The organism is Vibrio sp. 03_296, assembly GCF_002265885.1.
The window spans coordinates 1-57,671 of the sequence record NZ_NPKW01000029.1; the positions used below are offsets into that span (position 1 = coordinate 1).

The following is a 57,671-nucleotide window of genomic DNA, read 5'->3' on the forward strand; positions in this document are numbered from 1 at the left end:
GTAGAACGGAGCTTTGCAGATGCCAAGCAACATCATGGTCATCGTTATGCTCGCTTCCGAGGTCTAGCCAATGTGCAAATGCAATGTTGGTTGGCAGCGGCAGCCCAAAACATCAAGAAGATAGCGTTGGTGGTGAACTATCTACGAAAAATGGGCTTAAATATGGCAGAAATAAGGCAGATACTTGCTTCTGTATACCCGTGTAATGAATGGAAACTTCTGCGCACGATATAACAAAAAAAATCACGATCGCGACCTACGGTCGCTTCCAAAAAAGAACCCCACTTAAAAAGCGGGGTTCGTCATCAATCTGAAGGTACGCACTGGCGTACCTTTTCTGTTTCTCACGTGAGCCAAAAGGGCGTGATTACGGTTTCAACGCTTGGCGACTAAAGCCCTTATGACCGCATTTGATGCAAGGAATAATCACGGTTGGATGATTGTAGGAGGTTTTGTGACCACATTCATCACACACCAACACACCAAGCCCTATCACTTCTCCCGCTTCGTAGAGGCCTTGATGTTCAAGATCTTCAAACAGTTCAACCCATTCCACTTTGGTTCTGTCAGTAATTTCGAGCAAACCTTGCCAAATAGAATCGGCGATGGTGAGGTAAAATGGTCCACTTTTGCTCTCTTCATAGTTGTCAGCAAACTCTTTCAAGTCCGCTTTTACATACGCAGAGATCAACGCCAACTCATCTTTAGTCATATCATTCGCCGCTGATATCACCTTGCCAGACGTTTCTAGGACGTTGTTTACTTCATCTGGGCTATGTTTGAGTGTCTCAATGACATCTTCCAACATTTCTTCATAACCGGATTTACGTTTCGGCATGGCAGTCCTCCATCTGTAAAGATTGGCTATTGTTGTGCACGGTACCTTTAGGTATTCTATGACGATCTATTTCAATCTGTTCTAACCGAACTCACAAATTCCAAGATAACCGGATACCATCGATGCAAGAACAATATAATCCACAAGATATTGAACAGAAAGTTCAACAGCACTGGGACAACAACAAAACATTTGTTGTGACTGAAGATCCAACCAAAGAGAAGTTCTACTGCCTCTCTATGTTCCCATACCCAAGTGGTCGACTGCACATGGGTCACGTGCGTAACTACACCATCGGTGACGTAGTATCTCGTTTCCAACGCCTACAAGGCAAAAACGTCATGCAGCCAATCGGCTGGGACGCATTCGGTCTACCTGCAGAAAACGCAGCGGTGAAAAACAACACGGCGCCTGCTCCTTGGACTTATGAAAACATCGAATACATGAAGAACCAACTTAAGCTTCTTGGCTTTGGTTACGACTGGAACCGTGAATTCGCCACTTGTACCCCTGAGTACTACCGTTGGGAACAAGAGTTCTTCACTAAGCTTTACCAGAAAGGCCTGGTTTACAAGAAGACCTCTTCTGTTAACTGGTGTCCAAACGATCAAACTGTTCTTGCAAACGAACAGGTTGAAGACGGCTGCTGCTGGCGTTGTGACACACCTGTAGAGCAAAAAGAGATTCCTCAGTGGTTCATCAAAATCACAGAATACGCTCAAGAACTGCTTGACGATCTAGACAAGCTTGAAGGTTGGCCAGAAATGGTGAAAACCATGCAACGCAACTGGATTGGTCGTTCTGAAGGTGTGGAACTCAAGTTTGAAGTAAAAGGTCAACAAGACCTAGAAGTGTACACCACTCGTCCAGACACACTCATGGGTGTGACTTATGTCGGTATCGCAGCAGGTCACCCTCTAGCGAAAATTGCGGCTGAGAGCAACCCTGAGCTGGCTGCGTTCATCGAAGAATGTAAGAACACCAAAGTCGCTGAAGCTGAACTTGCGACCATGGAGAAGAAAGGTATGGCGACGGGCCTTACTGCTATTCATCCATTAAACGGCCGTGAAGTGCCAGTGTACGTCGCTAACTTCGTATTGATGGATTACGGCACAGGCGCTGTCATGGCAGTACCGGCACACGACCAACGTGACTTCGAGTTCGCCACTAAGTACGGCCTAGATATCATTCCGGTAATCAAGCCAATTGATGGCAGCGAGCTAGACATCTCTGAAGCGGCCTACACAGAGAAAGGCGTGCTGTTCGATTCAGGTGAGTTCGATGGCCTAGAATTCCAAGCGGCGTTCGATGCCATCGCAGCCAAGCTAGAAGCAGAAGGCAAAGGCACTAAGACCGTTAACTTCCGTCTACGTGACTGGGGTGTCTCTCGTCAACGTTACTGGGGGGCTCCAATCCCAATGGTCACCACTGAAGACGGTGAAGTTCACCCTGTACCCGCAGACCAACTACCCGTGATTCTTCCAGAAGACGTGGTCATGGACGGCGTAACGAGCCCAATCAAAGCCGACAAAGAGTGGGCGAAGACAACCTTCAACGGCGAACCTGCTCTACGTGAGACTGACACCTTCGATACGTTCATGGAGTCTTCTTGGTACTACGCACGTTACTGTTCACCACAAGCTGACGACATCCTAGATCCAGAAAAAGCCAACTACTGGCTACCGGTAGACCAATACATCGGCGGTATTGAGCACGCGTGTATGCACCTACTGTACTCTCGCTTCTTCCACAAACTGCTGCGTGATGCGGGCTACGTTACGTCTGACGAACCGTTCAAGCAACTACTGTGTCAAGGCATGGTACTGGCAGATGCCTTCTACTACACCAACGATAAAGGTGGCAAAGAGTGGGTATCACCAACGGAAGTGAAAGTTGAGCGCGATGGCAAAGGTCGCATCACTTCAGCTGTCGACAACGAAGGCCGTAGCGTCGAACACTCAGGCATGATCAAAATGTCTAAGTCGAAAAACAACGGTATCGACCCACAAGAGATGGTCGACAAATACGGCGCAGACACGGTGCGTCTGTTCATGATGTTCGCATCTCCAGCAGACATGACTCTCGAGTGGCAAGAGTCTGGCGTAGAAGGGGCTAACCGCTTCCTAAAACGTGTTTGGAAACTAGTGAACGAGCACACATCAAAAGGCGCAGCAGAAGCAGTCGATGCCGCAGCACTCTCTGGTGATCAAAAAGCACTTCGTCGTGACGTTCACAAAACCATCGCCAAAGTAACCGATGACGTTGCGCGTCGTCAGACGTTCAACACCGCGATCGCTGCGGTCATGGAGTTGATGAACAAGCTGGCGAAAGCGCCACAAGAATCTGCACAAGATCGTGCGATCCTTGACGAAGCGCTAAAAGCGGTTGTTGCGATGCTGTACCCAATCACTCCGCATATCTGTTTCGAAATGTGGGCGGCACTTGGCCAGCAAGACATCGACAACGCATCTTGGCCAACTTACGATGAGAAAGCTCTGGTTGAAGACGAAAAACTGATTGTTGTTCAGGTAAACGGCAAAGTCCGCGGTAAAATCACCGTTGCTGCAGACGCAACCAAAGAGCAAGTTGAAGAAATCGGTCTTAACGAAGAAAACGTCTCTAAACACCTAGACGGCGTGACTATCCGTAAAGTGATTTATGTACCAGGCAAACTATTGAGCATCGTGGCGAACTGATCACGATCTCAAGAGAGAAAAACCACCGGATGAGGCGAACCAACGCGCTTCATCTTGGTCAAAGTGTGGGGTAGCTTGCCTACCCCTACTTATCTAAAATCATTAGCACAGAGTGATTTTAGATAAGTCTAATCGTCGCGCGGCTCGCGGTAGCCCGTTTTCTGAACATCAAGAAGAGCATCTCAATGCGTTTTACGTCCGTGTTTAAATTCTCATCCATTTTGGTTCTATCAGCCATGTTGTCTGCATGTGGTTTTCATTTACGTGGTGAGTACTCCGTTCCTGAAGAGCTAAGCACACTCTCGTTTACCAGCTACGATGATTACAGCCCGCTCACTCGTTCAGTGAAAGCGCAATTGATTCTGAATAAAGTCAATCTCGTCGCTCCCGCTGAAACAGTTCCAAACCTATATTTGATTGGCGAGAACATCTCAGAGCGCACTTTATCGCTTTACCAAAACAGCCGTGCCGCTGAAAAAGAGCTGACTTACGTCGTGAGCTACCGAGTTACCGTGCCCGATCTCGGCACTCAAAGCTTCCAAACCACCGTCAATCGCAACTACCTCGATAACCCGCTGACAGCGCTCGCAAAATCGGTGGAACGTGAAGTTATCGAGGATGAAATGCGCAACCAAGCGGCCAGCCAAATGATGCGTCAACTAGGTCGCCTTCGAGCGGAGTACGAGGAACAAACCGTCAACTCAAGTAATCAGTAATTATGCGAATTTTTGCCGATAACCTTGCTCAGCAATTGACGAAAGAACTCAAACCGGTCTATTTGATTTTCGGGAACGAACCGCTACTGATCCAAGAAAGCCGCTCTGCTATTCAAAAAGCGGCGTTTCAACAAGGTTTTGAAGAGCGTCACCGCTTTGCCGTGGATGCAAGCTTAGACTGGAATCAAGTCTATGACTGCTGCCAAGCTCTGAGTCTTTTTTCCAGCCGCCAGCTGATTGAACTTGAACTGCCAGAAAGTGGCGTCAACGCTTCCATCGCTAACGAGTTGCTTTCTGTCGCTCAGATGCTGCATGCCGATATCATGTTAGTCGTCATTGGTAGCAAACTCACCAAAGCGCAAGAAAACGCAAAATGGTTCAAAACATTGAGCCAGCAAGGCCACTGGATCAGTTGTCTAACACCCGATAATCAACGCCTGCCACAGTTTGTATTAAATCGCTGCCGTCAGCTGAATTTAAAACCAGACCAACAAGCGATACAAATGCTAGCGCAATGGCATGAAGGCAATCTATTTGCCCTTTCTCAAAGTCTTGAGAAACTGGCACTGCTCTATCCAGACGGCGAGCTCAACTTGATTCGCTTGGAGGAATCCCTCAGCCGACATAATCACTTTACTGTTTTTCACTGGATTGACGCACTATTGGAAGGAAAAGCCAACCGCTGCCAAAAAATCTTGCGTCAACTTGAAGCAGAAGACATTGAAGCGATTATTTTGTTGCGTTCATTGCAAAAAGAACTGCTATTGCTTTTACAAATGCAGCAACAACTGCAGCAAAGCTCTATGATGCAAGTGTTCGAAAAGCACCGAATTTGGCAAAACAAGAAACCGCTCTACACTGCGGCTTTAACTCGACTCAAGAGCACTAAGCTGAGACAACTGCTCGCCTTGCTTGCCAAGGCAGAAATTCTGGCCAAAACCCAGTATGAGCAACCGGTATGGCCAATTCTGCAGCAATTAAGCGTCGAGATGTCTCTCCCTGACGTAGAGTTAGCTTTTAAAAGTTAAAAGCGTGCTATATTGCGCGCGCATGTAAAACAGAGAACAACACCGAGGAAATATTCGTGCTTCGCGAAGAACTAAAAGACTTTTTGGCTGATAAAGCCGACGATATGAAAGCAGAAAACATCGTAATTCTGAACGTGGAAGACAAATCCAGCGTGACAGATTATATGATCATCTGCACTGGCACATCGAAACGTCATGTGGCATCGATTGCTGATCACGTCGCTGATGAAGTAAAAAAAGTAGGCCTTCAGCCATTAGGCATGGAAGGTGAAAACGAAGGCGAATGGGTAGTGCTGGATATGGGTGATGCGATGCTACACGTAATGCAAGAAGAACACCGCCAGCTGTACCAACTCGAAAAACTTTGGGGTTAATGGTTTGAAAATTCAGTTGATCGCCGTTGGCACAAAAATGCCAAAGTGGGTTGAAGAAGGTTTTCAAGAATATCGCCGTCGTTTCCCACACGATATGCCACTAGAGCTCATTGAGATCACGGCGGGTAAACGAGGCAAAAACGCAGATATCGCCCGCATTTTACAAAAAGAAGGCGAAGCGATGTTGGCCGCCATTCCCAAAGGCAATCGCATTGTCACACTCGATATTCCAGGAAAGAAATGGGATACCCCAGAGTTGGCACAACAGCTTGAAGCGTGGAAATTGGATGGTCGAGATGTCTCAATCTTGATTGGTGGCCCAGAAGGATTAGCACCGGCATGCAAAGCCGCTGCTGAGCAAAGTTGGTCTCTTTCAGCGCTCACCTTACCTCACCCGTTAGTGCGCATTGTGATGGCCGAGAGTTTATATCGTGCGTGGAGTATCACCACGAATCACCCTTATCATCGAGAATAAGTTCAGCCCAATGAGTGAGACGCTGCGTTAATGATGAGAAAACGCCGAACCACGATACGAGATTACCAAGCCGAAGCACGGTTGTTTGCCAATCGTGCTCTTGTGGCTTTTTTCGGTATCGTCGCCTTAATGGGCGTACTGGTGACCAACCTATACAACATTCAGGTCAACCAGTATCAAGATTACAAAACCCGCTCGAATGACAACCGCATTAAAGTGGTGCCCATCGCACCCAATCGTGGCTTGATATATGATCGCAACGGCGTGTTATTAGCGGAAAACAGACCGGTTTTTGACTTGGAAATCACACCGGAAAAAGTCAAAAACATGGATGCCACGATTGCTCAGTTACAAACCCTGTTTGAAATCACGCCAGAACAAATCGAACGTTTCCATCGCGAACGAAAACGCACGCGTCGCTTCAAATCGGTCCCGATTCTCAATCAACTCACAGAAAAACAAGTCGCGGTATTCTCCGTGAACCAATACCGTTTTCCTGGCGTCGAAGTTTCTGGCACGTTGAAACGCCACTACCCTTATGGCGAAATTCTCACTCATGTGATTGGCTACGTATCACGCATCAACGACCGAGACATGCAACGGTTGAGTGATGAAGGCAAAGAAGCCAATTATCAAGCAACACGTGATATCGGCAAGCTTGGCATTGAGAAATTTTACGAAGACATGCTACACGGAACGGCAGGCTACCAAGAAGTCGAGGTCAACAGCCGTGGGCGGGTCATCCGCACGCTCAAATTTGTTCCGCCAGTACCTGGCAAAGACATTGTGTTGAACATTGATATCAAACTGCAAACCTATGTTCATCAGCTGCTCGACGGTAGACGAGGCAGTGCGATCGTACTGGATCCAAAAGATAATGGCATTTTGGCCATGGTATCGAGCCCAAGCTACGACCCCAATGCGTTCGTCCACGGCATTTCAGGCAAAGGTTACAGTGATCTTCTCAACGACAAAAACCGCCCGTTAGTGAACCGTTCGACGCTGGGAATTTACCCCCCCGCTTCGACCGTCAAACCCTTTATCGCCGTCTCTGCATTGCAAGAAGGTGTGGTAACACCAAACACGACCAGAAACGATCCTGGCTATTGGCGCATACCTAACTCCGATACACGCCCATTCCGTGACTGGCTGCGTTGGGGTCATGGTCGAGTGAACTTGGTACAATCCATTGAAGAATCGGTCGATACCTTTTTCTATCAAATCGCTTACGACATGGGTATTGATCGTCTTTCTAATTGGATGAGCATGTTTGGTTTTGGCGATTACACGGGCATCGATATCTTTGAAGAAAGCAAAGCCAACATGCCAACTCGAGATTGGAAAATGTCTCGTCATAAGACACCTTGGTACAAAGGTGACACCATTCCTGTTGGTATTGGCCAAGGCTACTGGACAGCAACACCAATGCAACTTGCTAAAGCCACCTCCGTGCTCGTAAACGAAGGAAATGTCACCGCACCCCACTTATTACGTGCGACGATTGAGAACGGTGATGCGTTCGACAGTCGAGTGTTGTCGGATTACGTCACTTATCCGCCGATTCAGAACGTACCAGATAGATATTGGAACTTAGCGAAAGAAGGCATGAGGCTGGTAAACCACGGTAAGAAAGGCACCGCGCGACGCTCATTCACCGGTATGTCTTACATGACCGCAGGTAAATCAGGTACAGCGCAGGTTTTTGGCTTGGCAGAAGACCAAGAATACAACGCCGATGAGCTGGCCGAGCACTTACGCGACCACGCTCTCTTTACTGGCTTTGCGCCATTTGACGATCCTAAAATCATCGTCACCATAGTGTTAGAAAACGCGGGCGGCGGCTCTTCCAATGGTGCCCCTGTCGCAAGACGTATTTTTGATAAAGTGTTACTCGATAAAGACAGTGACGAGGTCAAACACTGATGAAACTCGATCCAGCAACCGGAAAAAATCGTGCTCTGTTTGAGCGATTTCATATCGACCTGCCACTTCTTTTGGGCATTTTGGTCCTAATGGGGTTTGGCTTAGTTGTGATGTACAGTGCCAGCGGTCAAAGTTTGGCGATGATGGATCGCCAAGCGATGCGCATGGCACTCTCTATCGTGGTGATGCTCGTGTTAGCGCAAATTTCACCACGCACCTACGAATCATTAGCCCCTTTAATGTTTGTTGGCGGCGTTGTCCTTCTTCTTGGCGTACTCTTTTTCGGTGAAGCGTCAAAAGGGGCACAACGCTGGTTGAATCTTGGTTTCGTCCGCTTTCAGCCCTCAGAACTGCTTAAACTAGCGGTACCATTAATGGTGGCGCGCTTCATTGGTAAACGACCACTGCCCCCTACCTTCCAAACCTTGTGTATCGCATTGGTGATGGTGTTCATTCCAACCATTTTGATCGCCAAACAACCCGACCTCGGCACGTCTATTCTGATTGCAGCCTCGGGTATTTTCGTTATCTTCTTAGCGGGGATCAGCTGGCGCATCATTGGTGCGGCAGCGTTGGCGTTAGCCGCATTTGTCCCAATTTTGTGGTTCTTCTTGATGCGCGAGTATCAGAAAGTGCGTGTAAGAACCCTTTTTAATCCAGAGTCAGATCCTCTTGGTGCGGGCTATCATATTATTCAGAGTAAAATCGCCATCGGTTCTGGTGGCATATCTGGTAAGGGCTGGCTGCAAGGGACACAGTCTCAACTCGAGTTTCTTCCTGAGCGCCATACCGACTTCATTTTTGCGGTGATTGCCGAAGAATGGGGCATGATTGGCTTCTTACTGCTGCTGTCGCTGTACCTATTCATCATCGGTCGTGGGCTTTACTTGGCGTCTCAAGCACAAACTGCGTTTGGTCGTATGATGGCAGGCAGTATTGTGTTGAGCTTTTTCGTTTACATCTTTGTTAACATCGGCATGGTCAGCGGTATCTTGCCTGTTGTGGGTGTACCACTGCCACTCATCAGTTATGGCGGCACTTCCATGGTTACCTTGATGGCGGGCTTCGGTATTCTGATGTCTATCCATACTCACCGTAAAGCATTCTCAAAGGCCAATTAATGAATAAATCCATCGTTATCTTCAGTTTACTTTGCGGCGCATCGCTTTTAGCGGGCTGTAGCTCAAAACCAGAGGGGCGCTATAGCCTAGAATCAGATGTTGCTCCCGACCAACCGATTTCCGTCGAGCATATCGAAGATGCCCACCCGCGTTATGAGCCATACAGCTTAGGTGGAAACAAAGATTACACTTTGCGCGGTCAAGACTACAAAATTGTGCGCGATGTAAAAGGGTTTAAAGAGTCTGGCATTGCCTCTTGGTACGGTAAAAAATTCCAAGGCCATCTCACCTCGAATGGTGAAATCTACGATATGTACTCGATGACAGCAGCGCATAAAACCCTGCCATTGCCCAGTTACGTGAAAGTGACCAATAAAGACAACGGCAAAAGCACCATTGTACGGGTGAACGATCGTGGTCCTTTCCACGAAGGACGTATTATTGATCTGAGCTACGCCGCCGCTTACAAACTGGATGTACTAAAAACGGGCACCGCCAATGTGGAAATTGAAGTATTGAACTTTGAACCACCAACCGATGCTAAGGCGCTGGAAAATCATCCCAAATATTTCATTCAAGTATTAAGTTCAAAATCTGCCGAACGAGCGAGAACTTTAGGACAAGATCTTGGTCAAAGCCTGAATGCAGAGTCTTTCTTAGAAAGCACCGACGATACGCATCGTCTCATGTTGGGGCCATTTACTGACTTTACGCTGACGCAACAGATCTTGGATCAGGTTAAGTTGGCGGGTCATGAAAGCGCCTTCATCAGAAAGCGAGCCATAACTCGTTGACAACTGACACGACACTTTCTAGTGTTAGACGCTCTGACTTACAGTGCGAATCTGTTAAGATATGGACAATTAACCAAAAAAATTGAATTACCATGAACAAAACAACAAAAATTGTGAAATCCACTCTCGTTTCTTCCCTTGCACTTTCTGCAACGCTGGCTTACTCAGTTTCTGCTGCTCCAGTTGTGGTGCCTGACGCGCCACAAATCGCCGCGAAAGGTTTTGTTCTAATGGATTACCATTCAGGCAAAGTCCTGGCTGAAAAAGAGATGAATACGAAACTCTCGCCTGCCAGCCTAACAAAAATGATGACCAGCTACGTAATTGGTCAAGAGCTAGAGCGCGGCAACATCAGCCCTGAAGATGACGTTGTGGTTAGCAAGAATGCATGGGCAAAGAACTTCCCAGACTCTTCAAAAATGTTTATCGAAGTGGGCACCACGGTAAAAGTAAAAGATCTTAACCGAGGGATTATCGTTCAGTCTGGTAACGATGCCTGTGTCGCGATGGCCGAACACATTGCGGGGTCAGAAGATGCGTTTGTTGATCTGATGAACGCTTGGGCAAGTTCTATTGGCATGACCAACACTCATTTTGCCAACGTACATGGTTTGGATAATGCTAACCTATACTCAACGCCGTACGACATGGCGCTCCTTGGCCAAGCGTTGATCCGTGATGTGCCGGATGAGTACCGTATCTACTCAGAGCAAAAATTCACCTATAACGGCATTACCCAGTACAACCGTAACGGTCTGTTGTGGGATAAAAGCATGAATGTGGATGGCATCAAAACGGGCCACACCAGTAATGCAGGTTACAGCCTAGTGAGCTCTGCTACTGAAGGTAAGATGCGTCTTATCGCTGTCGTTATGGGCACCAAAGACATGAACGCACGTAAGTCAGAAAGTAAGAAACTTCTGAGTTACGGCTTCCGTTTCTTCGAAACTGTTGCGCCGCACAAAGCTGGTGAAACTTTCGTCGAAGAGAAAATCTGGATGGGTAACAAAGACACCCTAGCATTGGGTGTAAACGAAGACACTTACGTCACGCTACCTCGTGGTCAAGCGAAAAACCTCACCGCCAGTTTTGTACTTGAAAAAGAACTTCAAGCTCCGATTAAGAAAGGCGATGTGGTGGGTAAGCTTTACTACCAAGTCGATGGTGAAGATGTGGCTCAGTATCCACTACTGGCTCTTGAGTCTGTAGATGAAGGCAGCCTATTCAGCCGTCTTTGGGATTATCTAGTACTGCTATTTAAGAGCCTGTTCTAATTTCAAAACAGACTGTTAGCCTAAAGCCGCCAATTTGGCGGCTTTGTTGTACTTGAGTTCACATAAAACAGACGTTACTATTGCGCCCCGCATAACCGAATATCTAACTGGAGTTATCCTCAATGCTCACCATCAACTCTGATGCCAAACTGAAAGATCTTCTTGAGTTCCCTTGTTCATTTACATACAAGGTAATGGGTTACGCAAAACCTGAACTGCCAGAGAAAGTGTTGGAAGTGATTCAGCGCCATGCTCCTGGAGATTACAGCCCTGCAGTAAAACCGAGTGCAAAAGGTAACTATCACTCGGTTTCTATCAACATCACTGCCACCTCTATCGAGCAGGTTGAAACGCTGTACAAAGAGCTCGGCGAAATCGACATTGTACGCATGGTTCTATAATTTTTTGATAAATTAAATTTTTTTTGAAAGCAGCTTATAGCTGCTTTCTTTATATTTATCAGACAGATAAAAACCTAAGCACGGCCAAATGCGTTAAATAGTTGTGAAACAAATATAGTTCCCAACCGTGAACAGGTTTATAATGCAAAAACTTTACTAAGCGATAACAGGAAATATCATGCAAAACCAATTAGTTGTAAAACGACTTGGCCGTCGAGATTACCTGCCAGTATGGCAAGCAATGCATGAATTTACTGATACACGCAACGAGGAAACACCGGACGAAGTGTGGTTGGTTGAACACAACCCCGTTTTTACCCAAGGCCAAGCGGGTAAAGCGGAGCACCTTCTCAATACCGGTGATATTCCTGTTGTGCAAAGCGATCGTGGCGGGCAAGTGACTTATCATGGACCAGGTCAACTGGTGGCCTATTTCCTCATCAACCTACGTCGCAAAAAATTGGGTGTGCGAGATCTCGTCACGACTATCGAGAACCTCGTAATCAATACGCTTAAAGCATACAATATCGACTCCGCAGCCAGACCGGATGCACCCGGCGTTTACGTCGACGGTAGAAAGATATGTTCGTTAGGTCTGCGCATCCGCAAAGGATGCTCTTTCCACGGGCTCGCACTCAACGTAAATATGGACCTTTCCCCTTTCTTGAGAATCAACCCATGTGGTTATCAAGGCATGGAGATGGTTCAGGTGAGTGAACTGGGAGGCCCCACGGACATCGCTCTCGTTGAGCAACAATTAGTCAAAGAACTGGTAAATTTGCTTGGTTATGAGCAAGTTGAATTCAGCACAGAAGCAGAAGTAAGAGAAGCATGAGTAAACCAATCCAGATGGAAAAAGGCGTTAAATATCGTGACGCCGACAAAATGGCTCTGATTCCCGTCAAGAACATGCCGACAGAGCAAAAAGAGGTCCTACGCAAGCCTGATTGGATGAAGATCAAGTTGCCTGCAGATAGCCAACGCATTCAAGATATTAAATCCGCTATGCGTAAAAATAATCTGCACTCGGTTTGCGAAGAGGCTTCTTGTCCAAACTTGGCGGAGTGCTTTAACCACGGTACGGCAACCTTTATGATTCTAGGTGCCATTTGTACTCGCCGTTGCCCATTCTGTGATGTTGCCCATGGCCGACCTCTTCCACCGGAAGCAGAAGAACCCACGAAGCTGGCAAAAACCATTGCCGACATGAAACTCAAATACGTGGTGATTACGTCCGTTGACCGCGACGATCTGCGTGACGGTGGAGCAAAACATTTTGCCGATTGTAACCGTGAAATTCGCGCTCAAAGCCCACATATTCGTATCGAAACATTGGTTCCTGACTTCCGTGGTCGTATGGACGTGGCGCTAGATGCACTAAAAGATAATCCGCCAGACGTGTTCAACCACAACTTGGAAACGGCACCACGCCTGTACCGTAAGGTACGCCCAGGGGCAAACTACCAATGGTCATTGGATCTTCTGAAGAAGTTCAAAGAGCAACATCCTGATGTTCCAACCAAATCGGGACTCATGATGGGTTTAGGTGAAACCAAAGAAGAGATCGTTGAAGTGCTCAAAGATCTTCGTGCTCATGGTGTGACCATGCTGACACTCGGTCAATACCTTGCTCCAAGTCGCCACCATCTTCCGGTAGAGCGTTACGTTCCACCAGCAGAATTTGATGAACTTAAAGAGATTGCTCTGGAACTTGGTTTTACTCATGCCGCTTGTGGTCCATTTGTACGTTCGTCTTATCATGCCGATATGCAGGCGCAAGGCTTAGAAGTCAAATAAGCCAAAGCACTGATTGCCTCGAAAAATAAAAAGCTGGTATTGATAACCAGCTTTTTATTTGTCTTAAATCTTTGTCTATCCAGCCTTCACGACATGAATTGCTTGTCATCTATTGGTCAATTCTATAGGCTTGATGCAAACGCATATCCATCGCATTGCGTATGGCATTCTAAATTTTCAAAAAAGTAGGATTGATTAGATGAACAAATTAGGTTTTATCGCCCTATTCGCCTCAGCTCTTTTGGCAGGTTGCGCCCAACAAAACACCGCACAAGATAACTACCGCGAAGCCTCCTTTGAGCTATGCAATACCGAAGTGAAACTTTACTCAGTCAGTAAAGACGGACGCGTCCGCATCGTATGCGCTGATGGTGCGAAGTTTGCGCTAAACAGTGAAGAGACACTGAATGTAATGCGTGATATCAATATCGATTACTGTGATGGTGAAGGCTTAGGTAAGTTTAGCGAAACCAATAGCTACTACTCGTTCCAATGTAAGTCAGGTTCGCTATTAAGCATTTCTAAAGACAAGTAATGGCTGTCGCTACGCCAACGCTCTTGGTTGAATGGTGACTTTTCTTGTTCCTTTTACTGTTTTAACTAAGAAATGTACGAATGAAAAAGGCTTCCATCCGGAAGCCTTTTTGATGTTCAAGTAGCCAAAATCTTATGCGTAAACAGGTAGACGCTTACAGATTTCTAGTACTTTCTGTTTCGTTGCTTCGATAACCGCTTCATTGCCGATGTTGTCTAGTACGTCACACATCCAGTTTGCTAGCTCTTTCGCGTCTTCTTCAGTGAAGCCACGGCGAGTGATCGCTGGCGTACCAACACGGATACCCGAAGTCACAAACGGACTACGAGGGTCGTTTGGTACTGAGTTCTTATTTACCGTGATGTTTGCTGCGCCTAGTGCTGCGTCAGCATCTTTACCTGTAATGTCTTTGTCGATTAGGTCAACAAGGAACAGGTGGTTTTCTGTACCATTAGATACGATTTTGTAACCACGCTCTTGGAACTGAGCCACCATCGCTTTTGCGTTTTTCACTACGCGCGCTTGGTAAGCTTTAAACTCAGGTTCCATCGCTTCTTTGAACGCTACTGCTTTACCCGCGATAACGTGCATTAGAGGACCGCCTTGACCGCCAGGGAAAACGGCCGAGTTCAGTTTCTTGTACATGTCTTCGCCAGCGTTAGACAGGATAAGACCACCACGTGGACCTGCTAGCGTTTTGTGCGTCGTTGTCGTTACTACGTGCGCGTGTGGCACAGGTGTTGGGTATTCACCTGCTGCGATAAGACCCGCAACGTGCGCCATATCGACGAATAGGTAAGCGTCAACTTTGTCTGCGATTTCACGCATGCGCTTCCAATCAACGATTTGAGAGTACGCTGAGAAACCACCGATGATCATCTTAGGTTTGTGCTCAAGCGCTAGCGCTTCCATTTCGTCGTAGTTAATTTGGCCAGCTTCATCGATACCGTAAGGGATGACGTTGTAGTGCTTACCAGAGAAGTTTACAGGAGAACCGTGAGTCAGGTGACCACCGTGCGCTAGGCTCATACCTAGAACTGTATCGCCTGGGTTAAGAAGTGCCATGTAAACCGCGCTGTTAGCTTGAGAGCCAGAGTGTGGCTGAACGTTCGCGTACTCACAACCAAACAGTTTACATGCACGCTCAATCGCTAGAGACTCAGCTTTGTCCACGTACTCGCAACCACCGTAGTAGCGCTTGCCTGGGTAGCCTTCAGCGTACTTATTGGTTAGCTGAGAGCCTTGAGCTTCCATTACACGTGGACTTGTGTAGTTTTCTGAAGCGATCAGCTCGATGTGTTCTTCCTGGCGAAGAGTTTCTTCCTGGATAGCTGCGAATAGCTCCGCATCGTAATCAGCGATATTCATATCACGCTTAAGCATCTGTATCTCCTGACTCAGATTTGACTGAAAGTTGCAAAAAAACTGGTTAATGACCCAACGCAAACGTTTTCGTCACCATAATGGCGCGCATTCTACATAATTTGATCCAGGTCATAAAGAGAAAATTCATTTTTCTCTATGCAGTTTCTTCATGATGACATGTGAAAGATTTCATCTTGGCTTTGTCCTTAAGCGAAAATGCAATCTAAAGTGTCAATTTTGCGTTTCACACCCTGTAAAACAACAATTACATAGGTTTACCCTAATTTTAGCCCGCTAGCTACCAAAAAGATCAGCTTTTTACTACTATGCACGCCCTCAATCGCAAATGAAATTTAACCACTGATGGAAAAACACTCACGTAGAGAAGACTGGATCGCCATATTAACCGGCACCTTTCTCGTCGCCCAAGGCGTCTTTTTTCTGCAATCAGCCAATCTACTGACAGGCGGGACAACTGGGCTTGCTCTGTTAGTCACTCAGTTTACTCCATTCACTTTTGGAATGTTGTATTTTTTGGCGAACTGCCCTTTCTATTTATTGGCTTGGAAACGCTATGGGCGTCGCTTTGCTTTTAATAGTGCCATTTCTGGTGGTTTAGTCTCAATTTTTGCCGATAACCTATATTTAGTAATCTCTGTTGAGCATATCAATGAAGTTTACTGCGCGATTGCGGGTGGGCTGTTAATGGGCCTAGGAATGCTTATCCTATTTCGTCATCGCTCCAGTTTGGGGGGCTTTAACGTGCTTTGCCTCTACATCCAAGATAAATTTGGTGTTTCAGTGGGGAAATCGCAGATGGCAATTGATGCAACCATCCTATTTGCTTCCTTTTTCTTTGTCAGCCCGACCACGATCGCACTGTCGATTCTCGGCGCTTTTGCGTTGAATTTAGTACTCGCAATGAATCATAAGCCGCATCGATACTCGGTTCGTTATCAATAACCTGTTTCTCCCATGTAACAAAAAAAGGCTTTGGAACTTCCAAAGCCTTTGAACGTATTAGGGGCGTGCCATTAGCGTTCTTTACAACGAACAACAAACTTAACGTTCAATCAAGAGAATACGAGTCTCGTAAGGTTTGAGTACTTGGTGATGTGAAGCCATGGCACTCGGTCGATTTTGGTAATTAGACAGCAAACATTTCGCTTTACGCATGTCGAGACCCAATGGCAATACACACTCCACCTCTTCCCCGTAGTAGTTATTGATGCACACCAGTTGCTGAGCCGAACTGGTCCGCGCATAGGCAAACACACTCTGATGCTCGGGTAATAAGTCTTGATAATCACCTTGGGTGATCACTGGCACTTCTTTACGTAGTTCAATCAATCGTTTATAGAAATAGAACACAGAATTGAGATCCGCCACAGCCGCTTCCGCGTTGATCTTCGAGTAGTTACTCGCCACCGCTAACCACGGTTCTCCTTGTGTAAATCCTGCGTGTTTTTCATCTGACCATTGCATTGGGGTGCGTGAATTATCACGAGACTTTTGTGCCAAAATCGCCATCATCTCGTTATGGTCAACTCCCTGCTGCTCAACCATGATCTGATACATGTTGGTGCTTTCAACATCACGATACTGTTCAATCTCGGTATACCTTGGGTTGGTCATGCCAATTTCTTCGCCTTGATAAACATAAGGCGTGCCTTGCATCATATGAACCGAGGCTGCCAACATCTTTGCAGATTCAACCCGATACGCTTGATCGTTACCCAAACGGCTCACGACACGTGGCTGATCATGGTTACACCAAAAGAGCGCTCCCCAACCTTTGCCATTCAGGCCCGTTTGCCAATGATTAAAGATCTGTTTGAGTTGTAGAAAATCAAATGGTGCCCTGGTCCATTTTTCACCCTTTGGATAATCCACTTTCAGGTGATGAAAATTGAACACCATGGAAAGTTCTTTGCCATCAAGAGAGGAGTACTGCTGACAATGCTCTAAGGTTGTCGACGACATCTCACCTACGGTCACACTGCCATACTTTTGGAAAACAGCTTGACTGATCTCTTGGAGATAGTCGTGTACACGCGGTCCATCGGTATAAAAACGACGCCCGTCGCCAATCTCATCATTGCAAAAATCTTGTTGCTTCGAAATCAGATTGATGACGTCCAGACGAAATCCGTCAACGCCTTTTTCCGCCCAAAAACGAATAACGTTTTTCACTTCCTCACGAACCGTAGGATTTTCCCAATTGAGATCGGCCTGCTCTTTGGCAAAAAGGTGCAGATAATATTGGCCGGTTTGTTCATCCAGAGCCCAAGCGCTGCCGCCAAACTTAGACTGCCAATTATTCGGCTCCTTTCCTTCGACCGGGTCTTTCCAGATGTAGTAATCCCGATATGGACTGTTTTTGTTACCCAATGCCGATTGAAACCAAGCGTGCTCGGTCGAGGTGTGGTTCACCACAATGTCCATGATAAGACGGATTCCGAGCTGATGCGCTTTCTCGAGCAACTCATCAAAATCCGCCATCGTGCCAAACTGAGGGTTAATTTGGTAGTAATCCGAAATGTCGTATCCATTATCGACCATCGGCGATTGGTAAACCGGCGTCAGCCAGATTGCATCAATACCGAGATGCTTCAAGTATTCCAACTTAGAGATGATGCCTTGGATATCTCCCGTCCCCTTTGCCCCACTGTCGCAAAAGCTTTTTGGGTAAATTTGATAAATAGTGGCGGTTTTCCACCAATGGGCATCTGTGTTGCGTGTTGTCATGGTAAAGACTCACTTACCGAAGAGAAACAAAGCGGAGTGGCCATTCGCCACTCCAAATCGATGAAATTATGCGTTTACCGGTTCGAGCTCGCCTTTGGCTTCTGCTCGCTTGTAAAACACCAAAGTGAGGGCTGCTGGCAGCACAATAGCGGTTAGCATCGCCAGTGCGTAAACACCCCAAAATTGTGGTTGAATTGAGAGAATGCCAGGTAGGCCACCCACCCCGATACCATTTGCCATCACACCAGCACTACCACAAATTGCGGCCGCTACAGCACTACCAATCATCGCGCTTAACATAGGGAACTTGTACTTGAGGTTGATGCCGTACATGGCTGGCTCAGTCACACCTAAATAGGCTGAAATCGCAGCTGGCACAGAGATGTCACGCTCGCCATGTTTTTTACTGATAATGATGATGCCAACAACGGCAGACGCCTGCGCGATATTTGACAACGCAATCAACGGCCAAATTGGCGTCCCCCCCATCTCTTGCATCAACTGCAAATCCACGGCGTTGGTTGTATGGTGAATACCGGTGATCACAAGTGGTGCGTACAAGAAGCCAAAGATCATCGACCCTAACACTGCAAAATCGCCCGTCATGGCCGCTTTTGCCGCAAATGCCACGCCATCACCCAGAACACGGCCAAACGGACCAATCAAAGAATGGGCAAGAATAACGGATAGGATGATCGAGACAAACGGCACCACCACGAGGTAGAGGTAAGAAGGGACGATGCGCTTTAAGTTGGTTTCAATGAAAGCCAACGCGACACCAGCCAACATAGCTGGGATCACCTGCGCTTGATAGCCGACCTTTTCAATCACAAACAGGCCAAAGTCCCACACTTCTGGGGCTTGTTTACCAATTAAGTAGGCGTTCATGAGCTGCGGTGAAACCAGTGTGACACCGAGCGTAATGCCCAGAATCGGTGTTCCGCCAAGTTTCTTCACGGTAGACCAACAAACCCCTACCGGTAGGAAGAAGAAAATCGCTTCGCCAATCAACCATAAAAAGGAGTGAACCGTTGCCCAAAACTGGCTAATCTCCGTCAATGTCTGGCCATCAAACATCTTGATGTCACCAATTACATTACGGAAGCCAAGGATTAAACCACCAGTGATGATCGCAGGGAGCAGAGGGACAAAAATTTCAGCAAGATGGGAGATTCCACGCTCAATGATATTCATGTTTTGACGAGCCGCCAATTTCGCATCGTCTTTGCTCGCTTCCGATTGACCTGAAACCTCGAGCAACACTTTATAGACAGCATCAACTTCCGTGCCAATCACCACTTGAAATTGACCCGCGTTGGTAAAGCATCCTTTAACCATCGGCAATGTTTCGATTTGCTTAACATCGGCGGCCGACGTGTCGTTCAACACAAAGCGAAGGCGTGTCAAACAGTGGCTGACACTGGCGATGTTGTCATTTCCTCCGATAAGCTCGATGAGACGTTCGACGTCCTTGCGCGCTATCTTACTCATAACTCTGTCCACCCTATTCTGATCTACTCAATTATAGTTTTTAGACAATGGGAACATTCCCATTCCTTAATTTAATATTGCCAGCTTTTATAAATAAACAAAATGGGAACAGTCCCATTAATTGAAAGTGATCACAGTCTAGATCGGAAACACAAGAAAAATGAAAGGGTTAGTGTTGGATCGGTGCTTGAGTGATGTGTGAGATAGTTTCCTCACCATTCATTTGAGAAATCAGCATCTTAGCGGCCTTTTCTCCCGCTTGCTTGTAACCGGGATCGACACTGAACACCTTTGGAAAAAGAAAAGAGAGCAACTCATTGCCGCCCACGCCTGTGACACAAACGTCTTCGCGTCCCAGTTCTTGAAGTCGTTTGATGACGCCCAATGCCAAGGTATCGCTCGCACAGACAATCGCTTGAGTATTGTCCGCCAACACCCCATCAACTAAGTGATAGGCACTCTCATGATTGAGTTTGCCAGTTTGATAACGAGCCTCAACACCGTGTTTTTGGCACCACGACAAGTAGGCATTTAAACGCGACCAGCCCGTGGTTTTATCTTCTTTATTCACACCAATATAAGCGATATGGCTCAGCGATAAAGATTGCAAGTGTTCTAACGCCAGCTCAATCACGCGCTGATTATCGTAGTTAATAGAGGAAACCTCTTCCGCAGGCGTGGCAATCACCACGGCTCGATCTTGCCAACCGGCTAAGGTTTGTAGATCGATATCGGTAAAGCCAAACACAATAACGCCATCGACATTACGACGACGCAGCACTTCTAAGTGCTCGTTGGTCTTCTCGCGATCGAACTGACTCTCCATGATCACCGCATCATACCCTGCTTGATACAGCACATTAAGCATACTACCGACAGCACGATTTTCTGAGGGTGAGTCGAGACGCGAGATAATCACCCCAACCACCTTCTGACTACCACCACGCATCGATTGAGCAGATTTAGAAGGCACATAACCTGAGTCTTGTATCACCTGTTCTACTTTCGCTCGGGTTTCAGGTTTTACCTTGGGATCATTGGTCAGCACCCGCGAAACGGTCGATTTACCGACCCCAGACAAACGGGCAATATCGAGAATAGTTAGCTTTTTGCTCATAATAGGCCAGGAAAGACGTTCAATAATAAAAAGGCCGCTTAGCGACCTTTTACTTGTTCTTTTACATAGAGTGGCACATCGCGGATGCTATCAAGCACCACCGTTGCCAGTTGCTCACCCTGCGGGGTGACAGGTTTACCAGTGCGTACCAAAATCTTAGTTGCAACCCCTGCCGCTTCGGCAGCCATCATATCTTCGGCTTTGTCACCCACCATCACCGAGCGAGCCATATCGATTTTGAGGAAATCACGCGCTGAGATAAACATCCCAGGTTTGGGTTTGCGACAATCACAATCTTGTTTGTAATCCCCCACACCGTGTTCTGCATGGTGCGGACAGTAATAAATACCGTCAAATTCAACGCCGTTGTCCGCGAAATTCCAATCCATCCATTGGGTCAGAGAAAGGAAGCGATCTTCGCTAAATTTGCCACGGGCAATCCCCGACTGATTGGTGACCAACACCAAAAGATACCCCATATCCTTTAGGGCCTTCGTCGCCTCAAACACACCTTCAATGTATTCAAAGTCGTGCTCGTCATGAACGTAACCATGATCAACGTTAATCACGCCATCACGATCCAAAAAAACAGCTGGTTTTGCCAAAGTATCTGTCTCTGTCACAAAGGAATATAAGCCGAGATTATACCTTAAAAGCGCTACATTGCGAGTTTCCAAGCCGTGAGGTACATCGTCAAAACACCCTCTATATACGAATATCACCTAACTCATAGCAAATCCGTTAGCCCCAAACAAACGTTTAGACGTCTAGACGTAAAAATATCTATTGACTTAAAAACACGAAAGCCATAGCATCATCTAAAAAGTGAGCTAGAGCTCAAAATAATATTCTGTTGTCCCTGCACAGGTTGAGAAATGATTGAAATTAACCAAGTAAATAAAGTGTTCTATCAAGGCAGTAAGGAAATCCATGCCTTGAAAGACATTAACTTACACATCGCAGAAGGCACCATTTTTGGTGTGATCGGGTCATCGGGTGCAGGGAAAAGCACGCTGATCCGCTGCGTGAATATGTTAGAAGCACCAAGCAGTGGTTCTATTGTGGTGGATGGCGTTGATTTAACGCAACTGAGTAAAAAGCAACTTAGCGAAACTCGCCGCAATATCGGTATGATTTTCCAGCACTTCAACTTGCTCTCTTCTCGCACTGTGTTTGACAACGTTGCCCTGCCATTAGAGTTAGCCGGAAAAGATAAAGAGCAAATCCAAAGCAAAGTAACGGAGCTGCTCAAGTTGGTGGGTTTGGCCGACAAGCATGAAAGCTATCCAGCCAACTTAAGTGGTGGTCAAAAGCAACGCGTGGCGATTGCGCGAGCACTGGCCAGCGATCCAAAAGTACTGCTGTGTGATGAAGCCACCAGCGCGCTGGATCCTGCGACCACTCAATCCATTTTGGAGTTGCTCAAAGAGATCAACCGCAAGCTGAAAATCACCATTTTGTTGATTACTCACGAGATGGATGTCGTGAAAAGCATCTGTCACGAAGTCGCCATCATTGGTGATGGCGAGTTGGTCGAGAAAGGTACGGTGGGAGAAATCTTTGCCCATCCAAAAACTGAGTTAGCTCATAACTTTATTCGCTCAACCTTAGATCTGTCGATCCCTGAAGATTACCAGGCACGCTTGCAAGCAACGCGTGTTGAAGGCAGCTATCCTCTAGTGCGTTTGGAATTTACCGGTGCGACGGTTGACGCACCTTTGGTGTCGCAGATTTCTCGTAAATACAACATCGACATCAGCATTCTCAGTTCCGATCTCGACTACGCCGGCGGTGTGAAGTTTGGCATGATGGTCGCAGAGCTGTTTGGTAACGAAGAAGACGATAACGCAGCGATTGAATACCTGCGCGAGAACAACGTAAAAGTGGAGGTTCTGGGTTATGTCCTTTAATGACCTATCTCAATGGCTAAGTTTAAACACTGACCTGCTGCTGGGCGCAACTTGGCAAACGCTTTATATGGTTGCGGTTGCCGGCGTCGTTGGTTTTGCGATTGGTATTCCTTTGGGCGTAATTCTGCACACCACCAAAAAAGGTGGTTTGCTTGAAAACACCAAATTCAACAGCGTACTTGGTGCCATTGTCAATATTGGCCGCTCTGTGCCATTTTTGGTCTTGATGGTGGCGATCATTCCCGTCACCAAACTGTTAGTCGGCACGTTCATCGGCACGACAGCGGCGATTGTTCCGCTCACCATTGGTGCTATCCCATTTGTTGCACGCCTCATTGAAGGAGCACTGTTGGAAGTTCCGACTGGGCTGATTGAAGCCGCGCAGTCGATGGGCGCAACACCACTACAAATCATCACTAAAGTACTGCTTCCTGAAGCATTGCCGACCATTGTTAACTCCGTCACCATTACGTTGGTAACCTTGGTGAGCTACTCTGCCATGGCGGGCACCGTTGGTGGTGGCGGTCTTGGTGACGTGGCGATTCGCTACGGTTTCCACCGCTACGATGTCACTATCATGGCGGTCACTGTGGTGATGTTGATTGTGTTGGTACAAATTATTCAGTCTATCGGTGACGCCATCGTACGCCGTGTAGACCACAGATAAGCATTGAAAGATTCAAAATTATAAGGAGATTTACTATGAAATTTAGCCTCAAAGGTTTACTGACCATTATTGCCGCAGCCTCAACATTGGTATTAGCAGGTTGTGGCGAAAAAGCCGTTGACACGAGCAAAGTAAAAGTTGGCGTTATGGCGGGTGCCGAAGCACAAGTTGCGGAAGTTGCAGCGAAAGTAGCCAAAGAAAAATACGGCCTTGACGTGGAATTGGTCACTTTCACTGACTACGTGACACCAAACGCGGCATTGGATGACGGTTCTATCGATATCAACGCGTTCCAACACAAACCATACCTAGATCGTCAAGTGGAAGACCGTGGCTACAAACTGACCATCGCTGGCAACACTTTTGTTTACCCTATCGCGGGCTACTCAAAACAAGTGAAATCGGTTGAAGAGTTGGCTGACGGCGTGCGTATTGCGGTACCAAACGATCCAACCAACCTTGGCCGTTCTCTGCTGCTTCTTGAGCAACAAGGTTTGATCAAACTACGTCCAGAAGTGGGTCTACTCGCGACCGTTCGTGACATCGTTGAGAATCCAAAGAACATCACCATCGTTGAATTAGACGCAGCGCAACTGCCTCGCTCTCTTGACGATGTGGCGCTATCGGTGATCAACACCACTTACGCGAGTTCTATCAACCTAACTCCAGAAAAAGATGGCGTATTTGTTGAAGACAAAGAATCTCCATACGTGAACCTGATTGTGGCTCGCCAAGACAACGTTCAAAACGAAAATGTACAGAACTTTGTTAAAGCGTACCAAACTGAAGAAGTCTACACGGCAGCAAAAGAAATCTTCAAAGGCGGCGTAGTAAAGGGCTGGTAATTTCGATAGAAAAAGTCGAAGTTCAAAACAAAAAAAGGGTTGGCGTGAAAGCGCCAACCCTTTTTCATATTGAGATTCCATTTGCTATTTCAAATGATCCCAAGAGATGTTTGAGACGATACGGCAGTCATCACATTTGAAATAGAAGATATCGTGCAGCGGCTCATCGAGTAACCATTCACCACCACATTTGGGGCATTTTCGCGCTTGCTCTTCGGCTAGCGAATGGCCGCCAACACGGTATTGGTAATAGTAGGTCGGCACTTTCGTGATGTATTCAATACGACCACGAATATCCCAGCCTCGCTTGAACAAGACACTGTCCACATCGCACATCTCATGCAGTGCGGCATGCTCGGCACGACACGCTCCGGCCATCTGCAGTTCATCGCACGCTTGCCATTCGGTTTGCCACTTAATCACCGCTTTGTGATCGCCATTTAACGTCGGGCCATTGCGATACAAAGGGATCGGTAGCAAAGTTTCACCACTTCTCAGCGGCGAGCAGGTGTGCACATAAGTGGTGTATAACACTTGCCAACTTGGTGTCTCTTCTTCAGCCGCTTCTTCAGAGTTGATGTCTCGCCCCAGCAAGCGCATTTTGGGCGCAAGTAACGCCGCCTCTGAAAGTCGATTGAAACAAACGCGCACATAGTCGGAATGATAACGCGGGTGTAAGCTCTCTTTTTCAGGGCAAACCGCACGAACAAAGAACTCACCATCGCCCATCACGATAGGAAACTCTCGGCCTAACACTTGGCCGTTGTAACGCAATGCGTCCATCAAACCATTGATCGCTTTATCGACCGCGCTAATGGTGGTGTTATCGAAACACTCAAACTGCAATTCAACTACGTACATTGGTTACACCATTGGTTGGAGTTTGGTAAGAAACTCGGTGACGTTTTCCGCCAAGACATCTCGCTGAGAAGTGCCCAATCGCTCCAACACAACATTCCCGGTGATATTGCAAATCGACAGCACATCTAACTCAGCATCGGTTGCGGCAATAAACACCGTAGGTTTGAGTTTTAGACGTCGTTGCGTCACTAAATGACCCAAAATGTTCTCCTGCAGGCGAGTAAAATCATCGTCATTCCACACTTGCAAAAGCGTGAGCTCATTGTCATCCCACGTGGCCGCCATATCGGCACTCAATTGGCTGCCATAAAAGGCCTTGATGTCGTCATGCAGTGTTAACTCAATCGCCTTCTCAACATTGGCGAAGTCCGCAGGCGCAGACAAGCTCACTGGGCGCCAGAGCACTTCATCTCCTTTTGACTCCACCACGCAAGGAGAAGGCAAATCCGCCAACTCTTCACTGCTAGGCAATGCGTTGTGCTGTGCTTGCCACGCTGTTTGAAAACGTTGACTAAAGTCAGCAAGTGCCAGTGAAACTGGAGATGGCATGAATAACTCCTTCTATACCTTGTGAGCCAACAAGATGGCTTTTAAACGATGGATTCAGTAAAATTCCCGCCATTCTAATCGAAAATGACCGCAAAGTATGAGCAAATATTCAGACGCGAAAGAGCTTGCTGGCCTAACGCTGGGTAAGAAAACCGACTACGCCAACCAATACGATCCTAGCTTGCTACAGCCTGTACCACGTAGCCTCAACCGTGACGATCTTCAGTTGGGTGACGAGCTGCCATTTATTGGCCACGACATCTGGACGTTATATGAGCTCTCTTGGCTCAACAACAAAGGGTTGCCTCAGGTCGCGGTCGGTGAAGTGTATATCCCAGCCACCAGCGCCAACCTGATTGAATCAAAGTCATTCAAACTCTACCTCAACAGCTACAACCAAACCCGTTTTGATAGCTGGGAAGAAGTTCGTCAACGCTTGATTACCGATCTTTCTCATTGCGCAGGCGAAGCGGTGGAAGTGGCGGTGAACTCGGTCACTCATTACACCCAGCAACCTATCGTGACGATGGAAGGGGAATGCATCGACGAACAAGACATCGACATATCCAGTTACGATTTTGATGACCGCTTGCTCGAAGGCGCTGCGGGCGAAGAGTGGGTGACAGAAACCTTGCACAGCCATCTGCTCAAATCGAACTGCTTGATCACCAATCAACCGGACTGGGGCAGCGTCGAAATTCGCTACCAAGGCCACAAGATTGATCGCGAAAAACTGTTGCGCTACCTTGTGTCATTCCGCGAACACAATGAGTTCCATGAACAGTGCGTAGAACGCATTTTCACCGACCTCATGAAATATTGTCAGCCAGAAAAACTGACGGTGTTTGCTCGTTATACTCGTCGCGGTGGATTAGACATCAATCCATACCGTTCAACCGAGCAAGCGAAGCCAGATCATAATCATCGAATGGCTCGTCAGTAACACGCCTGTCAAAAAGGAATTCACTATGCGTTGGCAACGGTTTTTCGCAGTTTTATTTTTGCTGGTTTGCATGCAAGTGCAAGCGAATCCGCTCTCCTCAGTGCTGCTCACTGAGGCTGAGCAATTAGTGGAAATTGAACCCGACCAAGCAAAAAAAATCGTGCAGAATTACCTGACCCAACGCGAATTGACTGACAATCAAGAAAAAAGTCCGTCGGCGATTTCTCGTGAAGACGCCGATCGCACTTTGCGCACCCCTAGCGGCAGCGTTGAAGCATACAAAATCCTCGCGCAAGCGGAGTTTGCCCTTGGCAATCAACGTTCCGCTCTCATGCAGCTAGAGACGGCGCAACAACTGAGCAAAACCTTCCATCTCCCTTATCTTGAGATGGATGTCAAACTGATGCGTACCCAGTTAGAGTGGCAATATAGCAAGGACTACGCGACGGCAGAGCAAGCGCTCAAACAGATTAGTGAACAGTTGGATCAGGCCACTAACTCGTTGCAAATGAGCGACAGTGTGAAATACCGTTTGCTGATGCAACAAGCCCTGCTCGCTTCCCAGCAGAATGCGTTGCAACAAGCTGAGCAATATTATACGCAGGCGAAAGAGCTGATCAAAAACACCCGCTCAGAGAACATCATTATCGACTACCACATCGCGGTGGGTGAGTTTTATCTGAGCCATCAAAAGTACAACTTGGCGCTGTCTGAACTGCTGTTTGGTTATTGGCAAGCGGTGGAAGGCAATAAGAGTGCTCGGCTGGCCAAAGTGAACCGCCTTTTGGCACAACTGTTTGAAGAGCGACGCGTACTCGACAAAGCCCTCGAATACTTATCGCAAGCCGCCGACTTTTACGACAGCTACCCCAACTCCCCTATCCTTGCCCAAGTAATGGAGCAAATGGGCGATATCTACTTCCGCCAAGGCAAGTACAACTTAGCGTTAGTGCACTATTTCAATGTGCTCGACCATGACAGCTCGGCTCGAAACATCAAGCAGGTGATCAGCATTCGTTTGAACCTTGCCGCCACCTATCTGCAACTCTATAACTACCCGCTGGCAGAGCAATACCTAGAGCGCGCCGAAGATGTTCTCGAGTTTTCCGATATTCCCGAGTTAAAAGCCAAAGCGGCGTTAATGAAAGCAGGATTGGCGTTTTACCAAAATGACAGCCAAGCGGTGATCAACAACGCCAACAAAGCGTTGGAAATTGCCAACGCGCAGCCAGAAGAACAACTGAGCGTCAAGCAGAACGCTTACCAACTGCTCTCTTTGGGTTACGAGCAATCAGCACAATACGCGTTATCACTACAAAATCTGCGCCGCTACAATAATTTGGTCAGTATTGAACAAAAAGAACTGAATCAAATCAGTGAAGATGCCTTTCGCCAGCAAAAAGAATTTGCCGAACAGAGCATTCACTACATTGGCCAAGCACAACAACTCGAAAAAGTGACGGTAGAACACGCCAAATTCCAGAAAATCGCCTTTGCGCTATTCTTGCTCTCTCTCGTGCTTTTCTTATTACTTATGAGACGCGGCGTATTACTGCAACGGCAGTCGACGCAAATCGAGCAGCTTACGAGCGATCTGTACACCCACTCACGCTCAAAGCTGCGTAATCTGCGCATGTTGAACGTGAAACTCTCAAATTCATTGCGCAAAGCCAATGAAACGTTTGAACAATGGCAACTGGGTGAACTTATCCACGAGCCGCTCAACGATCGCTTACGCTTTGTGATGATTGATTTGCCATTTTTGCGCAGCATGTACGTGCAACACGGCTATAAAGCAGGCCTAGAACTCGAGCGCGCTTTTGGGGTGTTCATGAGTGAGAAAATCCAAAAACCAGCACGTCTCTACCACTTTTCGGATGCCAATTTGCTTTACATCGAGCCCAATGCCGAACGCGATTACTCGGCAGAGGCCGTCTTTAGTAAAGTGCAAGCGTGGGTAGATGAGTTTGCCGCTGAGCATGCGGTCAACCGAACCGTTCGAATGGGCATGGCCGATTACCCATTCTTACCGCGCGCCTACACGGCGATCAACGATCAAGAGCTGCTTGATTTGCTGTTGCTCGCAACTCATCTAGCTCGTGAAGTCAGTTTGACAGACAAGTGCAGCCATTACGTTTATCTTAAAGCCATAGAGAATGCCCCAGCAGCAAGCCTTGCAACTGGTCACATAAGAAATGCCTGCCAGCAGGCCATCCATCAAGGCTTAATAAAGATACACTCGTCGTATCAGAATGAGGACAACCTCAAAAAATTATTAAAAAGTGAATAATTCTCAAGCGATCAAACCTTAAGAGAGATGACGCTATAATGTTTTTTGTTATTATCGAACTCATTCTTTAGTCGTACATGGACCGTGTTGTAGTTCTTAATGGGCATTCTGGAATCCGATATTCAATCGCAGCTGCATCAGTTAAGTTGTCAATTAGACCAACTTCGATTGACACATCGCGACTCGTCACTCAAATTTAAGCGTGAACAACAAGTTCTAAAGCGCATTGTTACTTCCCTGAGCGCAGCATGCCAGGGGGGCGACCCGACGCTCACGCAGCATTTGAAGGCGGTTCAGCAAGAACTTGAACAACAAAAAGATGTAAGCACTCTTATTCCACGCCTTGCCGTGTTAGAAAGAATGCTCAGACAACAAGCAGTGGCTATGGATAAACAGAGCGGTTTTCTCGACGAACAGATTAAGCACAGCGGTGAGACTTTACAGCGTGTCGCTGGGCTTCCCCCACAACTAAAACGCGAATTGCGCAGTTTAATGACGTTCAATGACGTCAATAAAGCGCGCAATGTTGATCAAGCAGTGCGCCTGCTCAATATTTACGAACGTGCGCTGAAGATCATCACCTCCAACTCTCGAATCAACTTTAATGAACTCAGTGATACCCCCGATCGCTCACAGCTAGACTGCCTCTCCGCAGAGCTGCAACACGTGATCACGGAACTGGATTTTGAAGGCGAATCGGGCGACTTGTTATTGGATATCCGCACTAAGCTGTTGTTGGGTGTCTCCACCGAATCACTACTAGAGCTCACTCTTCAAGTGCTCAAACTGGTGATTGAAGGGACGAAGTTTGAAAGAAAATCATCCGAGCATTTCCTAGAACAGCTTAATGGCTCACTCGCAGCCAACTTAAAAACCTCTCACGTTAACGTTGACCAAAGCCAAACGTATTTTGAACATCGCCAACAGCTCAATCGAGAGTTAGAAGGATTGGTGGCGAAAAGCCAGGCTTCGTTGGACAATGCGACCGAACTCGAACAGCTCAAAAACAACATTTCCCCCTTGCTAGCGCAAATGGCCTCGTTGTCTCAACGTTTGCAACTGGCGGAAGAGAAAGAGCAAGCGCTACAAGAAAGACTGCAATACAACAAAAATCAACTTGAAGCGGTGTTTGAAATTACCCAAGACTATCGTAAACGCCTAGAAGATCAGGCGCAGCGCATGCTGCTTGACCCTCTCACTAAGGTGTATAACCGCACCGCTTTTAACGATCGTCTTGAACTTGAATATCGTCGCTGGATCCGAGCACAACACAATCTCCGTGTGGTGCTGCTCGACATTGATGGTTTTAAAGCCATCAACGATAGCTATGGCTACTCTGCTGGCGACAAAGCACTGAAGATCATCGCGCGAACCATTCGTAAAGCGGCTGCCGACACAGATACCGTGGCACGCTTTAGTGGCGAAGAGTTTATCTTACTCATTCCAGAGCAAAGCGAAGAGTACACACTCGAGCTGATTAAGCACATTCAAACTGAAGTCAGCAAACTACCGTTCAAATTCCGTGAACAACAAATCACCATCACGCTCAGCGCCGCTTCCGTGGCTTTTAAAGAGTCAGATAATCCGGAATACGTGGTGGATCGCCTCGGCATCATGCTCAACGAATGCAAACGACGTGGAAAAAAACAGCTAGAATGGCGTTAATAAGTGGCTATTTATTAACCGCTCAGACAAAATTTCACCATCAGTTATAGTTTTTTCAATTAGTTATCACATTTCTTTTTGCACATACTTTGCTAAGCTAACTACATTCATGACGTGTTTTGCCGAGATTCACTCTAGGCAACAAACAGAATCTGCTTCTCCTAATCTGGTTCTATAACAATAATCATTTTTCCCAGCAGATTTCTGTCCCTTAATAACAATGCTAAGCAAGGAGGCCATATGATTACTCATATCAGCCCAGCAGGAAGTATGGATCTGCTCTCTCAACTTGAAGTTGAGCGTCTGAAAAAAACCGCCTCTAGTGAGCTTTACCAACTCTACCGCAACTGTACGTTAGCGGTGTTGAACTCAGGTAGCCACACGGATAACTCCAAAGAGCTGCTCGACAAATATCAATCTTTTGATGTCAACGTCGTGCGCCGTGAGCGTGGCATTAAGTTAGAGCTCACCAATCCACCGGAGCACGCTTTTGTCGATGGCGAAATCATCAAAGGTATCCAAGAGCACCTTTTCTCTGTGCTGCGCGATATTGTTTACGTCAACATGCATCTTGCGGACAACCAACGCCTTAACCTCACGAATGCCACCCACATTACTAACCTTGTATTTGGTATTTTACGTAATGCTGGTGCTTTAATTCCCGGTATTGAGCCAAATCTTGTGGTGTGTTGGGGTGGTCACTCCATCAACCCTGTTGAGTACCAATACACGCGAGAAGTGGGTAACGAGCTTGGCCTACGTGAGTTGAACATTTGTACTGGCTGTGGGCCAGGCGCGATGGAAGGGCCAATGAAAGGCGCCGCTATTGGCCATGCCAAGCAGCGCTACAGTGCCCAACGTTATTTGGGCTTAACCGAGCCTTCCATTATAGCCGCCGAGCCGCCAAACCCGATCGTCAATGAGTTGGTGATCATGCCTGATATCGAGAAACGCTTAGAAGCGTTTGTCCGCATGGGTCATGGCATCATCATTTTCCCTGGCGGTGCAGGTACTGCTGAAGAGCTGCTTTACATACTGGGCATTATGATGCATCCAGAAAACGCCGATCAGCCGATGCCCATCGTCTTAACTGGTCCTAAGGAGAGCGAGGCTTACTTCCGCTCACTGGATGCCTTTATTGGCGCCACTTTGGGGGAAGAAGGTCAGAAGCACTACCAAATCATCATTGATGACCCAGCTCAGGTTGCCCGTGTGATGAAACAAGCAATGCCAGTAGTACGTCAGCACCGTAAAGACAAGGGCGATGCGTACAGCTACAACTGGTCTTTAAAGATTGAGCCAGAGTTCCAGTTGCCGTTTGAACCCACACACGACTCGATGGCAAGCTTGGATCTGCATCTGAATCAGAAACCTCAAGTGCTGGCCGCTAACTTACGCCGTGCCTTCTCTGGTATTGTGGCGGGCAACGTAAAAGCCGAAGGCATTCGCGAGATCGAACGCAAAGGGCCATTCATTATTGATGGTGACCCTGCACTGATGAAGAAAATGGACAAACTGCTGCGCGATTTCGTCGCCCAGCACCGTATGAAACTGCCCGGTGGTAGTGCATATGAACCTTGCTATAAGATCGCATCAGCGGAAAATGGCGGTCGATAGTCCATACGATTTACGTTACACTCAGGGGCCTTAGGCCCCTTTTCAATACTGTAATTTTCTATGGCTATTCATCTTGTTATCATCGATGCGCTCAATCTGATCCGCCGTGTCCACTCGGCTCAACCGGATCCGACGGATATAGCCAACACCATCCAAAACACCTGTCGTACCTTGCAGCGAATCATTAGTGAAAGTCATCCTACGCATATCGTCGCGGTGTTTGATCATCTCGGTAGCGACCGAGGATGGCGTGCAGAGATCCTTCCAGAATACAAACAAGGGCGAAAGCCGATGCCAGAACCTTTGCTCAACGGTTTGGAGAAGATCCAAGATGCATGGTGGCAATTGGGTATTGATTCGCTGCTTTCTGAAGGTGATGAAGCCGATGACTTAGTGGCTACCCTAGCGTGCAAAGTCGCGCAACACGGTGAGAAGGTCACCATCATTTCAACCGACAAAGGCTATTGCCAGCTGCTTTCTCCCACACTGCAGATTCGCGATTACTTCCAACACCGCTGGTTAGATCAGCCGTTTATTGAACAAGAGTTTGGCGTAAAACCTCAGCAGCTTTCTGACTATTGGGGCCTAACGGGCATCAGTTCCAGCCAAGTGACCGGCATTCCCGGCATTGGGCCAAAAGCAGCCAAAGAGATCCTCAGCCAATTTGACGATATCGAACAGGCTTTTCTCTCGCCGGATCTACCAAAGAAATATCGTACTAAGTTCGATCAACATATCGAGTTAGCTCGCCGTTGCAAGCGAGTCTCGGCACTCAAAACCGATATTGAACTCGGTTTTAACCTGCAAGATCTGCGTTTTACCGCCAATGAGCCCCGCTAATGTTCATGAACAGCGCCTTGCCAGTCAGAACATATTGGCCAAACAAATTTCACCAGGCGCATCACAAAACCACAACCAATAAATGTTAAACGTTATTGTTGTGTAATGGGTTACATTCACAACAATAAAAATAAATTAATCAATACCTTACTGAATATTGATTAATTTATTATCAATATCACAGCATTGATGAGCATTTACTCTATTTTCACCACTCTCTAACAAGGAGTAATGAAAATGAAAAACCTCATCCTACTATCACTATTATTTGCTTTACCTGCCGCTGCTGAAATTTGTGGTCAACACCTCGACAAAGGCATGCCCTCCACACAACCGGATCAAGTGCTTTGTCGCGATGGCTACGCGGTAGGTTACAACTACAACACCAAAAACGCCGATTGGGTTGCCTACCATATTACGGCAGAGAGCGTGAATGCTTCCTACAAGCGCAGCAACAGCTTTAAAGAAGACGCAGAGCTGCCAGACTATGCCCGCTCCACCTTAGCGGATTACAGCAACTCGGGTTACGACAGAGGCCATCTTGCCCCGTCAGCGGCGATGGATTTCAGTCAGCAATCAATGCAACAAAGCTTCCTGATGAGTAACATGTCACCGCAGTTACCGGGCTTTAACCGTGTGGGTTGGCGTTTGCTGGAAGAGCATGTTCGTGATCTTGCCAATGAATATAACGAGCTTTACGTCGTCACTGGGCCCATTTACCAAGGGGGCGAAAACGCGATTGGTAACGGAGTGGTCATTCCTAGCGCCTTTTTCAAAGTCATTCTTGACCCTGCCTTTAATGACGCGATTGCGTTTATCGTTCCACACCGAGATGTCTCTGGCAGTGAGCTAGCGAACTTCATCACCACGATTGACGAGGTGGAAAGATTGACCCAACTTGACTTCTTCTCAGCCGTCGATGACAGCACAGAAGCGAGCATGGAAGCCCAAGTGTGGGAAATGTGGCCAACGTCGAACTAACACAAACAAAAACGCTCCTCATGTCGAGGAGCGTTTTTTAGCGAACCGTTTCTTCAGCTCATCTTAGTACGGAGAAATGTTCGATAGCACCTGAATGTGTACGGTGATCTCTTCGCGATCGTGATAAAGGTGTTTCGCTTGCAGCTTAAACTTCACCTTGTTCTCAATCAGGAAGGTCTTGAGATTTTCAATATCTTGTAAAACCTCGTCATAACGACCTTTCATCGGCAACTTTAGGTTAAAGATGGTTTCTTTCGCCCACCCTTTAATGAGCCATTCGCCCATCAGATGCGCCACGCGAGCTGGCTTTTCCACCATGTCGCACACCAACCAAGTCACGTTCTTACGGTCTGGCTCAAATTTAAAACCATCCACCATGTGATGCTTGATCTGACCGGTTTCCATCAAGCTATCTGCCATCATGCCGTTGTCCACACAGTGAACAAACATAGAGCGCTGTACCAACTGATAGGTCCATCCACCAGGACAAGCACCTAAATCCACCGCCCACATGCCCGAAGACAAACGCGTATCCCACTCTTCACGCGGAATAAACACATGAAAAGCTTCTTCCAACTTCAACGTTGAGCGGCTTGGCGCATCGGCCGGGAATTTTAAACGTGGAATGCCCATAAAGAAGCGCGAATTATTGTGCGAATAAGAATAACCAGCAAAGCAGTGGCCTGACGCAACAAAGCAAAGGTGGAACACAGGCTTCTTCACATTTTCTTTCGCCAACAATAAGCCTTTACCACGCAATGCTTGGCGCATTGGCACGGTAAACTTACGGCAGAACTTCAACAGCTCTTTTGCTTCGTTGGTATCTGGCGTTTCAATACGCAAATCGCCACAAACCGGGAACGTGTCCATCTCACCCAGCTCCGAAAGGATTGGGCTAATGCGATCTTCACTCGGCAGTTCGGTAAACTCTGCTGCAACCGCAAACATTTGACGTGCAAAAATCAGCGCGTTGAAGTCCAGTTCGCGTGCCAGTTTATCGGCATCCCCTTCTTGGTAACATTCGAACAGAACATACCCTGCGTTTTTGAACACACGTGGAAAACCATAAACCTCTAACTGAGTCGCTTTGTCCTGAATTTCACCAGCACACTCTTTTTCAAAGCCCTGACGACAATAGAGCATTAATTGTTTCACTGAGATACCTCGTTCGTTTTTAAAGCTGCCAACATCAACATTATCCAACCAATAATAAACAGTAAGCCTCCCATAGGAGTTATCGGGCCAAACCATTTTATGCCAGTTAATGCGAGGGCGTATAAGCTGCCGCTAAAGCAAAAGATGCCGATGATAAAACAAATTGCCGCGCGGAAAAAATATTTTTGCGCTTTCTCTCCAGTCGGCAAAGAGAGCAGAACGGCGCATAGGGCGATGGCGAGGGTATGCAAAAACTGATACATCACGCCCGTCTCAAACACACCTAACAGATATGGCGACAATTGGCTTTTGAGTCCGTGAGCGGCAAACGCGCCAAGTGCGACCGCCGATGCGCCTGAGAAACCAACAAAAGTGAGCAGCCACTTACTTTTCATCGTCAACTCCTTTAATAAAAGCGCACAGCTGCTCAATCGCCAACTGCACATTGCCTACTTCTGTATGGCCAGAACTTTTTCTCGGTTTAAAACTGTGATCGCCATCGGGCAAAAACGCCAAACGCACCATTGAGGAAAACTCAAAATGCTGACACTCATTTTGAGTGCCAAACGTGTCTCGCTCACCTTGCAAAATCAACGTCGGTTTACTCAATGTTTGTAAGTGCTCACCTTTGAACTTTTCAGGCTTACCGGGAGGATGAAACGGAAAACCTAAACAGGCAATCCCTTTCACGAGGGGATGCTCCGACAACAAACTCGCCATGCGTCCGCCCATCGACTTACCCCCAATAATCACGGGTTTATCGGTCACGGATGCTATCACTTCAGAAAAGGCTTCCAGCAATTTCGGCGCGCGATCCGGTGGGCGTTTTTTGCCATCTTCAGCTCGTTTGGCCATATAAGGGAAATTGAAACGCACCACACGAATCCCTTCCTTTGCCAATCCTTGAGCCACCGCGGTCATAAAAGCATGTTCCATCGGGGCCCCTGCACCGTGAGCAAAAATAAACAGCGGTCCGTTGTCTGGCCCATCAATAATGCATGGCAGATTCATCTAACACCTCTTCTTGTTCTTTGCGCGCGGTCACTAGCATCCAGTCTCTAAATCGCGCGATACGCCCCATGTCAGCTTGCTGTTCATGGCAGACGACGTAAAACGAGTTCTTCGACAACAATATTTCATCAAAGGGTGCAATCAAACGGCCAGCTTCCATTTCTGGTTTAGCCAATACATTGTTGCCCAAGGCTACCCCTTGTCCGTGAGCCGCCGCTTGCAGAACCATGGTCGAGTGGCTAAAAATCGGACCTTGGTTGACATTGACCTCATCCAGACCGTTTTCCTTAGCAAATTGTTTCCAATCTTTTCTGGAGGTGTCATGGAGTAACGTATGTTGTTTTAAATCCTGCAAAGATTCTAATGGTTTGTTACCCAAAAGTAATGAAGGTGAACAAAGTGGGATCAAATATTCTTGGTACAATTTATCGGCACGTAACCCCGGCCAATTGCCACGACCGTAATAAATCGCCACATCCACATCGTCCGTCAAAGAGCCTTCGTCCATATCCACCGCTTTGATTCGCACGTCAATGTCTGGCTCTTTAGCATTGAAATCCGCAAGTCTTGGTACCAGCCATTGAATGGCAAAACTCGGCGGCAAACTGATGGTCAATGCCCCTTTTTCACTACGTTCCAATACCTTATCGGTCGCTTCAGCGAGTGCTGAGAAAATATCTTTGATGTCTAAAAAGTAACTTTGCCCCTCTTCAGTGAGGAGTAAAGAGCGGTTGCGACGGCGAAACAGTTTCAATGAAAGAAACTCTTCCAGCGCTTTGATCTGATGACTCACTGCCGCTTGAGTGACAAAGAGTTCTTCTGCAGCTCGAGTGAAGCTAAGGTGTCGGGCGGCGGCTTCGAATACACGAAGGGAATTCAGTGGGGGCAATCTTCGGGACATACGGCTCTCTAACCATTAGTTTTTTTAATCTGAAACATTATAATTTGTCCGTTGTAGAACAGCCAGATAAATTCTATATTTCACCCCGCAACGCTAGCCTGAACGGCTTGATTTCTTTGTAAATCAATTGGCTTAGTTGTTGCGATGTTGTGTTTGCAAACTCGTATTTCGAGTTAGGTAGATTTCTACCGTAGTGTTTTGTCCAACTCCCTGTGACAAAACCTATACTTCCTGTATTTATTTTTGACCTGTCTGTCAAATTTGTTACACCGCCTATTAGGCGGTGTTTTTTTATCTTTGAACACTGCCTTTCTAACCGCTACCCCCTCGGCCATCGCTTTTTCCTAGACCACTCCCAATTTTTGAGCAAAAACGTAATAAAAAACGCAACCCCAATTACTGAGATTGCGTTTGTCATTTTGCCTAGTGTGACACGCTTACTCGAATGCTCGCATCGAAACGTTGACGCCAGCATGAGATGGCTAAGGGCGATACACTTTAACGTTTTTAAAGCCTTGCTCTTGTAGGTAGAGCGCTTGCAAACGGCTCATCACACCGCGAGCGCAGTAAAGCAGATACGTTTTCGACTGGTCTAAGTCACCAAATTGCGTGCTGAGCTTGTAAAACGGAATGTGTTTTACCTCAACACCATCGATCTCTAGCGGGCTGTCATCTTCTTCATCTGGGCTACGAATATCCAACACCACGGCATGCTCTTCAATCGCTTGAACTTGCTCTACTTCTGGCGCAGCTTGTGCCGACTCTTTCGCGATATCACGAATGTCCATTTGACGGGCATTGCGTACCACTTGTTCCAAGATGTCGAAATTGAAGTTCGCTTCTTCCGCTTCGAGCTTCTCTTTCACCGCTTTCACGGTTGGCTTTTTCGAAATCACGCCACAGTATTCTGGCATGGTTTTGGCGAAATCTTCGGTGCCGATGTCACGAGCTACTTTAATGATTTCGTCTTTATCCCAGTTGATAAGAGGTCGGAGAATCAAACGGTCCGTCACCACATCGATGTGGCGTAAGTTGGTCAAGGTTTGGCTTGATACTTGGCCGAGGGCTTCACCGGTGACTAAAGCTTGAATATCAAACTTCTCCGCAACCATGCCGGCTGCGCGCATGAACATGCGTTTTAGAACCACGCCCATTTGACCGTCTTCAACCTTCTCTAAGATCTCCGCAACCACGGGTTCAAAGTCAACAGAGATGAAGCGCACTTTGGCTGAAGATCCGTATTTGTTCCACAAGAAGTGAGCCACTTGTTTTACGCCAATTTCATGCGCAGGGCCACCCAGATTGAAGAAACAGTAATGCACTTTAGAGCCACGCTTGATGTGCAGATAGCTTGAAACACCGGAGTCAAAACCACCAGAAATCAGGCTCAGCAGATCTTCTTGCGTACCCAGAGGGAAACCGCCAAGGCCTTTATGATGGGCCAAAATCTGGTTCAGCTTGTCATCCACCACTTCAATCTTGATGGTAATGTCTGGGCTGTGCAGTTTAACCGAGGCGCTCTCGACCGATTGATTTAAGCCACCGCCGACGTAACGCTCAAGCTCGATCGAGGTAAAGTCATGTTTACCACGGCGCTTAGCACGCACCACAAAGGTTTTATTTTCGATGCGCTCGCGGCTCAGATCCAACACTTGCTCATAGATGTCGTGCAGATCTTTGAAGCCCGATTGCTTCACTTCCAACACTTGCTGAATGCCTGGTGTCGTCGTCAAGATTTCGAGCACTTGTTGGTAATATTGATGGCTGTTAGCCGACACTTCGATGTGATCGCGACGGTTAAAGACAGCCACAGATTCAGTGCGATTCTGAATAATGATTCGGATGTTGCTCTCAAGAATCTTGGTAAAGCGCTTACGTACCGACTCACTCTTTACAAAAATTTCTGGATGGGGCTTTACAATAAATTTCATAGTTCAATTCGCAGTCTGTTGGCTATCAATTCACACCGGAGCTTGCACTAAGGTGTGGGACTTAGGGCGCAAGATTATACACGAATTATAACCATAAAAAAGACGAGCATTTCTGCTCGTCTTTTATTCAACTCACGTACCCAATTACTGCTCTTGAGGAATGGCTGGAATTTCATCACTATACAAAGGCTCACCTTGCATAATGCTGATTTCCACTCGGCGGTTTCTCGCCCGGTTTTCTTCAGTATCGTTGTCGACCAGAGGATCGGTATCAGCCATGCCTCGCACTCGTAAGCGCTGATGAGAAAATCCGCGTACCTTTTCCATCTCTTGCGCCACCGAAACGGCACGCTGCGCAGAGAGATCCCAGTTAGAACGATAAAGCTCCGAATCAAGACGCTGATTGTCCGTGTGGCCTGAAATCCGCACAATACCGGGGACATCTTTCACCAACTCGGCAATTTGTCGTACTAGCGGGCGGAATTTAGGCTGCAAGAATGCAGAACCTTCTGGGAAGGCCCCCTTCTCTCGCATACGAATCACAATTTGCTGCCCCAAATTTTCCACTTCAATCGCCCCTTGCTCTATTTCACGCTCAAGGGCCTTCTTGATGCTTTCCATCAGCGTTTCCATCTCTTTCGACATGGCTTCCGACTGCTGCTGTTGCTGTTGTTGTTCGGTATTTTGGTTGGTCTGAGTCGACGTTTCAGGCGACTGCCCGCCCGTCATTTTGCCCTGGTCACGCTGAGTGCCACCCGCGCGATCCGACTCTCCCTCATGAAATTCTAACGTTTGCTGGGTGATATCTATGGTTTGCTGCATGATCACGTCAATCGGCGTGGGTTCAGGACGCCCCGGTCGAAATTCTTGAGCGATGATGCTGGTGCCTTTGGGAATGTCTTTCACCTCAAGGCGGTTTTGCACACCAAAGGCAAATTTCATTGAGCCAGCGATCTGTTTGAACTTCAGTACATCCATTTCCGAAAACGAAAGCAGCAGTACGAAGAAACACATCAACAGTGACATCAAGTCAGCGAAGGTACCCATCCACAGAGGTAATCCGGGAGGGGGACAATCACATTTGCTATCGTCATCCATCACATACTCCCGTGATTAATCATTGATATCGAGGGCACGCTTGCTCTCGTTGAGGTAGTTTTTCAAGTAGCTGTCGATAACACGTGGGTTCTGACCATCTTGGATCGCCAACACGCCGTCCATGATCAAACGACGATTAAGGGTCTCTTGGTCGCGACGAAGCGCCAATTTATCCGCAATCGGGAAGAACACCATGTTCGACAAAATCGCACCGTAGAGTGTGGTCAAAAGCGCAACCGCCATCGCAGGGCCGATCGATTTCGGGTCATCCATGTTGGACAGCATCGCCACCAGACCAACAAGGGTACCGATCATCCCCATCGCAGGTGCAACATCACCAAACGCGCGAAACACGCCCGTTCCTTGCGTGTGACGTTCATCAGTTAAGGCTATGTCTTTCTGTAGTGCTGCACGCACCACATCGGCATCGTGGCCATCCACCAACAAATCAATGCCTTTTTGCATGAAGCTGTTGGAGATCTCCATCTCTTCCAAGGCCAAGAAACCGCCTTTACGCGCCGCGTCTGCCATTTCGACAATTTTCGCAATCAGATCTTCTGGTTCATCGGCTTTGAACATGAAGGCTTTGCCTGCAATCTTCGCCGCGCCAAAAAATTGCCCCATCGTAAACTTCATCAATACAACGAAGATGGAACCACCGACAACGATGAGGATTGAGGTCACATCGACGAACATCATGATGCTGCCGCCAAGAATCATCGCCATCACGACGAAAGCAAGGCCACCTATCAAACCTAAAAGGGTTGCTAAATCCACAAAGCACTCCTCATGCTATTTTCCGATTTACCGCAATATAAAGAGATTATTTTCTTTATCGACAATGAGTAACGATCTTTTAGCAAAAACTTGGTCAACAAGTCACAAAATTGCTGCTAAGCGTCAAAATAAAGCCGTTACCCTTGATTATTTCGATGAGGCGGCAAAGTGCCAAGCATCATCTCGGGGCTTTTTACAAGTTATAGCAAGTTTACTGCCATTTTAACGCTCACGGGCAACCTTTTTGTTAGCAAGCCAATATTCTCCTCCTTATTAACCTCATTTTCAGATAAATTTACCCGCTTAAATTTGACCAAGTCAGCGTGCTAAGGTAACTTGCGGGCATTCTTTTAAAGGCAGAATAGATATGGCAACCAAGAAACCAGAAAACATGTCCTTCGAAGCAACCATCGAAGAATTGGACAATTTGGTGGATCAACTGGAAAACGGTGATCTGGCTTTAGATGACGCTCTTAAGAAATTTGAGCGTGGGATCGCATTAGCCAGAGCCAGCCAAGCTAAACTCACAGAAGCAGAACAAAGAGTTAGCATTTTACTGAGCGACAGTGATGATGCTCCTCTCAGCGATTTCTCCACCTTGGCAGAGTAATGTTTTAAATGGATAACTCTATGATTGACGTCCTTGCGTCTTTTCAGCAGCGTAACAACCAACAACTCAATCTTTGGCTCGATAAACTGCCACACCAAAATCAAGCGCTGATTCAAGCGATGCGCTACGGACTAGTGTTAGGTGGAAAGCGTGCTCGCCCATTTTTGGTGTATGCCACCGGTGAGATGCTTGGTTGCAGCCAAGAGCAACTCGACACACCTGCGTCAGCGATTGAGTGTATCCATGCTTACTCTCTTATCCATGATGACCTGCCAGCCATGGATGATGATGAACTGCGCCGTGGCCAACCAACCTGCCATGTTAAATTTGACGAAGCCACCGCCATTTTAACCGGTGATGCTTTACAAACACTCGCGTTCACCATTCTCGCTGAAGGCACATTGTCTGCTGATGGAGAAACACAACGTGTTGCCATGATCCAAGCATTGGCACAAGCCTCTGGAGCGCAAGGCATGTGCATTGGTCAGGCGTTGGATTTGGCCGCGGAAAACCGCGCAGTCACGCTGGAAGAGTTAGAAGAGATTCACCGTAACAAAACCGGCGCTTTGATCCGTTGCGCGGTGCGCTTAGGCGCCTTGGCTGCGGGCGAAAAAGGTTTGGCTATTTTGCCTCAGTTGGAGAAGTACTCCACTGCGATTGGGTTAGCATTTCAGGTGCAAGATGACATTTTGGATATCATTAGCGATACCGAAACGCTCGGGAAGCCACAAGGTTCTGACCAAGAACTCAACAAGAGTACTTACCCATCGCTGCTCGGTTTAGAAGGCGCAATGGAGAAAGCTCACACTCTGTTACATGAAGCACTTCAAGCTTTGGAAGCAATCCCATACAATACCCAACACTTAGAAGAGTTCGCCCGATACGTCGTCGAGCGCAAGAACTAACACAATAAGCGCGCATACCTATGACTCTTGATATTTCAAAGTACCCGACACTGGCACTAGCAGAAACACCCGATGAGCTGCGTCTCTTACCAAAAGAGACGTTGCCAACACTGTGCGATGAATTGCGCACTTACTTATTGAACTCCGTCAGTCAATCAAGCGGTCACCTAGCCTCTGGTCTTGGCACCGTTGAGCTTACGGTTGCCCTTCACTACGTTTACAACACGCCTTTTGATCAACTGATTTGGGATGTAGGCCACCAAGCGTACCCACACAAAATCCTGACTGGTCGTCGTGAGCAGATGCCAACTATCCGTCAAAAAGGCGGGTTACACCCTTTTCCATGGCGTGAAGAAAGTGAGTACGACACCCTGTCTGTTGGCCATTCTTCGACCTCGATCAGTGCTGCGCTTGGTATGGCCATCTGCGCAGAAAAAGAAGGCCAAAACCGCAAAGTCGTTAGTGTGATTGGTGATGGCGCGATCACGGCAGGCATGGCGTTTGAAGCAATGAACCATGCTGGTGATGTACACAGCGATATGCTCGTTATTCTCAATGACAACGAAATGTCGATCTCCGAAAACGTGGGCGCACTTAACAACCATCTTGCTCGTGTCCTTTCTGGCAATCTTTATACCTCGATCCGTGAAGGTGGCAAGAAAGTGCTCTCTGGCGTACCGCCGATTAAAGAACTGATTCGTCGCACCGAAGAGCATCTGAAAGGCATGGTGGTTCCGGGTACCCTTTTCGAAGAACTGGGTTTTAACTACATTGGTCCGATTGATGGCCACGATGTGGTGGAGCTGGTCAAAACCCTAAAGAACATGCGCGAGCTAAAAGGCCCGCAGTTTCTGCACATTATGACCAAGAAAGGCAAAGGTTATGAGCCTGCCGAAAAAGATCCGATTGGCTATCACGGTGTGCCAAAGTTCGATCCTGCCCATAATAGCCTGCCGAAAAGCAGTGGTGGTAAGCCAAGTTTTTCCAATATTTTTGGCGATTTCCTTTGTGACATGGCAGCCCAAGATCCAAAACTGATGGCGATCACTCCCGCCATGCGTGAAGGCTCCGGCATGGTGCGTTTCTCTAAAGAATACCCAGAGCAATATTTCGATGTGGCGATTGCAGAGCAGCACGCTGTGACACTGGCTACCGGGATGGCCATTGGCGGATACAACCCGATTGTGGCGATTTACTCGACTTTCTTGCAACGCGGCTATGACCAACTGATCCACGATGTGGCGATCATGAACCTACCAGTGATGTTCGCGATTGACCGAGCGGGTTTGGTGGGCGCAGATGGTCAAACTCACCAAGGTGCGTTCGATTTAAGCTACATGCGCTGTATTCCAAACATGGTGATCATGGCGCCAAGTGATGAGAACGAATGCCGCCAAATGCTCTATACCGGCCACAAACATCAAGGGCCGAGCGCGGTGCGTTATCCTCGTGGCAATGGCATGGGCACGCCTATCGAATCTGAATTTACCGCACTTGAGATTGGTAAAGGCCGCTTGGTTCGCCAAGGCGAAAAGGTGGCCATTCTGAGTTTCGGCACCTTCTTAGCCAATGCGCTTGAAGCGGCAGAAGCATTGAATGCGACCGTTGCAGACATGCGTTTTGTGAAACCTCTTGATGAAGCGCTAATTCGTCAATTGGCCAACGAGCATGATGTGCTTATCACGATTGAAGAAAACGCCATTGCCGGTGGTGCTGGTGCGGGCGTGATCGAGTTTATGATGCAAGAAAAGATCATGAAACCAGTCTTGAACCTTGGTCTACCGGATAAGTTCATCCATCAAGGTACTCAAGAAGAGTTGCATGAAGAACTCGGCTTAGATGCCAAAGGCATTGAGCAAGCAATTCGCCACTATCTAGCAAAATAAAGTAGAGACAAACTGACACAAAAAAGGGATTGGCAAAGCCAATCCCTTTTTTATGCCTTATCCGGCTTATAGCCAACCTGCAAAATAACCGACGGCATAAAGCGATAGCGCGGACATCACCCCTGCGACAATGTCATCCAGCATAATGCCTACTCCACCATGCACACGCTTATCCAACCAGCCAATCGGCCAAGGTTTGACCATATCGAAGAAGCGGAACAACACGAACCCTGCACCTATCCATTTCAGCTCAGAAATGGGAATTTGCAGCGCAGGCATGATGGTCATGGTGATCCAAAAGCCAGCAAACTCATCCCAGACAATCGAGCCATGATCGTGCACGCCCATGTCGTCTGACGTCACTTGGCAAATTTTAATACCGACTAGACAGGCCGCGAAAACAATCACCAAATAGACAGGAAGAGGCAATGGAGCGAAAACCAGAAACAGAGGAATGGATGCCAACGTTCCCATAGTGCCAGGGATAATCGGCGATAAGCCGCAGCCAAACCCCGTTGCCAATAAATGCCAAGGATTATTTAAAGAAATTTTATCAAGTGGATTATTCATGGTGATTACGCCTTAAAGTGGTCAAAGCCACTCAAATCCCAATTTAACTTTGTACCGTCATCATGGAGTTCAAAAAAGCCATATGGACGAATTTGCCCAATACACGTTACTTTACAACCTACGTGCGCCAAGGCGCTTTCGATTGTGCCTCTTGCCTCTTCGGGCACGGTAAAACAAAGCTCGTATTCTTCACCGCTGGTCAGCGCATATTGAAGTGCTGTTTCGCGCTCGGTCAAAAAAGAAAGTAGTTCAGAGGAAATCGGCAGCTTAGAGACATCGAGGCTAACACCAACCTGAGAACGGTTTAAGATGTGCCCTAAATCCGCAATTAAGCCATCGGAGATATCAATCGCCGCCGAAGCTAATCCGACCAACGCTTGCCCTGCTAAAATGCGCGGCATACTCATATAGTGCGCTTTTTCTAGCGCTTGTGCGGCTGGGCGTGTACGCAAGTTGCTATCGAGAATCACATCCAATCCCGCCTTTGCATCGCCTAGCGTCCCCGTGACAAACACATAGTCGCCCGGCTTGGCGCCACTGCGCGTGATCGCTTTCCCTTCAGGGACAAACCCTTGTACTGTCATGGTCAAACTCAGTGGGCCTTTCGTTGTGTCGCCACCAATGAGCTGAATGCCGAAGTAATCTGCCAACTTAAAAAAACCATCACAAAAGGGAGCTAACCAAGCTTCGTCAGCTTGCGGCATAGTCAGAGCAAATGAGACCCACGCAGGGGTTGCGCCCATGGCAGCCAAATCGCTGATGTTTGACGCTAACGCCTTATGCGCCACCCACGCAGGATCGGCATCGGCTAAGAAATGAGTGCCACATACTAGGGTATCGGTGCTAATGGCAATTTGCACATTGGCGGGAGCTTTAACCAGAGCGCAATCGTCTCCAGCAGCAAGGTGTACATCTTTACGTTGAGCCTGACGGCCAACGAAGTATTTTTCAATCAGATTAAACTCGCCTGACATCAAAATCCTTTCCTTTGTTATAAAAAAGGCCAGCATTGTGCTGACCTTTTCGTTATTCAGTGACGCTTATTTTTTGCGTACGTGCGGTGCGGCTTTATCTAGCACACCGTTGACAAACTTGTGACTGTCTTCAGCGGCAAAAACTTTAGCCAGTTCAATCGCTTCGTTAATCACAACTTTGTAAGGTACGTCTTCACGGCGAGTCATTTCGTACATCGCCAAACGTAACAACGCCAGTTCCATCATATCCAAATCTTGCATTGGACGAGAAACGTAAGGGCGAATCTTACTATCCAGTTCGGTGTGGCTTAGAACAACACCGGTCAACAAGTCGCGGAAGTATGCTACGTCAGTCTCCGGAGCTGCAAGTGCAGGCTCAGCAGCACGATGCTCTTCTTCATCATACTTTTCGCCAGCCAAAAACTGAGCTTCGATAGTGGCAACATTTTCTTTAGTAATTTGCCATGAATAGATTGCTTGTAAAGCGAATTGACGTGCGTTACGACGTGCGGCTGGTTTCACACTGGCCCCCATTAGGAATCAATTTCAGAAAGAACGTTTATCATCTCAAGTGCGCTCAGTGCAGCTTCTGCACCTTTGTTACCAGCCTTGGTTCCTGCGCGTTCAATAGCTTGATCGATAGTATCAACGGTCAATACGCCAAATGCCACTGGAATACTAAATTCAAGAGACACTTGTGCTAGACCTTTATTCATTTCACTACAAACATAGTCGAAGTGTGGTGTACCACCACGGATCACTGAGCCAAGAGATACAATCGCGTCGAACTTACCTGTTTTTGCTACGCGCTGAGCCACTAGAGGTAGTTCAACAGCACCAGGACAACGTACAACGGTGATGTTGTCTTCACTGACTTGACCGTGACGCTTCAAAGTGTCGATGGCACCAGACAATAGACTTTCGTTAATAAAACTGTTGAAACGAGAAATAACGATAGCAATTTTTGCGTTTGGCGCAGGGAAGCCACCCTCGATCACTTTCATAAGCCTTCCTTTAACTATGTTCATCAAGTGAGAATCGCCGGATTCTAGCACAATTTTGTGAGCAATATCTAATGGTATTTCGCCACGAAATACTGCCTTACAGCGAAGAGATGAGTCAAATTAGGGGGAGAAAAATAAACGCAGCGTTATTTTCGCTGCGTTTATTAGAAGTGGTGTTATTCACACACATACTCAACAACGTTCAGACCAAAACCGCCAAGGGCATGGTATTTTTTGTTGCTGGAAGAAAGTAAACGCATATCGTGCACACCTAAATCTGCAAGGATTTGCGAGCCGACACCAACACGACGTGAAGTGCCCTGCTTCTTGGCCAATTTAGGTGCCTCTTCTTTGTCTTGTGCTTCAAACATTTTGACACGGTGAATCAGCAGCTCAGGTGACTCCTCATTACCCAGAATCACCAGAACGCCCCCTTCTTGGCCAATACGCTTCATCGCTTTATCAAGCGTCCAACTGCGCTCAGCGTTACGATCGCTGCGCAGTAAATCGGTAAAGGTGTCTTGCAAGTGAACACGAACCAGTGGCGTTTGATCACCCACCGTGCCTTTACGCAAAGCAAAGTGGATTTGATTATCAATGGTGTCGCGGTACGTTATCAGATCAAACTCACCAAACTCAGTGGGTAGCTTGCACTCTGCAACGCGTTCAATCGTGGTTTCGGTATTGTTTCGATACTCAATCAAATCGGCAATGGTGCCGAGTTTGAGACCATGTTGCTCAGCAAACACTTCCAAATCAGGTCGGCGCGCCATGGTGCCATCGTCATTAAGGATTTCAACGATAACAGAGGCTGGTTCGAAACCCGCTAAACGAGCAAGGTCGCAGCCTGCCTCGGTATGACCCGCGCGAGTCAACACGCCACCATCTTGCGCAGCCAATGGGAAAATGTGCCCCGGTTGCACCAAATCTGCCGCTTTAGCTTCTTTTGCTACTGCCGCTTGAACGGTTCGAGCGCGATCCGCCGCTGAAATACCGGTTGTCACGCCTTCCGCCGCTTCGATGGAAACAGTGAAGTTTGTCGTGTATTGCGCGTTGTTATCTTGCACCATTGGCGGCAATCCAAGGCGCTGACAACGCTCTTTGGTCATGGTCAAACAGATCAAACCGCGACCATATTTGGCCATAAAATTGATGGCTTCTGGCGTAATGTGCTCCGCCGCCATAATCAAATCACCTTCGTTTTCACGGTCTTCATCGTCCATTAAGATGACCATTTTGCCTAAACGAATGTCTTCAATGATCTCTTGGGGTGTACTGATTGGCATAGCGATATTTCCTGTCAATTTAAGCGCTAAAACGCTGATAGACACTAGTCTGATTCATCGTTACCGAGTGTCAACCTGTGGGCTAACATTCTGTGAACTAAGCAAAACCATTCTGTTGCAAGAATTCCATGGTGATGCGGGATTCATTATTGGATTGGGCTTGTTGACCGAGTAACAAACGTTCCATGTAGCGAGCAAGAACGTCCACTTCTAAGTTGACTTTGCGACCCACTTGGAAATCATTAATCGTGGTTTCGTCACCCGTATGAGGGACGATGGTAAGTTTAAACGCGTTCTTGCGTAGGTCATTCACGGTCAAACTGATCCCATCAACAGTGATTGAGCCTTTTTCCGCGACGTACTTGCTCAAGCTCTCGGGCATCACAACCCAAAACTCGATCGCACGGCCAACCTGATTACGCTCAACAATTTCACCAACGCCATCCACATGGCCAGAAACAATATGACCACCAAAACGGGTGGTTGGCAGCATCGCTTTCTCGAGGTTCACCTTGTCACCAACTTGATAATTGGCAAAGCCCGTTTTCTTTAAAGACTCTAACGAGAGATCAGCACTGTAATGACGATCTGAAAAATCAATCACCGTCAGGCAAACACCATTCGTGGCAATACTGTCGCCCAATCTAACGTCCGACATATCGAGCTTGCCTGTGTTAACCGTTACGGTAATGTCTTCCCCTCTTGGGGTAATCGCAGCCAAGGTTCCAACTGCTTCGATAATTCCTGTGAACATATCAACTTTCTTTTGCTTTGATGTGCGCAATGATGCGGATATCCGGCCCAACCATTCGCACATCTTTAATGTCTAAATCGATCACTTGCGACATGGCTTGCAAACCCAGCGCACCAATCAACCCACGTCCATCGCTGCCCATCAGTTTTGGGGCAAGGTAAACAATCAGCTCATCCACCAACTGGTGTTTGATCAGTTTCGCCGCCAGCGTTGCTCCCGCTTCAACCCAAAGATGGTTAATGAACTGCGTTTGACTCAGTTGCGCGAACAGTTGCGGCAAATCGATCTGCCCTTGCTCATCCAAAGGTGCAGGGAGATCACCTTTGGGGCCAACAATGAGTCGCTCACCCGCGGTTTGGTAAATTTTTAGCTCCGGCGAAAGCTCGGCTTGTCTGTCCAACACAACTCGAGTTGGCTGGCGCAGCTGTTCTTGCGGCAAAGCGAGTTGCACAGACGAAGGTAACTCTGACCAGCGAACATTGAGAGACGCATTGTCAGCAATCACCGTTTTACTGGTGGACAAAATCGCCCCAGACTGAGCCCGAAAACGTTGCACATCTCGGCGAGCTTGTGGTGAGGTGATCCACTGACTGTGGCCATTGGCCAACGCTGTTTGACCGTCGAGGGACGCGGCCATTTTGAGTTGAACAAACGGCATGCCCGTTTTCATTCGCTTAATAAAAGCAGGATTCAGTGCTTCTGCTTCTGCTTGAAGTAGGCCCACCGATACCTCGATCCCAGCCTCTCGCAACATGGCAAAACCTCTCCCCGCGACTTGGGGGTTTGGGTCTTCCATGGCACACACCACTCGGCTTACCCCAGCGTTGATTAAACCTTCGGCACATGGGGGCGTTCGACCATAGTGTGAGCAAGGCTCTAATGTGACGTAAGCGGTCGCCCCTTTGGTTTTGTCGCCAGCAATACGCATTGCGTGCACTTCCGCATGAGGCTCGCCAGCACGAAAGTGAAAACCTTCTCCGACAATTTCGCCGTCGCGCAGTAATACACAGCCAACATTAGGATTAGGTGCGGTGGTATAGAGACCACGTTTCGCCAAAGCAATGGCGCGCAGCATCATTTGTCTATCGATTGCAGTAAATTCCGACATGGTGAACCGTTACCTTGCGTTAATCTTCCAATCTGGCGATTTCTTCACCAAATTCACGAATATCTTCAAAACTACGGTATACGGAAGCAAAGCGAATATAGGCCACTTTGTCTAAGTGTTTGAGCTGTTCCATCACCAAGTTACCGATCATTTTGCTCGGTACTTCACGCTCGCCAGTGGCACGTAATTTGGATTTGATCATGCTGATCGCCAGTTCAATCGCATCGGCACTGACAGGGCGCTTCTCTAAAGCACGCTGAATACCACCAACCATCTTGTCTTCATTGAACGGCTCACGGTTGCCATTGGATTTGATCACCTTTGGCATTAACAGCTCCGCGGTTTCAAACGTGGTAAAACGCTCGTTACACGCGAGGCACTGACGACGGCGACGGACTTGATGACCATCGGCCACCAAACGTGAATCAATTACTTTGGTGTCATTTTCTGAACAGAAAGGACAATGCATATCACCTCCCAATGATGCATAGATCCATCTGCACGCGATTGCGAATATCCGTGCTAATACAGCGATTCACGGTAGCAAAGCAGGTGCAGAACTTGCGGCTAGTTTAGCGGAATTGCTAGGCCGAATAAAACAAAAAGGGGCGTAATGCCCCTTTTTCAAAACGGTTTAGACCGGATATGTTAACTCAAACTCGATTACACTTACGCGCGTGAAAGGTAATTCGCCTTGCCAACCCATTTGTAACTGGTTAACTCTTCCAATCCCATTGGACCACGTGCGTGCAATTTCTGAGTAGACACTGCCACTTCGGCGCCCAAACCAAATTGTGCGCCATCGGTAAAGCGTGTCGATGCGTTGACATACACCGCCGCAGAGCCCGCCGAGTTGATGAACAGCTCTGCGTTTTGCAGATGATTAGTCATGATAGCGTCAGAGTGACTCGCGTTATGTTCACGCATGTGTTCGATCGCTTCTTGCACATCCGCAACCACTTTGACCCCCAGCGTGTAACTCAACCATTCGGTATCAAAATCACCGTCACTCGCATCACGCATCTGTTCAGCTTTAGTCATGTACGCTTTGGCTTTTGGTTCAACAACAAAAGTCACTTTGCCATTTAGTTTTGAAACCAGCATCGGAAGAAACTGCTCTGCAATACGCTCATGGACAAGTAAGGTATCCAGCGCATTACAAGCGGAAGGACGCTGAGCTTTTGCATTCTCCACCACATCCACGCTTTTCGCGAGGTCGGCCGTTTCATCAACGAAAATATGGCTGATACCGAAGCCACCAATGATCACAGGGATAGTGCTGTTTTCTTTACACATTTTGTGCAGCCCAGCGCCACCACGAGGGATGATCATGTCAACGTAATCGTCCAGTTTCAGCAATTGAGTGACCAACTCGCGATCCGGTTTTTCAATGTACTGCACCGACGCCGCTGGCAGGCCAGCTTTCGCTAACGCCGATTGAATCACCTTCACCAACTCCATGTTGGAGAAGAAGGTCTCTTTACCGCCACGTAGGATGCTCGCGTTGCCGGTTTTTAGGCACAATGCCGCGATGTCGATAGTGACATTTGGGCGCGCTTCGTAAATCACACCAACCACGCCAAGTGGCACACGACGGCGTGACAACTGCATGCCATTTTCCAACACTTTACTGTCGATTTCGCTACCGACCGGATCCGTTAGGCTGATCACGTTACGTACATCGTTGGCGATGCCATTCAAGCGAGATTCATTCAAAAGTAAACGATCCAGCATCGCTTCGCTCAAACCCGCTTGTCGACCGAGTTCGATATCTTTGCTGTTTGCCGCCAAAATATCCGCTGTATTCGCTTCAAGTTCATCTGCAATGATGGCCAATGCTTTGTTCTTTTGCGCCGTAGAAGCGGTGGCGAGCTGAAAAGCAGCGTCTTTTGCCGCTTTGCCTAATGTGATTAAATCCACTTTGTTGTCCTCTTTGATTCTGGTGAGCGACTATTCTTGGATGACAACCATGTCGTCACGGTGAATCACTTCTGAACCATAGTCATAGCCCAGAATCGAAATAATGTCTTTGCTGTGCTTACCGGCAATTTTCGCCATATCTTGGTTGGAATAACTCGCAATACCTCGCGCAACCAAATGGCCCTGTGCATCCGTTACACGAACCACTTCGCCACGAGAAAACTCGCCAAGTACCTTGGTCACCCCTTTCGCCAACAAACTGCTGCCTTTTTCGACCACGGCTTTCACCGCACCTTGGTCAATCACAATATCACCAGAGGCTGCAGGGCCTGCGAGGATCCAACGCTTGCGGTTTTCCAACGCCTCTTCACAAGGCAAGAAACGGGTTCCTTGAGGTACAGGGCTCAACGCATCAAAAATGACATTTTGACCACGGCCTGCCGCAATGATGACTTCAATGCCAGCACGACGCGCAATGTCCGCAGCTTGGAGCTTTGTTGCCATCCCACCAGTGCCTAGTGTTGTACCACTACCACCCGCAATTTTACGTAAGGTGTCGTCAATGACTTTAACTTCTTTGATCAGCTCAGCATTGGGATCTTTACGCGGATCGGCGGTATACAAGCCTTTTTGGTCTGTCAGCAATAGCAGTTTATCAGCGCCACATAAAATGCCCACTAAGGCAGAGAGGTTATCGTTGTCGCCCACTTTGATTTCGCTCGTGGCGACGGCGTCATTTTCGTTAACGACAGGAATGATGCCGTTTTCCACTAGTGCGTTAATCGTATCTCGTGCATTGAGAAAACGTTCGCGATCTTCCAGATCCGCTCGTGTTAGCAACATTTGGCCAATTTTTATGCCATAAAGTGCAAATAACGATTCCCAAGTTTGAATCAACTGACTTTGCCCAACCGCAGCAAGCAACTGTTTGCTTGCCATCGCATTGGGCAGCGCGGGGTAACCTAAGTGCTCACGTCCAGCGGCAATCGCGCCTGACGAGACCACCACCACAGAGTGGCCTTGTTTTTTTAACTCTGCACATTGGCGCGCAAGCTCAACCATATGAGCGCGATCTAACGCTAATGTACCACCTGTTAACACACTGGTTCCAAGCTTCACAACGATAGTTTTGGGTTGAGAAGCAGCGACGCTTTGTTGATTCGTTGTCATGATGTCTTCTGAAATGAAACACAAAAATAGAGAAGATGTTTTAACAATCAAATGAAGAATTCACAAGCAGAAAAGGTGCGAAAATCGCACCTTTTTGATTTGGGTAGTTCCAAGAGGATGAAATCAGACAAATTCCACTGACTGCTCGTGATATGCCACGCTTAGCTGAAAATTTTCTTCCAAGGTTTTGACTAATTTGAGATGAAAACAGTTCTGGGTTTTATTCACTTCTTCAAGTGCATTTTTAGGAATAGCCAAATCGAGCCAGTTCCCTTCAACATCATATTTTCCAATATGATAGTTTGCTGTAAAGCCTCCCTCAGTCGCTTCCAGCTCCATCCACCAGCCCCAAAACTCGCGCAACTCTGGTGATTTTCGATCATCAATACAAACAGACAAGCAATCAAAGTAGTAAAGCCCTTCCTTAGATTGAGGGTCTCTCAAGTAAGGCCCCATCGCTCGCAATTTTGCCAATAAACGATTGTGGGTAGGGTTGTTCGTCACTTCTGACATGTGAATCTCCATTTTCTTCAATGTTAAGAATGACAATAATTTTTATTTATCATGAGCTTAAATTTTAAGCCTCATATATCACTCTTGACTAAATTAGGAGATTTGTCACCTTAAGAGTTCATCTTCCAGCCACTTTATCGCTAAATCGAGGGATTGCTCATATCCTTGTGTAATTGTTTTGGAACTGATTTTCTTCGCTTTGCCATAAGTGCTAAAAAACGCAACCATCTGATTATCCGAATATGGCGAGACAGGATCCCCTTCTAAGCTCATCGCCAAGATAGGCACCTTGGTTTTACGACTGCTCAAAAAACCTTGTACTTTCAGTGACCACGCGGCCATTTGCCCCGATAAGCTGTAAATATCCACCACACTTTTACCTAAACGCGAGGCTAAGACATCGAGGTACATCTTCGGCATTTGCTGCAATTTCTGTGGGGAAGCAAAAATATCATGAATAGGCGCACCCAAGATAACGCACGCTTTGATCTTTTCTTGCTCAAGGAACGAGAGCCTCACCATGGCGTTACCGCCAAAACGAAAGCCAATCAAACCAACTCGATGATGATCGACATAAGGAATAGAGAAAAGCTCGTTCAACACAGCTTGGTGAAGGCGACTGTAATCCTCCGTTAACGCGTATTTTGAACTGTACCCCACCGATGGCATGTCTACTGTCAACATGGCAATATCGTGCTTGGCAAGATGATCTCGAAATAGACGCCACATGTCTGTTTGCAGACTGTCTAACCCCGCACTCACAATAACCACAGGATGCGGTTTGTCCGTATTGGTCAGATGCAAGTGAGCGGTGATCTTCCCTTTCTCAAATGGGATCTCGAGCTGCTTGATGATGTATTTGCTTTTTTTCGCGGCTTCAAGGTAAGCGCTGTTGGCCAAAACTTGTGCTTGAATGGCCAAGTTATCACTCTTGAGGTGCGGGTAACCTGCGATGCTGTAGCACAAGGATGCGGAGAAGAGCGCTTCCGATGCCGCTTCATTCGTCATCTCACTGGCGCGCTTTTGATGCTCCATACCGAGCCTCGTCCATTCATAAGCCCAGTTGCCACTGTGATATCCCATCACCGTATCGAGCCATTGCTCATCAGTACGTGAATGTTTGGAAGAGGCAATACGAGCCAACACTTGTTCTTGCTCAATAGGATCGACACCTTGCCACACCCATTGCAAGCGGCGAAGGTTGCGATACCAAGAAAAACCATTCTTCTCTTTAATTTCATCAAGTAAGGATTGGCTGGTCGGCATGTATTGAGTCAATGCCGAGGTTTCTTTGGCTTGCTTATGTTTGACAAATAGCGTTTCTGACAGGTTTTTGCTGACTTCTTCTGACATATTCGGGCTCAGAGTGACATTCCAAAAGACTAAAAAACAAATACGGCTCAGTGGCTTAATACTCTTTCCATTCAAGAGTGTGTGCGCCTAAAAGCCAAATCAGTATAACAGTATAAAAAAAAATGACCCGTAAAAGGGTCATTCTCTCAACAAAATCAGGATTTACTTCTGCTTTCGGTTTACTGGCTCAGCGTAAGCCAATGCCATATCCCATGGCTGTTCAATCCAAGTCTCTTGAGCGATGTCGACGACATAATCATCCAACAACTCTTTACCAGAAGGTTTTGCACAAACCGCAATCAGTTTCGCTTTAGGGTACATTTCACGCAGTTTACGCGCGGTGTCACCACTATCGACTAGATCTTCAACGATTAGGTAGCCTTCGCCGTCACCTTCCGGTGCTTTCAATACAGTCATATCACGTTGATGATCGTGGTCATAGCTGGAAATACAGATGGTGTCGACATAGCGAATACCTAGCTCACGAGCCAGAATAGCTCCAGGAACCAAGCCACCACGGCTCACTGCCCAAATGCCTTTCCACTGGTCTGCTGGCATCTGTTTTTCAGCAAGTTGACGGCAGTAAGTTTGCATGGCATCCCAGGTAATAACGAATTTGTTGCTCATTGTAATAACCTAATTATTTGAAAAATCTATTGTCCCAAACAGACAACAGGCTCTCATAAAGATGAGAGCCCGAAACGTAACAGAAAGTTTGGGTATCGAGCTGCGCAAACGATTATTCTACCGGAACGCAACTCTAAAAGCTATTTAAGCCACCAGATACTTGATGATAAAAATAGCCGACATAATCCAGACACTGAGTGAAACATCACGCCCTTTTCCGCTGAACAATTTGATGGCAGCATACGCGATAAAACCTAAAGAAATCCCTTCTGCAATCGAGAATGTCAGTGGCATCAGTAAGCATGTCACAACAACAGGAGCCGCCTCGGTTAAGTCGCGCCAATCAATGCTAACAAGACCTGAAAGCATCAAAATTGCCACGTAAAACAAAGCACCTGCCGTTGCGTACGCGGGAATCATGCCAGCCAGTGGCGAAAAGAACAGTGCCAATAGGAATAGCACACCCACGACAACCGCAGTTAAACCTGTACGGCCACCAGCCGCCACACCAGAGACACTTTCGATGTAAGACGTTGTGTTTGACGTACCTAGTAGCGCACCTACAGAAGTCGCTGTTGAGTCAGCCAGCAGTGCTTTATTCAAACGTGGCAGTTTGCCATCTTTCTCAATCAGGTTCGCTTTGGTTGCAACACCCACGAGCGTGCCCGCCGTGTCGAACAAGTCAACGAACAAGAAAGCAAACACCACTGAAATCATGCCAACTTCAAATACCGCAGAGAAGTCCAGTTGCATGAACGTAGGCGCAATACTTGGTGGGGTTGACATCACACCCGCCCATTGGACATCACCAAACACCAAACCAAGTGCCGTCACTGCCAAGATCGCAATCATTACTGCCCCTTTAACACCACGGTGAACAAGTGCAATAGTCAAAAAGAAACCAAATGCAGCGAGAGCCGGTGCGAGAGAAGTGATATCGCCAAGAGAAACAAACGTCGCTGGGTTATCAACAACGATACCTGCATTTTTCAGTGCAATGAACGCAAGGAACAAGCCGATACCCGCAGAGATCCCCGTTCTCAAAGAGAGCGGAATCGAGTTGATGATCCACTCACGAATTTTGAAGATGCTCAACAGGATAAAAAGCACACCCGAAACAAATACGGCCGCCAATGCGACTTGCCAGGTATACCCCATTCCAAGAACAACCGCGTAGGTAAAGAAGGCATTTAAGCCCATGCCTGGCGCCTGTGCGATTGGGTAGTTGGCAAGTAGACCCATGATGAAGCAGCCAATTGCTGCGGCAAGACAGGTAGCAACAAAAACGGCACCACGGTCCATTCCCGCATCAGCTAGAATCGCTGGGTTAACAAAAATGATGTAAGCCATCGTCAAGAAGGTAGTAATACCTGCAATGATCTCAGTGCGCACATTTGTGCCATGTTCGCTGAGTTTAAATAGCCTTTCGAGCATGATCGAATCCTGTAAAGGTAAAAAGTAAACGGTTGCGTAATCGATTGGCTGCAGATTATAAAGTTATCAAATAACAAATTCCAGATAGATTTTTCACTCTAATAAAGATTTCTCGCTGGATTATGAAACCATTTCAGCAAGAAAAATTAGCCGCTATTATTTTTCCTTTAAGAAACAACCAGAAAAAACAGGGACTTTAGAAGATAAACTGAAGAATAAATCGACAATGTCGTAAACTTACATGGAATAACGAGGAAAAATTGCAAAGTTTACATGCAAGAAATGCGGCGGATTCGATTGGTTTCGGAAGTGAGGTCTGTTCTCGTATCACTAATATTGAGAAAACAAAAAAACGCCACTCAATTTGAGTGGCGGTAGAATCATGTCAGTTCGATTACTGAAAGAAAATTCCAATTTAGGGGTGAACAAATCGTTCGGGGTCACATGCACTTGGTTAGCGTACGTTACTTGTAACCAAAGCTTGTTGGGTATGCAAAGTTGCGGGTGTAAACAGAGTTGTTTGTCCAAAACATTGCAGATGCTAAACCTTTCATAACTATCACCTTATTAAATCAATTAAACATGTTTGATTTCTCGGTTCCTTGGAGGCGATAAACGGACTCATCCTTTGAGCATTTTTTCTTCGCTTTAGAAGTTGGTTACAAATATACCACCAAGAAATTTTATTACAATACTTTTGGTGATTAAAATCACATAAATTTCATTTAATGATCTAAATCAAATAAATTTGGTAATTAAATTACAGAATTATCAAACTCAAAATAGGTTAAGTTACAGAACATAACCAACCAATTGAGTAAGC

56 protein-coding genes are annotated in these 57,671 nt (G+C 47.3%); 27 read left to right on the forward strand and 29 right to left on the reverse strand.

Features of this window, described 5'->3' with window-relative positions; all coding sequences use genetic code 11:
• Window positions 1-234: transposase (locus tag CIK04_RS02085; RefSeq protein ID WP_176463273.1), on the forward strand; the 234-nt coding region annotated here is incomplete at its 5' end.
• A 133-nt stretch (window positions 235-367) separates the two neighbouring features.
• Here CIK04_RS02085 and CIK04_RS02090 read toward each other — a convergent pair.
• Entirely contained in the window at window positions 368-838 is a 471-nt protein-coding gene (locus tag CIK04_RS02090; protein ID WP_011078380.1) for a zinc ribbon-containing protein, read from the reverse strand.
• A gap of 122 nt (window positions 839-960) precedes the next feature.
• On the opposite strand from CIK04_RS02090, the gene leuS reads away from it, so the two are divergent.
• The 13 genes from leuS (at window position 961) to CIK04_RS02155 (ending at window position 13,972) form a co-directional block, all read left to right on the forward strand.
• Window positions 961-3,534, forward strand: coding sequence for a leucine--tRNA ligase (gene leuS, locus CIK04_RS02095; protein ID WP_017420890.1), 2,574 nt, complete (start codon window positions 961-963; stop codon window positions 3,532-3,534).
• A 185-nt stretch (window positions 3,535-3,719) separates the two neighbouring features.
• On the forward strand, window positions 3,720-4,250 hold the full coding sequence (gene lptE, locus CIK04_RS02100; RefSeq protein WP_017420889.1) for an LPS assembly lipoprotein LptE: 531 nt from the start codon (window positions 3,720-3,722) through the stop codon (window positions 4,248-4,250).
• A gap of 2 nt (window positions 4,251-4,252) precedes the next feature.
• On the forward strand, window positions 4,253-5,278 hold the full coding sequence (holA, locus tag CIK04_RS02105) for a DNA polymerase III subunit delta (protein WP_097353140.1): 1,026 nt from the start codon (window positions 4,253-4,255) through the stop codon (window positions 5,276-5,278).
• Window positions 5,279-5,334: 56 nt separating this feature from the next.
• Complete coding sequence (gene rsfS / locus CIK04_RS02110; RefSeq protein ID WP_017420887.1) at window positions 5,335-5,652, forward strand: ribosome silencing factor; 318 nt, start codon at window positions 5,335-5,337, stop codon at window positions 5,650-5,652.
• A gap of 4 nt (window positions 5,653-5,656) precedes the next feature.
• The gene (rlmH, locus tag CIK04_RS02115) at window positions 5,657-6,127 is read left to right on the forward strand and encodes a 23S rRNA (pseudouridine(1915)-N(3))-methyltransferase RlmH (RefSeq protein ID WP_011078385.1); all 471 of its coding nucleotides are present in this window, start codon (window positions 5,657-5,659) and stop codon (window positions 6,125-6,127) included.
• 30 nt (window positions 6,128-6,157) lie between these two features.
• Entirely contained in the window at window positions 6,158-8,050 is a 1,893-nt protein-coding gene (gene mrdA, locus CIK04_RS02120) for a penicillin-binding protein 2 (protein WP_097353141.1), read from the forward strand.
• Window positions 8,050-9,171 (forward strand): rod shape-determining protein RodA, encoded by a 1,122-nt coding sequence (gene rodA, locus CIK04_RS02125; protein ID WP_017420885.1) that lies wholly within the window; start codon window positions 8,050-8,052, stop codon window positions 9,169-9,171. The genes mrdA and rodA overlap by 1 nt, the downstream gene beginning before the upstream one ends.
• Window positions 9,171-9,965 (forward strand): septal ring lytic transglycosylase RlpA family protein, encoded by a 795-nt coding sequence (locus CIK04_RS02130; RefSeq protein WP_017420884.1) that lies wholly within the window; start codon window positions 9,171-9,173, stop codon window positions 9,963-9,965. The genes rodA and CIK04_RS02130 overlap by 1 nt, the downstream gene beginning before the upstream one ends.
• A gap of 92 nt (window positions 9,966-10,057) precedes the next feature.
• Entirely contained in the window at window positions 10,058-11,239 is a 1,182-nt protein-coding gene (locus CIK04_RS02135) for a serine hydrolase (protein ID WP_017420883.1), read from the forward strand.
• Between the two features lie 122 nt (window positions 11,240-11,361).
• Complete coding sequence (ybeD, locus tag CIK04_RS02140; protein WP_011078390.1) at window positions 11,362-11,640, forward strand: DUF493 family protein YbeD; 279 nt, start codon at window positions 11,362-11,364, stop codon at window positions 11,638-11,640.
• Window positions 11,641-11,818: 178 nt separating this feature from the next.
• On the forward strand, window positions 11,819-12,475 hold the full coding sequence (gene lipB / locus CIK04_RS02145) for a lipoyl(octanoyl) transferase LipB (RefSeq protein WP_013572280.1): 657 nt from the start codon (window positions 11,819-11,821) through the stop codon (window positions 12,473-12,475).
• Entirely contained in the window at window positions 12,472-13,437 is a 966-nt protein-coding gene (gene lipA, locus CIK04_RS02150; RefSeq protein ID WP_013572281.1) for a lipoyl synthase, read from the forward strand. The genes lipB and lipA overlap by 4 nt, the downstream gene beginning before the upstream one ends.
• A 199-nt stretch (window positions 13,438-13,636) precedes the next feature.
• Window positions 13,637-13,972 carry a hypothetical protein gene (locus tag CIK04_RS02155; protein WP_039548946.1) on the forward strand — a complete coding sequence of 112 codons (336 nt, stop codon included), beginning with the start codon at window positions 13,637-13,639 and terminating at the stop codon, window positions 13,970-13,972.
• Between the two features lie 132 nt (window positions 13,973-14,104).
• On the opposite strand, the gene glyA is transcribed toward CIK04_RS02155, so the two are convergent.
• Entirely contained in the window at window positions 14,105-15,355 is a 1,251-nt protein-coding gene (gene glyA, locus CIK04_RS02160) for a serine hydroxymethyltransferase (RefSeq protein ID WP_017789301.1), read from the reverse strand.
• A gap of 345 nt (window positions 15,356-15,700) precedes the next feature.
• Between glyA and CIK04_RS02165 the strand changes: the two genes are divergently transcribed.
• Window positions 15,701-16,300: a YitT family protein gene (locus CIK04_RS02165; RefSeq protein ID WP_011078395.1), complete on the forward strand. Its 600-nt coding sequence runs from the start codon at window positions 15,701-15,703 to the stop codon at window positions 16,298-16,300.
• A gap of 99 nt (window positions 16,301-16,399) precedes the next feature.
• Here CIK04_RS02165 and treC read toward each other — a convergent pair whose 3' ends face one another.
• From treC to gmhB, 4 genes are all read right to left on the reverse strand, one after another.
• Window positions 16,400-18,085 carry an alpha,alpha-phosphotrehalase gene (gene treC, locus CIK04_RS02170; RefSeq protein WP_097353142.1) on the reverse strand — a complete coding sequence of 562 codons (1,686 nt, stop codon included), beginning with the start codon at window positions 18,083-18,085 and terminating at the stop codon, window positions 16,400-16,402.
• 66 nt (window positions 18,086-18,151) lie between these two features.
• On the reverse strand, window positions 18,152-19,576 hold the full coding sequence (treB, locus tag CIK04_RS02175) for a PTS trehalose transporter subunit IIBC (protein ID WP_072601060.1): 1,425 nt from the start codon (window positions 19,574-19,576) through the stop codon (window positions 18,152-18,154).
• A 169-nt stretch (window positions 19,577-19,745) separates the two neighbouring features.
• On the reverse strand, window positions 19,746-20,693 hold the full coding sequence (gene treR / locus CIK04_RS02180; RefSeq protein WP_097353143.1) for a trehalose operon repressor TreR: 948 nt from the start codon (window positions 20,691-20,693) through the stop codon (window positions 19,746-19,748).
• Between the two features lie 38 nt (window positions 20,694-20,731).
• Window positions 20,732-21,370: a D-glycero-beta-D-manno-heptose 1,7-bisphosphate 7-phosphatase gene (gmhB, locus tag CIK04_RS02185; protein ID WP_324134419.1), complete on the reverse strand. Its 639-nt coding sequence runs from the start codon at window positions 21,368-21,370 to the stop codon at window positions 20,732-20,734.
• A gap of 198 nt (window positions 21,371-21,568) precedes the next feature.
• Between gmhB and metN the strand changes: the two genes are divergently transcribed.
• Genes metN through ilpA form a run of 3 tightly spaced genes read left to right on the forward strand, consistent with a single transcriptional unit; the run spans window position 21,569 to window position 24,115 of the window.
• A complete protein-coding gene (gene metN / locus CIK04_RS02190; RefSeq protein WP_097353144.1) occupies window positions 21,569-22,603 on the forward strand; it encodes a methionine ABC transporter ATP-binding protein MetN in 1,035 nt (344 codons plus the stop codon).
• On the forward strand, window positions 22,593-23,270 hold the full coding sequence (locus CIK04_RS02195) for a methionine ABC transporter permease (RefSeq protein WP_038964248.1): 678 nt from the start codon (window positions 22,593-22,595) through the stop codon (window positions 23,268-23,270). Before metN ends, CIK04_RS02195 begins: the two co-directional genes overlap by 11 nt.
• Window positions 23,271-23,305: 35 nt before the next feature.
• The gene (gene ilpA, locus CIK04_RS02200) at window positions 23,306-24,115 is read left to right on the forward strand and encodes a MetQ/NlpA family lipoprotein adhesin IlpA (RefSeq protein WP_038939365.1); all 810 of its coding nucleotides are present in this window, start codon (window positions 23,306-23,308) and stop codon (window positions 24,113-24,115) included.
• Window positions 24,116-24,199: 84 nt separating this feature from the next.
• Here ilpA and CIK04_RS02205 read toward each other — a convergent pair whose 3' ends face one another.
• On the reverse strand, window positions 24,200-24,976 hold the full coding sequence (locus tag CIK04_RS02205; protein WP_017420870.1) for a Zn-ribbon-containing protein: 777 nt from the start codon (window positions 24,974-24,976) through the stop codon (window positions 24,200-24,202).
• Window positions 24,977-24,979: 3 nt separating this feature from the next.
• Window positions 24,980-25,525, reverse strand: coding sequence for a SecY-interacting protein (gene syd, locus CIK04_RS02210; protein ID WP_097353145.1), 546 nt, complete (start codon window positions 25,523-25,525; stop codon window positions 24,980-24,982).
• A 97-nt stretch (window positions 25,526-25,622) separates the two neighbouring features.
• Between syd and queF the strand changes: the two genes are divergently transcribed.
• From queF to CIK04_RS02240, 6 genes are all read left to right on the forward strand, one after another.
• Window positions 25,623-26,468 carry an NADPH-dependent 7-cyano-7-deazaguanine reductase QueF gene (queF, locus tag CIK04_RS02215; RefSeq protein ID WP_097353146.1) on the forward strand — a complete coding sequence of 282 codons (846 nt, stop codon included), beginning with the start codon at window positions 25,623-25,625 and terminating at the stop codon, window positions 26,466-26,468.
• Window positions 26,469-26,493: 25 nt separating this feature from the next.
• Window positions 26,494-28,758, forward strand: coding sequence for a lipopolysaccharide assembly protein LapB (locus CIK04_RS02220; RefSeq protein WP_045612914.1), 2,265 nt, complete (start codon window positions 26,494-26,496; stop codon window positions 28,756-28,758).
• Between the two features lie 99 nt (window positions 28,759-28,857).
• On the forward strand, window positions 28,858-30,423 hold the full coding sequence (locus tag CIK04_RS02225; RefSeq protein WP_017420866.1) for a diguanylate cyclase: 1,566 nt from the start codon (window positions 28,858-28,860) through the stop codon (window positions 30,421-30,423).
• A 240-nt stretch (window positions 30,424-30,663) separates the two neighbouring features.
• Window positions 30,664-32,040: a nucleotide 5'-monophosphate nucleosidase PpnN gene (ppnN, locus tag CIK04_RS02230; protein WP_039539072.1), complete on the forward strand. Its 1,377-nt coding sequence runs from the start codon at window positions 30,664-30,666 to the stop codon at window positions 32,038-32,040.
• 60 nt (window positions 32,041-32,100) lie between these two features.
• Entirely contained in the window at window positions 32,101-32,880 is a 780-nt protein-coding gene (gene xni / locus CIK04_RS02235; protein ID WP_017789314.1) for a flap endonuclease Xni, read from the forward strand.
• A gap of 237 nt (window positions 32,881-33,117) precedes the next feature.
• On the forward strand, window positions 33,118-33,861 hold the full coding sequence (locus tag CIK04_RS02240; RefSeq protein WP_026050429.1) for a DNA/RNA non-specific endonuclease: 744 nt from the start codon (window positions 33,118-33,120) through the stop codon (window positions 33,859-33,861).
• A gap of 63 nt (window positions 33,862-33,924) precedes the next feature.
• Here CIK04_RS02240 and rlmM read toward each other — a convergent pair whose 3' ends face one another.
• The 7 genes from rlmM to pomA all read right to left on the reverse strand — a co-directional run bounded on the left by rlmM (window position 33,925) and on the right by pomA (window position 40,734).
• A complete protein-coding gene (rlmM, locus tag CIK04_RS02245; RefSeq protein ID WP_045627592.1) occupies window positions 33,925-35,016 on the reverse strand; it encodes a 23S rRNA (cytidine(2498)-2'-O)-methyltransferase RlmM in 1,092 nt (363 codons plus the stop codon).
• Complete coding sequence (locus tag CIK04_RS02250; RefSeq protein WP_097353147.1) at window positions 35,013-35,411, reverse strand: DUF423 domain-containing protein; 399 nt, start codon at window positions 35,409-35,411, stop codon at window positions 35,013-35,015. Before CIK04_RS02250 ends, rlmM begins: the two co-directional genes overlap by 4 nt.
• Window positions 35,401-36,027 (reverse strand): alpha/beta fold hydrolase, encoded by a 627-nt coding sequence (locus CIK04_RS02255; RefSeq protein WP_058667508.1) that lies wholly within the window; start codon window positions 36,025-36,027, stop codon window positions 35,401-35,403. Before CIK04_RS02255 ends, CIK04_RS02250 begins: the two co-directional genes overlap by 11 nt.
• Complete coding sequence (locus tag CIK04_RS02260) at window positions 36,005-36,928, reverse strand: transcriptional regulator GcvA (RefSeq protein ID WP_097353148.1); 924 nt, start codon at window positions 36,926-36,928, stop codon at window positions 36,005-36,007. Before CIK04_RS02260 ends, CIK04_RS02255 begins: the two co-directional genes overlap by 23 nt.
• A gap of 482 nt (window positions 36,929-37,410) precedes the next feature.
• The gene (thiI, locus tag CIK04_RS02270; protein ID WP_097353149.1) at window positions 37,411-38,859 is read right to left on the reverse strand and encodes a tRNA uracil 4-sulfurtransferase ThiI; all 1,449 of its coding nucleotides are present in this window, start codon (window positions 38,857-38,859) and stop codon (window positions 37,411-37,413) included.
• A 144-nt stretch (window positions 38,860-39,003) separates the two neighbouring features.
• Window positions 39,004-39,957, reverse strand: coding sequence for a flagellar motor protein MotB (locus tag CIK04_RS02275; RefSeq protein ID WP_026050428.1), 954 nt, complete (start codon window positions 39,955-39,957; stop codon window positions 39,004-39,006).
• Between the two features lie 15 nt (window positions 39,958-39,972).
• Window positions 39,973-40,734 carry a flagellar motor protein PomA gene (pomA, locus tag CIK04_RS02280; protein WP_011078417.1) on the reverse strand — a complete coding sequence of 254 codons (762 nt, stop codon included), beginning with the start codon at window positions 40,732-40,734 and terminating at the stop codon, window positions 39,973-39,975.
• 367 nt (window positions 40,735-41,101) lie between these two features.
• Between pomA and xseB the strand changes: the two genes are divergently transcribed.
• From xseB to dxs, 3 genes are read left to right on the forward strand one after another with little or no spacing between them, the layout of a single operon-like run.
• A complete protein-coding gene (gene xseB / locus CIK04_RS02285) occupies window positions 41,102-41,344 on the forward strand; it encodes an exodeoxyribonuclease VII small subunit (protein WP_011078418.1) in 243 nt (80 codons plus the stop codon).
• Window positions 41,345-41,364: 20 nt separating this feature from the next.
• A complete protein-coding gene (ispA, locus tag CIK04_RS02290; RefSeq protein WP_026050427.1) occupies window positions 41,365-42,249 on the forward strand; it encodes a (2E,6E)-farnesyl diphosphate synthase in 885 nt (294 codons plus the stop codon).
• Window positions 42,250-42,269: 20 nt separating this feature from the next.
• The gene (dxs, locus tag CIK04_RS02295; protein ID WP_097353150.1) at window positions 42,270-44,135 is read left to right on the forward strand and encodes a 1-deoxy-D-xylulose-5-phosphate synthase; all 1,866 of its coding nucleotides are present in this window, start codon (window positions 42,270-42,272) and stop codon (window positions 44,133-44,135) included.
• Between the two features lie 66 nt (window positions 44,136-44,201).
• On the opposite strand, the gene pgpA is transcribed toward dxs, so the two are convergent.
• The 14 genes from pgpA to CIK04_RS02365 all read right to left on the reverse strand — a co-directional run bounded on the left by pgpA (window position 44,202) and on the right by CIK04_RS02365 (window position 56,848).
• Window positions 44,202-44,705, reverse strand: coding sequence for a phosphatidylglycerophosphatase A (pgpA, locus tag CIK04_RS02300; protein WP_097353151.1), 504 nt, complete (start codon window positions 44,703-44,705; stop codon window positions 44,202-44,204).
• A 5-nt stretch (window positions 44,706-44,710) separates the two neighbouring features.
• Window positions 44,711-45,679 carry a thiamine-phosphate kinase gene (gene thiL / locus CIK04_RS02305; protein WP_026050426.1) on the reverse strand — a complete coding sequence of 323 codons (969 nt, stop codon included), beginning with the start codon at window positions 45,677-45,679 and terminating at the stop codon, window positions 44,711-44,713.
• A gap of 66 nt (window positions 45,680-45,745) precedes the next feature.
• The gene (gene nusB, locus CIK04_RS02310) at window positions 45,746-46,213 is read right to left on the reverse strand and encodes a transcription antitermination factor NusB (RefSeq protein WP_011078423.1); all 468 of its coding nucleotides are present in this window, start codon (window positions 46,211-46,213) and stop codon (window positions 45,746-45,748) included.
• On the reverse strand, window positions 46,213-46,683 hold the full coding sequence (gene ribE / locus CIK04_RS02315; protein ID WP_011078424.1) for a 6,7-dimethyl-8-ribityllumazine synthase: 471 nt from the start codon (window positions 46,681-46,683) through the stop codon (window positions 46,213-46,215). Before ribE ends, nusB begins: the two co-directional genes overlap by 1 nt.
• A gap of 176 nt (window positions 46,684-46,859) precedes the next feature.
• Window positions 46,860-47,969: a bifunctional 3,4-dihydroxy-2-butanone-4-phosphate synthase/GTP cyclohydrolase II gene (ribBA, locus tag CIK04_RS02320; RefSeq protein ID WP_038963553.1), complete on the reverse strand. Its 1,110-nt coding sequence runs from the start codon at window positions 47,967-47,969 to the stop codon at window positions 46,860-46,862.
• Between the two features lie 97 nt (window positions 47,970-48,066).
• Window positions 48,067-48,723: a riboflavin synthase gene (locus tag CIK04_RS02325; protein WP_097353152.1), complete on the reverse strand. Its 657-nt coding sequence runs from the start codon at window positions 48,721-48,723 to the stop codon at window positions 48,067-48,069.
• Window position 48,724: 1 nt separating this feature from the next.
• Complete coding sequence (ribD, locus tag CIK04_RS02330) at window positions 48,725-49,831, reverse strand: bifunctional diaminohydroxyphosphoribosylaminopyrimidine deaminase/5-amino-6-(5-phosphoribosylamino)uracil reductase RibD (protein ID WP_097353153.1); 1,107 nt, start codon at window positions 49,829-49,831, stop codon at window positions 48,725-48,727.
• Between the two features lie 19 nt (window positions 49,832-49,850).
• Window positions 49,851-50,300 carry a transcriptional regulator NrdR gene (gene nrdR, locus CIK04_RS02335; protein WP_011149678.1) on the reverse strand — a complete coding sequence of 150 codons (450 nt, stop codon included), beginning with the start codon at window positions 50,298-50,300 and terminating at the stop codon, window positions 49,851-49,853.
• Window positions 50,301-50,500: 200 nt separating this feature from the next.
• Complete coding sequence (locus CIK04_RS02340) at window positions 50,501-51,769, reverse strand: glutamate-5-semialdehyde dehydrogenase (RefSeq protein ID WP_097353154.1); 1,269 nt, start codon at window positions 51,767-51,769, stop codon at window positions 50,501-50,503.
• A 12-nt stretch (window positions 51,770-51,781) separates the two neighbouring features.
• Window positions 51,782-52,921, reverse strand: coding sequence for a glutamate 5-kinase (proB, locus tag CIK04_RS02345; protein ID WP_038963551.1), 1,140 nt, complete (start codon window positions 52,919-52,921; stop codon window positions 51,782-51,784).
• 123 nt (window positions 52,922-53,044) lie between these two features.
• Window positions 53,045-53,434 (reverse strand): sigma factor-binding protein Crl, encoded by a 390-nt coding sequence (crl, locus tag CIK04_RS02350; protein ID WP_011078431.1) that lies wholly within the window; start codon window positions 53,432-53,434, stop codon window positions 53,045-53,047.
• 105 nt (window positions 53,435-53,539) lie between these two features.
• Window positions 53,540-54,787 carry an esterase FrsA gene (gene frsA / locus CIK04_RS02355; RefSeq protein WP_017420848.1) on the reverse strand — a complete coding sequence of 416 codons (1,248 nt, stop codon included), beginning with the start codon at window positions 54,785-54,787 and terminating at the stop codon, window positions 53,540-53,542.
• A gap of 162 nt (window positions 54,788-54,949) precedes the next feature.
• Entirely contained in the window at window positions 54,950-55,414 is a 465-nt protein-coding gene (tet(34), locus tag CIK04_RS02360; RefSeq protein ID WP_017420847.1) for an oxytetracycline resistance phosphoribosyltransferase domain-containing protein Tet(34), read from the reverse strand.
• A 144-nt stretch (window positions 55,415-55,558) separates the two neighbouring features.
• Entirely contained in the window at window positions 55,559-56,848 is a 1,290-nt protein-coding gene (locus CIK04_RS02365; RefSeq protein ID WP_011078434.1) for an NCS2 family permease, read from the reverse strand.
• Window positions 56,849-57,671: the final 823 nt, after the last annotated feature.

What these genes read in the sequence shown, in the direction of transcription:
- CIK04_RS02225 (WP_017420866.1), top strand. Translation starts at nt 28,858, where the DNA reads ATGGGCATTCTGGAATCCGATATTCAATCGCAGCTGCATCAGTTAAGT.
- CIK04_RS02365 (WP_011078434.1), bottom strand. Translation starts at nt 56,848, where the DNA reads ATGCTCGAAAGGCTATTTAAACTCAGCGAACATGGCACAAATGTGCGC.
- crl (WP_011078431.1), bottom strand. Translation starts at nt 53,434, where the DNA reads ATGTCAGAAGTGACGAACAACCCTACCCACAATCGTTTATTGGCAAAA.
- CIK04_RS02255 (WP_058667508.1), bottom strand. Translation starts at nt 36,027, where the DNA reads ATGAATCTGCCATGCATTATTGATGGGCCAGACAACGGACCGCTGTTT.
- treC (WP_097353142.1), bottom strand. Translation starts at nt 18,085, where the DNA reads ATGACAACACGCAACACAGATGCCCATTGGTGGAAAACCGCCACTATT.
- treR (WP_097353143.1), bottom strand. Translation starts at nt 20,693, where the DNA reads ATGAGCAAAAAGCTAACTATTCTCGATATTGCCCGTTTGTCTGGGGTC.
- thiI (WP_097353149.1), bottom strand. Translation starts at nt 38,859, where the DNA reads ATGAAATTTATTGTAAAGCCCCATCCAGAAATTTTTGTAAAGAGTGAG.
- syd (WP_097353145.1), bottom strand. Translation starts at nt 25,525, where the DNA reads ATGCCATCTCCAGTTTCACTGGCACTTGCTGACTTTAGTCAACGTTTT.
- leuS (WP_017420890.1), top strand. Translation starts at nt 961, where the DNA reads ATGCAAGAACAATATAATCCACAAGATATTGAACAGAAAGTTCAACAG.
- nrdR (WP_011149678.1), bottom strand. Translation starts at nt 50,300, where the DNA reads ATGCATTGTCCTTTCTGTTCAGAAAATGACACCAAAGTAATTGATTCA.
- CIK04_RS02275 (WP_026050428.1), bottom strand. Translation starts at nt 39,957, where the DNA reads ATGGATGACGATAGCAAATGTGATTGTCCCCCTCCCGGATTACCTCTG.
- nusB (WP_011078423.1), bottom strand. Translation starts at nt 46,213, where the DNA reads ATGGGGGCCAGTGTGAAACCAGCCGCACGTCGTAACGCACGTCAATTC.
- xni (WP_017789314.1), top strand. Translation starts at nt 32,101, where the DNA reads ATGGCTATTCATCTTGTTATCATCGATGCGCTCAATCTGATCCGCCGT.
- metN (WP_097353144.1), top strand. Translation starts at nt 21,569, where the DNA reads ATGATTGAAATTAACCAAGTAAATAAAGTGTTCTATCAAGGCAGTAAG.
- lipB (WP_013572280.1), top strand. Translation starts at nt 11,819, where the DNA reads ATGCAAAACCAATTAGTTGTAAAACGACTTGGCCGTCGAGATTACCTG.
- lptE (WP_017420889.1), top strand. Translation starts at nt 3,720, where the DNA reads ATGCGTTTTACGTCCGTGTTTAAATTCTCATCCATTTTGGTTCTATCA.
- thiL (WP_026050426.1), bottom strand. Translation starts at nt 45,679, where the DNA reads ATGTCAGGCGAGTTTAATCTGATTGAAAAATACTTCGTTGGCCGTCAG.
- frsA (WP_017420848.1), bottom strand. Translation starts at nt 54,787, where the DNA reads ATGTCAGAAGAAGTCAGCAAAAACCTGTCAGAAACGCTATTTGTCAAA.
- CIK04_RS02240 (WP_026050429.1), top strand. Translation starts at nt 33,118, where the DNA reads ATGAAAAACCTCATCCTACTATCACTATTATTTGCTTTACCTGCCGCT.
- treB (WP_072601060.1), bottom strand. Translation starts at nt 19,576, where the DNA reads ATGAGTAAGATAGCGCGCAAGGACGTCGAACGTCTCATCGAGCTTATC.
- xseB (WP_011078418.1), top strand. Translation starts at nt 41,102, where the DNA reads ATGGCAACCAAGAAACCAGAAAACATGTCCTTCGAAGCAACCATCGAA.
- ribE (WP_011078424.1), bottom strand. Translation starts at nt 46,683, where the DNA reads ATGAAAGTGATCGAGGGTGGCTTCCCTGCGCCAAACGCAAAAATTGCT.
- ribBA (WP_038963553.1), bottom strand. Translation starts at nt 47,969, where the DNA reads ATGCCAATCAGTACACCCCAAGAGATCATTGAAGACATTCGTTTAGGC.
- proB (WP_038963551.1), bottom strand. Translation starts at nt 52,921, where the DNA reads ATGACAACGAATCAACAAAGCGTCGCTGCTTCTCAACCCAAAACTATC.
- lipA (WP_013572281.1), top strand. Translation starts at nt 12,472, where the DNA reads ATGAGTAAACCAATCCAGATGGAAAAAGGCGTTAAATATCGTGACGCC.
- CIK04_RS02135 (WP_017420883.1), top strand. Translation starts at nt 10,058, where the DNA reads ATGAACAAAACAACAAAAATTGTGAAATCCACTCTCGTTTCTTCCCTT.
- ilpA (WP_038939365.1), top strand. Translation starts at nt 23,306, where the DNA reads ATGAAATTTAGCCTCAAAGGTTTACTGACCATTATTGCCGCAGCCTCA.
- CIK04_RS02260 (WP_097353148.1), bottom strand. Translation starts at nt 36,928, where the DNA reads ATGTCCCGAAGATTGCCCCCACTGAATTCCCTTCGTGTATTCGAAGCC.
- CIK04_RS02130 (WP_017420884.1), top strand. Translation starts at nt 9,171, where the DNA reads ATGAATAAATCCATCGTTATCTTCAGTTTACTTTGCGGCGCATCGCTT.
- mrdA (WP_097353141.1), top strand. Translation starts at nt 6,158, where the DNA reads ATGATGAGAAAACGCCGAACCACGATACGAGATTACCAAGCCGAAGCA.
- ispA (WP_026050427.1), top strand. Translation starts at nt 41,365, where the DNA reads ATGATTGACGTCCTTGCGTCTTTTCAGCAGCGTAACAACCAACAACTC.
- CIK04_RS02155 (WP_039548946.1), top strand. Translation starts at nt 13,637, where the DNA reads ATGAACAAATTAGGTTTTATCGCCCTATTCGCCTCAGCTCTTTTGGCA.
- ppnN (WP_039539072.1), top strand. Translation starts at nt 30,664, where the DNA reads ATGATTACTCATATCAGCCCAGCAGGAAGTATGGATCTGCTCTCTCAA.
- pgpA (WP_097353151.1), bottom strand. Translation starts at nt 44,705, where the DNA reads ATGAATAATCCACTTGATAAAATTTCTTTAAATAATCCTTGGCATTTA.
- CIK04_RS02165 (WP_011078395.1), top strand. Translation starts at nt 15,701, where the DNA reads ATGGAAAAACACTCACGTAGAGAAGACTGGATCGCCATATTAACCGGC.
- rodA (WP_017420885.1), top strand. Translation starts at nt 8,050, where the DNA reads ATGAAACTCGATCCAGCAACCGGAAAAAATCGTGCTCTGTTTGAGCGA.
- dxs (WP_097353150.1), top strand. Translation starts at nt 42,270, where the DNA reads ATGACTCTTGATATTTCAAAGTACCCGACACTGGCACTAGCAGAAACA.
- ribD (WP_097353153.1), bottom strand. Translation starts at nt 49,831, where the DNA reads ATGTCGGAATTTACTGCAATCGATAGACAAATGATGCTGCGCGCCATT.
- CIK04_RS02205 (WP_017420870.1), bottom strand. Translation starts at nt 24,976, where the DNA reads ATGTACGTAGTTGAATTGCAGTTTGAGTGTTTCGATAACACCACCATT.
- CIK04_RS02090 (WP_011078380.1), bottom strand. Translation starts at nt 838, where the DNA reads ATGCCGAAACGTAAATCCGGTTATGAAGAAATGTTGGAAGATGTCATT.
- CIK04_RS02220 (WP_045612914.1), top strand. Translation starts at nt 26,494, where the DNA reads ATGCGTTGGCAACGGTTTTTCGCAGTTTTATTTTTGCTGGTTTGCATG.
- holA (WP_097353140.1), top strand. Translation starts at nt 4,253, where the DNA reads ATGCGAATTTTTGCCGATAACCTTGCTCAGCAATTGACGAAAGAACTC.
- CIK04_RS02195 (WP_038964248.1), top strand. Translation starts at nt 22,593, where the DNA reads ATGTCCTTTAATGACCTATCTCAATGGCTAAGTTTAAACACTGACCTG.
- glyA (WP_017789301.1), bottom strand. Translation starts at nt 15,355, where the DNA reads ATGCTTAAGCGTGATATGAATATCGCTGATTACGATGCGGAGCTATTC.
- queF (WP_097353146.1), top strand. Translation starts at nt 25,623, where the DNA reads ATGAGCAAATATTCAGACGCGAAAGAGCTTGCTGGCCTAACGCTGGGT.
- CIK04_RS02325 (WP_097353152.1), bottom strand. Translation starts at nt 48,723, where the DNA reads ATGTTCACAGGAATTATCGAAGCAGTTGGAACCTTGGCTGCGATTACC.
- ybeD (WP_011078390.1), top strand. Translation starts at nt 11,362, where the DNA reads ATGCTCACCATCAACTCTGATGCCAAACTGAAAGATCTTCTTGAGTTC.
- CIK04_RS02250 (WP_097353147.1), bottom strand. Translation starts at nt 35,411, where the DNA reads ATGAAAAGTAAGTGGCTGCTCACTTTTGTTGGTTTCTCAGGCGCATCG.